General features: G+C 70.4%; 53 protein-coding genes and 1 pseudogene (1 of these 54 only partly in view). 29 read left to right on the plus strand and 25 right to left on the minus strand.

Going from position 1 to position 57151, the window contains the following annotated elements; translation table 11 throughout:
- Positions 1-152 precede the first annotated feature (152 nt).
- Positions 153-1067 carry a LysR family transcriptional regulator gene (locus tag HFP48_RS02320; protein ID WP_050034452.1) on the minus strand — a complete coding sequence of 305 codons (915 nt, stop codon included), beginning with the start codon at positions 1065-1067 and terminating at the stop codon, positions 153-155.
- A gap of 132 nt (positions 1068-1199) precedes the next feature.
- Between HFP48_RS02320 and HFP48_RS02325 the strand changes: the two genes are divergently transcribed.
- Positions 1200-2087 (plus strand): LysR family transcriptional regulator, encoded by an 888-nt coding sequence (locus HFP48_RS02325; RefSeq protein ID WP_065923140.1) that lies wholly within the window; start codon positions 1200-1202, stop codon positions 2085-2087.
- 745 nt (positions 2088-2832) lie between these two features.
- Here the strand turns inward: HFP48_RS02325 and HFP48_RS02330 are convergent.
- The 3 genes from HFP48_RS02330 to HFP48_RS02340 all read right to left on the minus strand — a co-directional run bounded on the left by HFP48_RS02330 (position 2833) and on the right by HFP48_RS02340 (position 5463).
- Positions 2833-3435: a C40 family peptidase gene (locus HFP48_RS02330; protein WP_168578956.1), complete on the minus strand. Its 603-nt coding sequence runs from the start codon at positions 3433-3435 to the stop codon at positions 2833-2835.
- A gap of 279 nt (positions 3436-3714) precedes the next feature.
- The gene (locus HFP48_RS02335; RefSeq protein ID WP_029547111.1) at positions 3715-4800 is read right to left on the minus strand and encodes an alpha/beta hydrolase; all 1086 of its coding nucleotides are present in this window, start codon (positions 4798-4800) and stop codon (positions 3715-3717) included.
- Between the two features lie 330 nt (positions 4801-5130).
- A complete protein-coding gene (locus HFP48_RS02340; RefSeq protein WP_006943112.1) occupies positions 5131-5463 on the minus strand; it encodes a hypothetical protein in 333 nt (110 codons plus the stop codon).
- A 622-nt stretch (positions 5464-6085) separates the two neighbouring features.
- Between HFP48_RS02340 and HFP48_RS31435 the strand changes: the two are divergent.
- From HFP48_RS31435 to HFP48_RS31445, 3 genes and pseudogenes are all read left to right on the plus strand, one after another.
- A pseudogene (locus tag HFP48_RS31435) lies at positions 6086-6154 on the plus strand (hypothetical protein); the annotation flags it as partial.
- A gap of 9 nt (positions 6155-6163) precedes the next feature.
- The gene (locus HFP48_RS31440) at positions 6164-6364 is read left to right on the plus strand and encodes a hypothetical protein (RefSeq protein ID WP_246872502.1); all 201 of its coding nucleotides are present in this window, start codon (positions 6164-6166) and stop codon (positions 6362-6364) included.
- Positions 6365-6565: 201 nt separating this feature from the next.
- Positions 6566-6868: a transposase gene (locus HFP48_RS31445; protein WP_348983356.1), complete on the plus strand. Its 303-nt coding sequence runs from the start codon at positions 6566-6568 to the stop codon at positions 6866-6868.
- Between the two features lie 176 nt (positions 6869-7044).
- On the opposite strand, the gene HFP48_RS02350 is transcribed toward HFP48_RS31445, so the two are convergent.
- The 6 genes from HFP48_RS02350 to HFP48_RS02375 all read right to left on the minus strand — a co-directional run bounded on the left by HFP48_RS02350 (position 7045) and on the right by HFP48_RS02375 (position 12768).
- Complete coding sequence (locus HFP48_RS02350; protein WP_246872504.1) at positions 7045-8679, minus strand: IS1182 family transposase; 1635 nt, start codon at positions 8677-8679, stop codon at positions 7045-7047.
- Between the two features lie 63 nt (positions 8680-8742).
- A complete protein-coding gene (locus HFP48_RS02355; protein WP_168578957.1) occupies positions 8743-10068 on the minus strand; it encodes an ammonium transporter in 1326 nt (441 codons plus the stop codon).
- A 222-nt stretch (positions 10069-10290) separates the two neighbouring features.
- Positions 10291-10473 (minus strand): hypothetical protein, encoded by a 183-nt coding sequence (locus HFP48_RS02360; RefSeq protein ID WP_168578958.1) that lies wholly within the window; start codon positions 10471-10473, stop codon positions 10291-10293.
- A 217-nt stretch (positions 10474-10690) separates the two neighbouring features.
- Complete coding sequence (locus tag HFP48_RS02365; protein ID WP_006943117.1) at positions 10691-10969, minus strand: GlsB/YeaQ/YmgE family stress response membrane protein; 279 nt, start codon at positions 10967-10969, stop codon at positions 10691-10693.
- A 151-nt stretch (positions 10970-11120) separates the two neighbouring features.
- Positions 11121-11396, minus strand: coding sequence for a DUF4193 family protein (locus HFP48_RS02370; protein ID WP_006943118.1), 276 nt, complete (start codon positions 11394-11396; stop codon positions 11121-11123).
- Positions 11397-11619: 223 nt separating this feature from the next.
- Entirely contained in the window at positions 11620-12768 is a 1149-nt protein-coding gene (locus HFP48_RS02375) for a beta-mannosidase (RefSeq protein WP_168578959.1), read from the minus strand.
- 293 nt (positions 12769-13061) lie between these two features.
- Between HFP48_RS02375 and HFP48_RS02380 the strand changes: the two genes are divergently transcribed.
- Positions 13062-13391, plus strand: a complete 330-nt coding sequence (locus HFP48_RS02380; RefSeq protein WP_072634029.1) for a hypothetical protein — start codon at positions 13062-13064, stop codon at positions 13389-13391.
- A 14-nt stretch (positions 13392-13405) separates the two neighbouring features.
- Here the strand turns inward: HFP48_RS02380 and HFP48_RS02385 are convergent, their stop codons facing one another.
- A complete protein-coding gene (locus tag HFP48_RS02385; RefSeq protein ID WP_044476307.1) occupies positions 13406-14200 on the minus strand; it encodes an SDR family NAD(P)-dependent oxidoreductase in 795 nt (264 codons plus the stop codon).
- 73 nt (positions 14201-14273) lie between these two features.
- Between HFP48_RS02385 and HFP48_RS02390 the strand changes: the two genes are divergently transcribed.
- From HFP48_RS02390 to HFP48_RS02400, 3 genes are all read left to right on the plus strand, one after another.
- Entirely contained in the window at positions 14274-16487 is a 2214-nt protein-coding gene (locus tag HFP48_RS02390) for a DNA polymerase III subunit gamma and tau (RefSeq protein WP_168578960.1), read from the plus strand.
- A gap of 98 nt (positions 16488-16585) precedes the next feature.
- Positions 16586-18001, plus strand: coding sequence for an amidase family protein (locus HFP48_RS02395; RefSeq protein ID WP_168578961.1), 1416 nt, complete (start codon positions 16586-16588; stop codon positions 17999-18001).
- Between the two features lie 92 nt (positions 18002-18093).
- A complete protein-coding gene (locus tag HFP48_RS02400; protein WP_168578962.1) occupies positions 18094-18807 on the plus strand; it encodes a response regulator transcription factor in 714 nt (237 codons plus the stop codon).
- 46 nt (positions 18808-18853) lie between these two features.
- Here HFP48_RS02400 and HFP48_RS02405 read toward each other — a convergent pair whose 3' ends face one another.
- Both HFP48_RS02405 and HFP48_RS02410 read right to left on the minus strand, forming a co-directional pair.
- A complete protein-coding gene (locus tag HFP48_RS02405; RefSeq protein WP_029547119.1) occupies positions 18854-19609 on the minus strand; it encodes an IclR family transcriptional regulator C-terminal domain-containing protein in 756 nt (251 codons plus the stop codon).
- Positions 19606-21063 (minus strand): APC family permease, encoded by a 1458-nt coding sequence (locus HFP48_RS02410; RefSeq protein ID WP_006943132.1) that lies wholly within the window; start codon positions 21061-21063, stop codon positions 19606-19608. The genes HFP48_RS02405 and HFP48_RS02410 overlap by 4 nt, the downstream gene beginning before the upstream one ends.
- Positions 21064-21473: 410 nt before the next feature.
- On the opposite strand from HFP48_RS02410, the gene HFP48_RS02415 reads away from it, so the two are divergent.
- The 8 genes from HFP48_RS02415 to HFP48_RS02450 all read left to right on the plus strand — a co-directional run bounded on the left by HFP48_RS02415 (position 21474) and on the right by HFP48_RS02450 (position 30226).
- On the plus strand, positions 21474-22979 hold the full coding sequence (locus tag HFP48_RS02415; protein WP_168578963.1) for an aldehyde dehydrogenase family protein: 1506 nt from the start codon (positions 21474-21476) through the stop codon (positions 22977-22979).
- Between the two features lie 209 nt (positions 22980-23188).
- Positions 23189-24670: an APC family permease gene (locus HFP48_RS02420; protein ID WP_168578964.1), complete on the plus strand. Its 1482-nt coding sequence runs from the start codon at positions 23189-23191 to the stop codon at positions 24668-24670.
- Positions 24667-26613 carry a primary-amine oxidase gene (locus tag HFP48_RS02425; protein ID WP_006943139.1) on the plus strand — a complete coding sequence of 649 codons (1947 nt, stop codon included), beginning with the start codon at positions 24667-24669 and terminating at the stop codon, positions 26611-26613. The genes HFP48_RS02420 and HFP48_RS02425 overlap by 4 nt, the downstream gene beginning before the upstream one ends.
- A 5-nt stretch (positions 26614-26618) precedes the next feature.
- Positions 26619-27110, plus strand: coding sequence for a hypothetical protein (locus tag HFP48_RS02430; protein ID WP_050034461.1), 492 nt, complete (start codon positions 26619-26621; stop codon positions 27108-27110).
- Positions 27111-27323: 213 nt separating this feature from the next.
- On the plus strand, positions 27324-27980 hold the full coding sequence (locus HFP48_RS02435) for a polysaccharide deacetylase family protein (protein ID WP_246872505.1): 657 nt from the start codon (positions 27324-27326) through the stop codon (positions 27978-27980).
- A 118-nt stretch (positions 27981-28098) separates the two neighbouring features.
- Positions 28099-28785, plus strand: a complete 687-nt coding sequence (locus tag HFP48_RS02440) for a cutinase family protein (RefSeq protein ID WP_006943145.1) — start codon at positions 28099-28101, stop codon at positions 28783-28785.
- The gene (locus tag HFP48_RS02445; protein WP_168578965.1) at positions 28782-29999 is read left to right on the plus strand and encodes a M50 family metallopeptidase; all 1218 of its coding nucleotides are present in this window, start codon (positions 28782-28784) and stop codon (positions 29997-29999) included. Before HFP48_RS02440 ends, HFP48_RS02445 begins: the two co-directional genes overlap by 4 nt.
- Before the next feature lie 89 nt (positions 30000-30088).
- Entirely contained in the window at positions 30089-30226 is a 138-nt protein-coding gene (locus HFP48_RS02450; RefSeq protein ID WP_006943148.1) for a hypothetical protein, read from the plus strand.
- 10 nt (positions 30227-30236) lie between these two features.
- On the opposite strand, the gene HFP48_RS02455 is transcribed toward HFP48_RS02450, so the two are convergent.
- From HFP48_RS02455 to HFP48_RS02490, 8 genes are all read right to left on the minus strand, one after another.
- Positions 30237-30707, minus strand: a complete 471-nt coding sequence (locus HFP48_RS02455) for a RidA family protein (protein ID WP_210432797.1) — start codon at positions 30705-30707, stop codon at positions 30237-30239.
- The gene (locus tag HFP48_RS02460) at positions 30697-32295 is read right to left on the minus strand and encodes a gamma-glutamyltransferase (RefSeq protein ID WP_161997228.1); all 1599 of its coding nucleotides are present in this window, start codon (positions 32293-32295) and stop codon (positions 30697-30699) included. The genes HFP48_RS02455 and HFP48_RS02460 overlap by 11 nt, the downstream gene beginning before the upstream one ends.
- Positions 32292-32648 carry a non-heme iron oxygenase ferredoxin subunit gene (locus HFP48_RS02465; protein WP_102800412.1) on the minus strand — a complete coding sequence of 119 codons (357 nt, stop codon included), beginning with the start codon at positions 32646-32648 and terminating at the stop codon, positions 32292-32294. The genes HFP48_RS02460 and HFP48_RS02465 overlap by 4 nt, the downstream gene beginning before the upstream one ends.
- 42 nt (positions 32649-32690) lie before the next feature.
- The gene (locus tag HFP48_RS02470) at positions 32691-34145 is read right to left on the minus strand and encodes an aldehyde dehydrogenase family protein (protein ID WP_168578966.1); all 1455 of its coding nucleotides are present in this window, start codon (positions 34143-34145) and stop codon (positions 32691-32693) included.
- Between the two features lies 1 nt (position 34146).
- On the minus strand, positions 34147-35370 hold the full coding sequence (locus HFP48_RS02475) for an FAD-dependent oxidoreductase (protein ID WP_168578967.1): 1224 nt from the start codon (positions 35368-35370) through the stop codon (positions 34147-34149).
- Positions 35367-35750, minus strand: a complete 384-nt coding sequence (locus HFP48_RS02480) for a Rieske 2Fe-2S domain-containing protein (RefSeq protein ID WP_168578968.1) — start codon at positions 35748-35750, stop codon at positions 35367-35369. Before HFP48_RS02480 ends, HFP48_RS02475 begins: the two co-directional genes overlap by 4 nt.
- Before the next feature lie 83 nt (positions 35751-35833).
- Positions 35834-36553: an iron-containing redox enzyme family protein gene (locus tag HFP48_RS02485; RefSeq protein ID WP_006943160.1), complete on the minus strand. Its 720-nt coding sequence runs from the start codon at positions 36551-36553 to the stop codon at positions 35834-35836.
- A 185-nt stretch (positions 36554-36738) separates the two neighbouring features.
- Positions 36739-37188 carry a heme-binding protein gene (locus HFP48_RS02490; RefSeq protein ID WP_168578969.1) on the minus strand — a complete coding sequence of 150 codons (450 nt, stop codon included), beginning with the start codon at positions 37186-37188 and terminating at the stop codon, positions 36739-36741.
- 254 nt (positions 37189-37442) lie between these two features.
- Between HFP48_RS02490 and HFP48_RS02495 the strand changes: the two genes are divergently transcribed.
- On the plus strand, positions 37443-39116 hold the full coding sequence (locus HFP48_RS02495) for a helix-turn-helix domain-containing protein (protein WP_044476309.1): 1674 nt from the start codon (positions 37443-37445) through the stop codon (positions 39114-39116).
- A gap of 7 nt (positions 39117-39123) precedes the next feature.
- Here HFP48_RS02495 and HFP48_RS02500 read toward each other — a convergent pair whose 3' ends face one another.
- A complete protein-coding gene (locus HFP48_RS02500; RefSeq protein WP_168578970.1) occupies positions 39124-40500 on the minus strand; it encodes an MFS transporter in 1377 nt (458 codons plus the stop codon).
- A gap of 351 nt (positions 40501-40851) precedes the next feature.
- Between HFP48_RS02500 and HFP48_RS02505 the strand changes: the two genes are divergently transcribed.
- From HFP48_RS02505 to HFP48_RS02535, 7 genes are all read left to right on the plus strand, one after another.
- Positions 40852-42411, plus strand: a complete 1560-nt coding sequence (locus HFP48_RS02505) for a hypothetical protein (protein ID WP_168578971.1) — start codon at positions 40852-40854, stop codon at positions 42409-42411.
- Between the two features lie 217 nt (positions 42412-42628).
- Positions 42629-43315: a hypothetical protein gene (locus HFP48_RS02510; protein ID WP_029547129.1), complete on the plus strand. Its 687-nt coding sequence runs from the start codon at positions 42629-42631 to the stop codon at positions 43313-43315.
- Between the two features lie 44 nt (positions 43316-43359).
- Positions 43360-45294, plus strand: coding sequence for a histidine kinase (locus HFP48_RS02515; protein ID WP_168578972.1), 1935 nt, complete (start codon positions 43360-43362; stop codon positions 45292-45294).
- A complete protein-coding gene (locus HFP48_RS02520; protein WP_065923126.1) occupies positions 45279-45941 on the plus strand; it encodes a response regulator transcription factor in 663 nt (220 codons plus the stop codon). The genes HFP48_RS02515 and HFP48_RS02520 overlap by 16 nt, the downstream gene beginning before the upstream one ends.
- Positions 45942-46089: 148 nt before the next feature.
- On the plus strand, positions 46090-47304 hold the full coding sequence (locus tag HFP48_RS02525; RefSeq protein ID WP_006947448.1) for an acetyl-CoA C-acetyltransferase: 1215 nt from the start codon (positions 46090-46092) through the stop codon (positions 47302-47304).
- 28 nt (positions 47305-47332) lie between these two features.
- Positions 47333-49483 (plus strand): 3-hydroxyacyl-CoA dehydrogenase NAD-binding domain-containing protein, encoded by a 2151-nt coding sequence (locus HFP48_RS02530; RefSeq protein WP_065923125.1) that lies wholly within the window; start codon positions 47333-47335, stop codon positions 49481-49483.
- 123 nt (positions 49484-49606) lie between these two features.
- Positions 49607-50644 carry a type IV toxin-antitoxin system AbiEi family antitoxin domain-containing protein gene (locus HFP48_RS02535; protein WP_168578973.1) on the plus strand — a complete coding sequence of 346 codons (1038 nt, stop codon included), beginning with the start codon at positions 49607-49609 and terminating at the stop codon, positions 50642-50644.
- A 38-nt stretch (positions 50645-50682) separates the two neighbouring features.
- Here the strand turns inward: HFP48_RS02535 and HFP48_RS02540 are convergent, their stop codons facing one another.
- Positions 50683-51984 (minus strand): class I SAM-dependent methyltransferase, encoded by a 1302-nt coding sequence (locus HFP48_RS02540; protein ID WP_065923124.1) that lies wholly within the window; start codon positions 51982-51984, stop codon positions 50683-50685.
- Positions 51981-53414, minus strand: coding sequence for an FAD-binding oxidoreductase (locus tag HFP48_RS02545; protein WP_168578974.1), 1434 nt, complete (start codon positions 53412-53414; stop codon positions 51981-51983). Before HFP48_RS02545 ends, HFP48_RS02540 begins: the two co-directional genes overlap by 4 nt.
- Positions 53415-53551: 137 nt before the next feature.
- Between HFP48_RS02545 and HFP48_RS02550 the strand changes: the two genes are divergently transcribed.
- Positions 53552-53986 carry an SRPBCC family protein gene (locus tag HFP48_RS02550; RefSeq protein ID WP_029547133.1) on the plus strand — a complete coding sequence of 145 codons (435 nt, stop codon included), beginning with the start codon at positions 53552-53554 and terminating at the stop codon, positions 53984-53986.
- Here the strand turns inward: HFP48_RS02550 and HFP48_RS02555 are convergent.
- Positions 53983-54741, minus strand: coding sequence for an Rv3717 family N-acetylmuramoyl-L-alanine amidase (locus HFP48_RS02555; RefSeq protein ID WP_083662374.1), 759 nt, complete (start codon positions 54739-54741; stop codon positions 53983-53985). The two genes, HFP48_RS02550 and HFP48_RS02555, sit on opposite strands and share 4 nt — an antisense overlap.
- Positions 54742-54817: 76 nt before the next feature.
- Here HFP48_RS02555 and HFP48_RS02560 point away from each other — a divergent pair, with 76 nt between their 5' ends.
- The 4 genes from HFP48_RS02560 to HFP48_RS02575 all read left to right on the plus strand — a co-directional run.
- Positions 54818-55141, plus strand: a complete 324-nt coding sequence (locus tag HFP48_RS02560; protein WP_050034469.1) for a YbaB/EbfC family nucleoid-associated protein — start codon at positions 54818-54820, stop codon at positions 55139-55141.
- Positions 55142-55150: 9 nt separating this feature from the next.
- Positions 55151-55759 (plus strand): recombination mediator RecR, encoded by a 609-nt coding sequence (gene recR / locus HFP48_RS02565; RefSeq protein ID WP_006947462.1) that lies wholly within the window; start codon positions 55151-55153, stop codon positions 55757-55759.
- Positions 55756-56313: a TetR/AcrR family transcriptional regulator gene (locus HFP48_RS02570; RefSeq protein WP_006947463.1), complete on the plus strand. Its 558-nt coding sequence runs from the start codon at positions 55756-55758 to the stop codon at positions 56311-56313. Before recR ends, HFP48_RS02570 begins: the two co-directional genes overlap by 4 nt.
- A gap of 100 nt (positions 56314-56413) precedes the next feature.
- A protein-coding gene (locus tag HFP48_RS02575) for an MFS transporter (protein WP_168578975.1) crosses the window boundary here: on the plus strand, positions 56414-57151 show its 5' end (the start). Its footprint extends 759 nt past the window's final position; only the first 738 of its 1497 coding nucleotides appear in the window; its start codon is at positions 56414-56416; its stop codon lies beyond the right edge, outside the window.

Below are 57151 nucleotides of genomic sequence, written 5' to 3' on the forward strand. Positions count from 1 at the left end.
TATGGGGCGCGGCATAACGCCGCCGTGCTCCCGCCCCCGGAGGTGGGCCGGCCGCAGTAGCAGTGCTCCAGGCTGCACAACTGTTGACGTCGGTCGCACGTGGTGTTCGGTCCCCGGGCCTGAGCCATCGGCCAAGCGACGCGGCCGGATGGTCAGTCGCTGCTCCGGTCGCGGAAGTGCTCAACCGCCATCTCGAAAAACGCGGCGGCCGAAGGCGATAGGTGACCGGCCCGGCGCACCAGACCGTAGGGGAGGAGGATGGGTGGGTCGAGGTCGCGCACCACGGCGCCGGTGCGTACTGCCTGGTTCACCTGTCCCTCGGGACTGAACGCCATGCCTATGCCGCGCAGGACGAGTGAGCAATGCGTTGACCTGTGCGCCGTGACGACTCCGAGCCGCGTGTGCAATCCGGCGCGGCGAAGGGCCTTCTCGACCGCATCCCTGCCCTGCGCGCCGAAAGGAGCCGCCGTGGTCGGAAGATCGGGTAGCTGCCCGATCGGTAAGGGGTCAGGCAAGGCGGTGCCGATTCCGGGGGGCATCACCAGCTTCATCCGCTCGACGCCGAGCTGGACAAGCTCGAGCCGCCCCCGAACTGCCTCGCTGTGGATGTCCGCTTCGTCTTGGAACGGTAGAAAGCCCAACTCGCTCCTGCCTTCCCGGACCTGGTGCAGGATGTCGGACTCCATCGCTGGCGTCTCGATACTGATGAACACGTCGGGGTGACGGCGACGGAACGCTCCGACGGCCGGAAGAATGAACTCGAGTGGGCTGCCCATTGCGGCGATGTCGAGGCGACCGGTGCGTATCCCTGCGACCTCTGCGACCGACGCGCGCGCCGTCGCCACGTCCCGGATCAACTGGCGCGCTGGACCGATGAGTGCCTCACCGGCCGCCGTCAGAACGACTCCGTGACCGACCCGGTGAAATAGCGGAGTCTTGAGTTCACGTTCGAGCGCGCGGATGGTCTGCGACAGTGAGGGCTGCGAAATGTGGAGTGCGGTTGCGGCGCGTACGAGGCCGCCGTGCTCGACGACCGCGAGAAATTGGGCCAGCTGCCTGAACTCCACCGCGCCTCCCGGGCACCTGATGACGTCGCAATCGATTCACTGCATTCTGCCTGTTCCGACAATGATCGGGAGCGGGGGCTCGTCGATGGGTCAAAGCGAACTACCCCGGTGCGCCTGCGATATCGTCGGAGCATGGATGCCCGGCAGCTACGCTATTTCCTCAGCGTAGTAGATCACGGCGGCATGACTCGAGCCGCGGAGGCGCTGTACATCGCCCAGCCGTCGTTGTCGCAGGCGATCCGGGCCCTCGAACGGGAACTGGACGTCGAACTTTTCCATCGACTCGGCCGCGGGCTCGAGTTGTCGGCCGCCGGCAGGGCGCTGGTCGGTCCCGCCCGGCAGGTCCTCGGTGGAGTTCTGGAGACGTCGGACGCGGTGCGGCGCATCCAGCAGTTGGAAGAAGGGCGGCTCGATGTCGCCGTGACCAGCGACCTCGCCGTCGAACCCCTGGCCGACTTTATCCGCGTCTTCCGTGACCTCCACCCCGGGGTGTGGATCAATGTGCTGCGAGCGTCCGATTCCGACGAAGCCGTGGAACTGGTCAAACGGGCGACCTGCGAGATCGCGTTGTGCTCCCTGCCCGTGCGCGTCGCCACCGGAACGCAGGCCCTCCCGTTGGGGCAGCACATGTTGGTCCTCGCGGTGCCGCCCGGGCATCGGCTGGCCTGCCACGATTTAGTCCCGTTGTCGGAACTCGAGGAGGTCGATCTGGTCGCGGGGCCACTCGGGGACGTTGTTCGAGATTTGCTCGAGGAAGCCTGCCGGACCGCCCACGTGCAGGCGCGAGTGGCGGTCGAAATAGGGATGTTGCCCGTCCACCCGCGTCTGGTCGCCAGCGGTGCGGGCGCCGCGATCCTGCCGCCGGCCCAGGCTCGGGAAGCGGCCGATCTCGGCGCTCACCTGTGCCGCATCGACCCCCCGATGGTCCAAAAATTTGGTTTCGTCCACAGGAACGACAGCCTCGACGCGGCTTCACAAGCCTTCATGATGATCGCGCGACGGTTCGTTGGGCAATCGTAGCCGCACCGCCTGCCTTGGTGGCTGTCGACGACAGGAAGTTTCAAGGATTCTGCGCAGACTGTCGATGGCAGGTGAAGGCTCGTTCTGGCCCCATTTTCCTTGACCACCCACCGGTCGGCGCGTCACTGTGGAAAGACGCCAGGTGTGCACCACGCGGACGGCGGCCACCCTCGTCGAGGATGCCGGCAGGCCTCCGGGCTGTGCCGGGTGGTCTCGGCCGTGACCGGACGCGGTATCGGCATCGGCCGGGGCGCGCGGAACCGACGATCGGGAGGGGCATCGCGATCGGAGGTGAACGCATGCACAAAATGACGAAAAATATTAAATATTAGCAGTCAGGGTATGTCAGTTTCGGTGGGGATGTTCCCGACGGGCACGCGCGTGCTCCTGGTGGTGGATCCCGTCGAGTGCGACTTCCCACCGAACGAGCGCAGTACCGATATCCCTGAGCGCCCCGCAGGGAGGGAAGGTCCGGCGCAAGGCGCGGATCGACGCGTTGTCCCGCCGGATCGTGGACTGGGGGGCCGGCTCACCCCAGGTCTCATCGCTGGTTCTCGATGCGCCACCGATCGCCACCGCGGCCGCACGCCGACCCACCACGGCGTTCGGGCACACCCGACGATCACCTCTGCACCCTGTGAGCATGGATCACGGACCGTGCACTGGATCGGAGTTTCGTCGGGCCCCGGGGCCCGTTCACCCCTCGTACCGGCTGATTCTCGACAGGCACCCGATGCGGCCGAGCCTAGTACCGGCGGGCCGCGTAGAACGGCATCGAGTCCAGTGGTGCCTGTTTCACCGACTGCCCGGCGGTGGGGGCGTGGACGACCGTGCCGTTCCCGGCGTAGAGCCCGACATGCTGCGCTCCGTTGAACAAGACGAGATCGCCAGGCTGCAGGTGTGCCCGATCCACCGGTTGTCCCCCGTCGAGCTGGTCGTAGGTGGTGCGCGGCACGACGACCCCGACCTGCTGGTACGCCCACTGGACCAGACCCGAGCAATCGAATGCATCCGGCCCCGCCGCAGCCCAGACGTACGGTGCGCCGATCTTCGACTCGGCCGCGGCGAGCGCCCGCGCACCGTGGGTCGACGGCGACGGCGGCAGTGAGGGTGCCGTGTCGGGGAGGGGCGCAGGGTGGGGAACCGGGAGGGGTGCAGGGGTAGGCGCCGGAGGAAGCGTCGGCGTGTGGGGGAGGTCGAACGTTCCGATCCCGGGAATCGTGATCGGCTCCGCTGCGGCAGGAGACGCCGGAAGCAGGCATGCTGCCATCGTCACACCCCCGGCGATCAGCAGTCCTGTGGTCGAGACCTGCAGGCGGTTGCCCCGACGCACTCTGTGCTTGGCCATGAAATGGAGTCCTTCGTGTCATACGGTGTCCGAGGGATCCAGGTGCCGCTCGGACGGAACACTCCATAACATTCCGGTCACGAACGAGGCGGACAACGGCCGATCGGCCCATACACCTACCTGGTTCGGTGATGCGGGTAGATCACAAGCGGGCCTACCTCCCGGCACCGGCGGCCGGGTCACCCACGCGGAGGCGTGTCGCCGCCCCGGAACTCGTCACGCCGGAATCGGTCGGCGAGTCGGCGGGCGCGGGTCCCACTCCGGTCCCGAAACCGCATGCTATGCGGGGCATCCCGGTGTCTTCTGGGGGCGTACCGCGCCGGGTGCCCGGGCCGGGACCATGGACCGGATGAAGTGGCCGATCTCGGCGATGGCCCGCCGGGATTCGGGCAGCAGATCGGCCGCGGCCTGGAACACGTGCACCTGGCGGTCCCAGATCTGCAGCTCGCAGTAGCTGCCGGCCTCGGTGAGCCGGTGGGCCATGGTTTCGGCGTCCGGCAGCAGCAGCTCGTCCGACCCCACCTGGATCAGCGTCGGGGGCATGCCGCGCAGATCGTGCTCGATCGGGCACAGCCGGGCCCGGGTGTAGGGGCTGGTCGCCCGGTGGGCTTCGAGGCGTCGGGCGAGTCGGGACAGTTCCGCCGCGGCGGTGGCGGGCAGGAGGGCGCACCGGTCCGCGTTGGGGTGTGCCAGTTTGCGGGCCGGATCCAACTCGGTCAGTGGGGAGAGCGCCACAACGGCTGCGGGGGCGGGCAGGCCCTCGTCACGGAGCCGCAGCGGCACCATGAACGACAGGTACCCGCCGGCGGAGTCGCCGGCGATCACGATCTGCTCGGGCCGGTAGCCGGTGGCCAGGAGCAGCCGGTACCCGTCGATGCTGTCGTCGATGGCGTCGTCGATCGTATGGGTGGGCAGCATCCGGTAGTCGACCATCAGCACCGGTGCCTGTGCCTCGGCGGAGATGCGCGAGACGAGGCGCCGGTGCGTGCGCAGGCCACAGCACAGAAACGCGCCGCCGTGCAGGTAGAGGACGACGCGGTCGGCACCGACGTCGCGGGCCTGGACCCAGAGCGCGCCGCAGTGCGGGAGCGTCGCGGGTCGGCACCGGGTGCCCTCGATCGGCGGCAGCAGGTTTCCGACGGATTCGATCAGGTTGGTCGGCCACGGCAGCCCGGACGCGCGCGCCCACAGTGAGAGCACAGGGCGCAGGGTCAGCTGGAGCGATCGCGCCAGCAGTTGCGCCTGCACGCTGGCTCCGGGGAAGTGCCGCCCACGCACCTGGGTGGGGCGAAGGGGGACTCCTGGCCCGTGCGGTGCGGCGCATCCGTCGAGATCGCCGGGTTCCGACGGTGGGGTGGTCGTCACGATGGTCCTCACATCAGTTCGTTCTTGCGCCCCCGGACGGGTCGGGCACGCGTGGGCCGGGGGACTATGCACGCTGCCGAGGTGGAGTCCGAGTCGGCGTGCACATATCTCCTGAGGCGTCGGCACACCGGCGGTGCCGACGTCGGGGTCTGGACACGGTGCCGGTCCGGGGGCGCACGCACCGACAAAGACTGCCGGGGCGATCGCGGCAGCTGCCCGATCGGCGCCCAGCGAGACCGGACGTACTGTTTCGGAGCATGGCGGTCTCGCCGGCCGGTGGGTCCGCTCGCGGCGTGGGCGTGCTGCAGACCGCTCGACCGCCGGAAGCGCTCATGCATACCGGGCAGCGGCCCGGACGGAGCCGTCGTGTGCAGCAGTTCGGTCCAGTGCGTTCCACGCGGTCCGGTAGCGCTTGTCGGTCATCTCGTCCGCGTCCGCGAGCAGGGCGTCCAACAGGGAGGAGGGATTGTTCTGCCAGCAGCGCACCGCCTCGGCGACGGCGCGGTTGGTGAACAGACCCGAGCGGGCCAGCGCAACCCGCCACTCGTCGAAGACGCCGCGATGGATCTGTTCGACGGTGTCGTAGTCGAATCCCTCGGCGACGAAATCGCGGGAGAACGCCGCCGTGACATAGTCCCCCCAGCCGGACGATTCTGCCGTCATCGGTGCGGGCCCCTTTCGTGCAGTCCACGCGACGGGTCCATTTCCGAAGGGCGACGACGAACGGTGTCGGCGCCACCAGGGAACCCGGCCTGCGCAGTGTGTGTCAGGGCGTATCGTTGCCCGCCGTGGGGCCCGAGGGCATCGGCCGAACGACCCGGAGGGATACCTGTTTCTCGCCGACGGAACTCTCGACCGGGGTGGGCGGCGGATCGTTCGCCCGCCCGAGGCCGGTTGGGTGCGCCCGCGGACCCGGAGGGAGCAGACAGGTGACACCGCCATCGACGGCCTGGGGGCGACAGCTGTCCCTGCCCCCGTTCATCACCATGGGCGGTCGCGATGAGGTGGGTGCTCCCGGCATTCCGCGGTGTGCACGTGCCGAAACCTCTCGAGGACCACCGGTTTCGGCTCGACGCCAGGCTTGCACCACGCGGACGGCGGCCACCCTCGTCGAGGATGCCGGCAGGCCTCCGGGCGGTGCCCGGTGGTCTCGGCCGTGACCGGACACGGTATCGGCATCGGCCGGGGCGAGCAGACCTGATCGACGCGCAGTGGTCGTGGTTGGCCCGCTGCTGCCCCGGGGGAGAAGGCGGGCCGCCCGCCGAAATGGACGAAACGCCAGCCCATCGACGGCATCCGGTGGCGGACCCGCACGGGTACCCCCTGGCGGGACGTCCCGGCCCGGTACGGACCGTGGCAGACGGTGTACGGGCTGTTCCGGCGCCGGCAGCGCGGCGGAGGGTGGGCACAGATCCTGACGGCGTTGCAGGCACTCGCCGACGCTGCCGGCGCGATCGTGTGGGACGTCGGCGTCGACTCGACCATCGCGCGGGCGCACCAGCATGCGGCCGGGGCCCGCGGGGACGGCGATCAGCAGATCGAGAGCCACCCGGCGGGGTGGTGACCGAACCGGAGGATCACGCGTGGGGACGGTCGCGTGGTGGGTGGCCCACCAAGACCCATCTGGCCTGCGAGCAGGGCCGCAAACCGTTGTCGAGCGTGGTCACCGCCGGTCAGCGGGGGCAGTTCGCAGTTCACCGCGGTTCTCGACGGGATCGGTGTGCCGCGGACCGGCCGCGGTCGGCCGCGTACCCGGCCGGATCGTGTGCTGGCCGACAAGGCATACAGCAGCACCGGAAATCGCGCCTACCTGCGTAAACGCGGTATCCGCGCGACCATTCCGGTCAAGTCCGATCAGGCTGCCCACCGGACGCGGAAGGGGTCGTCCGGTGGACGTCCGCCGGAGTTCGACACCGAGCACTACAAGCAGCGTCATGCTGTCGAGTGCGGTATCAACAAGCTCAAGCAGAACCGCGCGGTGGCAACCAGATTCGACAAACTTGCGGTCCGCTATACCGCCACCGTCCGAATCGCCGCCATCAATCAGTGGCTCCGGCCCGACCGCTGATGAAACACACCCTAGATGGCTGGTGTCGAACGGCGCCTCGAGGCGCCGGATCGCTCACCTTCGCCGGGCAGGATGACCGCCGATGGTCGGTGTGATGCCCGGGTGACGGCGTCAGCACTCGTCCACGGGTGTGCGTCATGACCGCAACGAGGAGCAGAACCGGCCCGTCGTCCGGATCAGGCGATGGCCACGGTCCACTGTCCTGCCCGGTGGGTGATTCCGAAGGTGGCCAGACGAGCGAGGTTGACCGCTGCAGCGAGCAGACCGAAGTCAGCGGCGATCTTCGTGGTGCCCCGGACACGTACTCGACGACCGCCGTGGCGGCGACGCATGAGATGACCGATCTTGCGTTCGACTTTGGGTCGGGTGGCCCGGTACTCGGTTTTCCAGAGCGGATCCTGTTGCCGGATACGTGCTGTGGCCAAGTGCTTCTCGTGTGGGCCGACTGTGATGGTGCGGCCGTCGGAGGCCGAGGTGCACTGCGCTCGCAACGGGCACCGGATGCAGGCGGCACCGAACGAGGCCGCCCCGGCCACGCGGGTGCCGGCCCGGGGCCGGATCGGCACGGTCTCCCCGGCCGGGCAGGTCACCGACATCGCGTCGAGGTCGATTCCGAACCGGTCCTTGGAGAAATGGCCCTTCACCGCAGGTGACGGCTGCACCTTCACTCCGTTGTGAATCCCATTGTCGTCCAAACATTTCAACAACTCTCCGGCACCGTATGCCGCGTCACCGAAGACACGCGTCTCGGCTTCGGCTTCGGCTTCGGCTTCGGCTTCGGCTTCGGCTTCGGCTTCGGCTTCGGCTTCGGCTTCGGCTTCGGAAGGCAGGATGTCGGCAAGCAGGCCCGCCGCGAACTCCGCGTCGCCGCCGTTGCCCGGTGTGACCTCGGTCGCGGTGATGATTTCACTGTCGGGATCGATGGCGATGTGACCCTTGTAACCGTCGAAACCGCGGGCCCGGGTCTTGTGGCCGTGGCGAGACTGCGGATCGACGGTGGAGATGACCCGGTCGGCGGCGACCCTGCGCACGATTCGGAACACCCCGTCGTCGTCGGCAGCGAGGTCCTGACCCAGCACGGTGGCCAGCAGCGTCGAGGCCCGCTCGACCGAGTCGTCGAGTTCGCGGCCGTCGAGATACGCCAACACGGCCAGACCGTCGCAGGCCCGGGAGTCGATCAACTGTGCGCGGGCTGCCTCGTCGTCCCAGTCGATGGACGGTTTGGCGGCACTGGCGTAGTCGTCACCGCTGGTGAGTACCGCTCGCAGCTGCTGCGCCAGGTTTGCATCGACGGCCGCGAGCAGCCCTCGAATCGCCGAACGGACCAGCGTGATCGTGTCCATCGTGGCGACCGCGTCGTACAGCGGAGTCGAGTCCAGCACCCGCTTGCGGCCGATCACCCCGGCCTGGTGGGCCACCTCGAGCACCGCCTCGAAGACCCTGTTCGGCCGAGTCGAACGGGCCAACCTGGCCCGCATGTCCACCAGCACCGTGTGCACGAATCCTGGATAGTCGAAGTCCAATCCACCTGCGGCGTACTTCCACCGAGCATCGAACGCGAACCGATCGACCGCCTCACGATCGGACAGGCCCTCGAGTCGTTGCAACACCATCACCACCGCCACGATCATCGGCGGCACGCTACGACGCCCGACATCGGTGAACAGGTCGGCGAACATCTCATCCGGGAACAACCGGAAGCATTCCCGGTGCAGTACACCGTAAATCGAGTCCTTTCCCACCCGGTCCTGGCAATACTCCACCGTCGAGCGGAGCAGACTCGACTGACCGGACACCCTACCCAGACTCACCCCTTCATTCTGCTCGAGCCGCCTCGATCAGCGCGGCAACGCCACGCGAAAAACACCAGCCATCTAGCGCTCGTCGTCGCCGGGCACGGCGTCTTCCCGTGCCTGGGACGGGAAGACCGAGTGCAGCGGATTGACCCCGCCCATCGCCCCGTGCCCGGGCACGCCGTGTTCGTAGGCGGATTCGGCGTGCAGGGCCAGGTCGATACCGGACGCCTCGTCCTCCTTACTGACCCGGAAGCCGAAGGTGCGGTCGATCAGCTTGCCGAGGCCGAAGGTCACGCCGAAGGCGTAGAGCCCCACCACCAGTACCGCGAGGACCTGCTTGCCGAGCTGCGCGAAGCCGCCGCCGTACAGCAATCCTTCCGGACCGTCGGTCATCACGGCGGTCGCGAGCACGCCGACGAGAACGGTGCCGACGATGCCGCCCATCAGGTGCACGCCGACGACGTCGAGCGAATCGTCGTAGCCCAGGCGGAACTTCCAGCCCACGGCGTACGAACAGACGATGCCGGCCACCGCGCCGACGACGAGCGCACCGAGAACATCGACGGTGCCGCACGCGGGGGTGATCGCCACCAGGCCGGCGACCACGCCCGAGGCGGCGCCGAACGTGGTGGGGTGCCCGTCGCGGCGCTGTTCGACGAACAGCCACCCGAGCATGCCGGTGCACCCGGCGACGAGCGTGTTGAGGAAGACCGCGGCGGCCTTGCCGTCGGCGGCCAGGGCGGAGCCGGCGTTGAATCCGAACCAGCCGAACCACAGCAGGCCCACGCCGAGCAGGACGATCGGGAGGTTGTGCGGCCGCATGGACTCGGAACGGAATCCCAGCCTTGGTCCGAGCACCAGTGCCAGGGCCAGACCGGACGCTCCGGAGACGGTTTCGACGACGAGTCCACCCGCGTAGTCGAGCACGCCGAGCCGTGCGATCCAGCCGTCGGGTCCCCAGACCCAGTGGGCGACAGGGACATACACGAGCAGTGCCCAGACAGGCACGAACAGCATCCAGGCGGAGAACTTGGCCCGGTCGGCGATCGCCCCGCTGACGAGGGCGGCGGTGATGATCGCGAAGGTCAATTGGAAGGTGGCGAACAGGAGTTCCGGTACCTGGCCGTGGACGGTGTCGGGCCCGATACCGCTCATCCCCAGGTGTGCGAATCCGCCGAGCACTCCGCCGCCGAGATCGTCGTCGAAGCTGAGCGTGTAGCCCGCGACGAGCCACGTGACCGTGACGAGCGGGATCGACACGAAGCTCATCATGATCATGTTGAGGACGCCGGTGGAGCGGACCATCCCGCCGTAGAACAGGGCGAGACCCGGGGTCATCAGCAGGACGAGGGCGGTGCTCGCCAGCAGCCACGCGGTGGCCCCGGCGTCGATCGTGGGTGACACGGCAGATTCTCCTCACGCGCACGGTTCTCGGTGCGCCGGGTATCCACGATGTGCCGGTCCGGTTTCTGCCACGCGGCGCGGGTGTTGCGAGCGAGTTACGGAAACGGTCATTTCGGACAAGTGGCCGCGAGGGTCTCCCGGTAGCCGCGCACGGGCGGTGCCGCGGAGCGGTGTTCGCGAGGTTCGCCCGCTACGGGACCGACGAGGTCGGCGGCCGGGGGCTCAGGTCTTCTTGCGGGGCGATCGGCGTCGTTTCGGGGCCGGCTTGGACTCCGGGATGTCTGCCGGACGGCCGGTCAGCGCCTCCACGACGGCGGCGAGATCCTCCGAAGACAGCTCGGGGGTCTCCTGCGGGGTGCGGCCCGCGGTGGCGGAGCGTGCCCTCGTTGCTGCGGTGTCGTCCATCGGTGTCCCTCTCGTCGCTCGGCGGCGTTCCCCGGATGACCGCCACGCTCACCGCACGCGCCATCCACCCGGCCAGCATGCCGGAAAGGTCCCGTTTTCGCAGCGGATGACGGCCGACACGCCCGGCGCGGATTCGGCCCGTGCAGCGCAGCGGCCTCCCGTGCCCCGGAACGGGGCGACGGGAGGCCGCTGCGCGTGTGGTGACTGGTCGGCGAGATTACCGGTGGTGGACCGTGCGGCGGCCGGTGACAGCCTTGACCAGGAACAGCAGGATCACCGCACCGAGGAGGCAGGTGAGGAAGCTGAAGATCAGGCCGCCGCCCGCCACATCGACACCGAAGAGCTTGAGCAGGAAGCCGCCGAGCAGACCGCCGATGACACCCACGACGATGTTCAGCAGGATGCCCTGTTGCTCGTCGGTCTTCATGATCTTGCTACCGATCCAGCCGGCGAGGCCGCCGATGATGATCCACCCGATGATTCCGAGTCCGAGCACGCTCCACTTCCCTTCGTTCGGGAATCTCGTCGATCCCCTCCGGTCTTCACCCGCCGTCGCCGGCGTGGTCACGACTTCGGTTACCCCGTAGGGCGAGGGACTACACCTCGGCGGAAAATTGTTCTCGTTCTGCGCCTTCCGCCGAGGTCCGTCAGCTGCAGTCCCGGCAGCGTGTCGTGCCGTCGTCGGACGGCGCGAGCCTGCTGTGGTGGTGGACCAGGAAACAGCTGTCGCAGACGAACTCGTCGTTCCGCCGGGGGACGACCGGGGCGGTGAGCTCCTCGCCGGACAGGTCGGCGCCGGGGAGTTCGAAGAACTCGGCGATGTCGCCGTCGTCCGGCTCCACGGTCTCGCTCACCGCCGGAAGCGTCGGGGCGGTCAGCTCGTCCGTGTCGAGCTCTTTACGGGTGTCGTAGTCGAGTGTCATGACCCTCCTCAGTCCTGGTCGCCGCCCGGCGACGGCACCAGCCGCGCGGTGCGATGTCTTCTTCGTGTCACCTTCCCGGCGGGTGCCGGTGAGGGCGACGCCGGGCCGTGATCGCCCTCCTGTACCCGGACCGGGGAGATACCAAACCACTGTGCCGGAACCGGTGGGCGATCCAGGCCGGCCGCCCGACCGGACGGGTGGTCTCGACGCGCGCGGGCCCCGGCTATCCGGTGTTCGGGATGGGCCCGACGGATGCGCCCGATGTTCCGAATTCCTCGATCACGTCCCACAATTCGTCGTCGGGGCCGACGTCGTAGGTGCAGGAGTCCGGCCGGGGATCGGGGACGAAGGCCCAGATGAGCGCCCCGGCGGTGCCGGCCGCCTTCTGTCCCTCGATTTTCGTCGCGATGTGCTCGGCGCGGTCGGCCGTGGCCCCGCACCAGCCCGCCGGCTCGCCGATTTCGGCCACCAGCAGCGGCTTGTCGATCTGCTGGGCCTGGGCGATGCGGCGCGCCAGGCCGTTCCACTGGTCGCCGGGCAACGGGATCCCGTCGGCGCCGTAGTCGTGGTACTGGACGACGTCCACGAAGGGGGACGACCCGACCAGCGCGTACTCGTCGCCCTGCGTGCCGCACTGCCCGCCGCCGGTGAGCCCCGCGGTGATCAGGGTGCGGGGATCGATCGCGCGGACCTGCGCCCCCGCCGTGTCGAAGAACCCGCGCAGGACGGCGGCCGCGTCCGGCGGGCACTGCCGCAGCCACCACGAGCACGCCGCGTCGGTGCACATGCTGGTCTCGGGTTCGCCGACGAGTTCCCATGCAGCCAGCGCCGGGGAGTCCTTCCACCGCGTCACCGCCGTCGTCACCCAGTCCCGGAAACTCAGCACGGCACGCTCGTGATCGACCGGCTCCGTCCATCCGTCGACATACCACTGCCGGTCCTTGAACGCCTCGTCCTCGCACGCGCCGTCCTGGGCGGCAAGGACCGGGATCACGAGTTGACCGTGGGCCTCCGCCGCGGCGAACACGGCGTCGAGCGGGGCGAAGTCGAGTTCGCCGGTGAACCGGTCGACGGCCAGGGCCTGGAAGGCGTTGAAGCGGGTGAGCGAATGCGGTGGCAGCGCGCCGAAGTACGCATCCAGATCGACCATGGCGCCGCAGCCCCAGTTCACCGCCCAGTTCGTGCCCAGCTGGTAGGCGTTGAAGCCGGTCGGCCACCAGGGCTGCCCGTCGAGGCGCAGCGCCGTGCCGTCGGTGGTGACCCGCGCGCCCGGATCCGGATCGGCGGCGGCGGTGCCGGCCGTGCCGATCGTCGCCGCGGCGACGATCGAGAGACCCACCGCCCACGCCTTTGCCGTGCTCCCCGATCCCATGGAGGAACTGTACTGGCGCGGAGCCGGATCGGCTGCGCATGCGAACCGCGCGACACCGCCGCGTTAGCACTCAGGCTCGGTGAGTGCTAATCTGTGCTGCGTAGCAGCCGGGCCGACGAGTGAGGTTGATCCAGGAGTAGATGCCGTGTCCCGTATCTGTTCCCGGTCGCATCGAGCGGTGGTCGCCGGACCGTCACCCATCCCGGAATTCTTGTCCTGCAGAAGGTTCCGTACGACCCCGCCACCGGATGCTGCGCACCGTTCCGCCATCGCCGACGAGGATCCGAAAGACCATGTCCGTCCTGCAGACTCCCTTCCGCTCCGGACCGCACCGTTCCCGCCTCGAACTCCCCGCGCTGTCGACGCTGCGTGAGGCGGTCGAGGACCAGGGGGCCGATCTGGCGCTGATGCTCGGCGCCCTGTCGATCGTGACCTTCTGGACGTTCGGCTTCGGGATTCTGCTCGGTGCGGCGGCCATCGGGACCGGCATCGCCGCCACCCGCCGGCCCGCCGTGTTCACCGACGAGGAGAAGTCCCTCGACGCTCTCGTCGGCATGCTCACCGGCATCTTCGGCATCCTCGCGGGCGTGGTGTTCCTCAGCTGGGCGCTGCCCAACCTCTGAGGCACCTGCCTCGGTCAGCGAGGCGCGGACGCCGGCGCGGCCATGAAGCGGTGGAGGAAGGCCTTCACCGAATCCGGTGTCACCGTCGACGCCGCCGCCATCGCCTTGGACATGGGGGAGCTGGCCACCACCTTCCGTTTGCCCTTCAGCATCGCCTCATAGCCCTTGCGGGCGACCTTCGCAGGGTCGTCCTTGGGGCCGCGGGCGATCGGCGCGTCCGCCATCCCGGCCTTGCGGAAGAACGGGGTGTCGGTCGCTCCGGGCATCAGCGCGGTGACGGTGACCCCGGTCCCGCGCAGCTCCTCGTGCAGCCCCTCGGAGAACGACTGCAGGAACGACTTGGAGGCGTTGTAGACGACCTGGTACGGGCCGGGCATCTCCGAGACCACCGACGACGTGATCAGCACGCGCCCGGTGCCGCGCCCGGCCATGCCGTCGAGGACGTACTTGGCCAGATGCACGGTCGAGCGCACGTTGACGTCCACCACCTCGAGCTGGTCGTCGAGGCCGGTGTCCACGAACAGGCCACCCTGCCCGGTGCCGGCGTTGAGCGCAGCGGCGGCCAGTGGCCGGCCGGTCGCCGTCACGGCGGTGCACACCTCCTCCACGCCCGTCGCCGTCCGGAGGTCGGCGCGCACCGGAATCACGGCGGCGCCGGTGGCGGCGAGAGCGCGGGTGGCGTCGTCGAGGGCATCGGAGCGGGCCACCAGGATGAGGTCGTATCCGTCCCGGCCGAACAGTCGGGCGAGTTCCAGGCCGATGCCGCTCGACGCTCCGGTCACCAGGGCCAACGGTCGTGTTTCGGTCATGGCCCCGGATACCCGCATCACTCCGCCGCAACCACGCGGCCGGGGTGTCGGTCGGCGCCGGTAGTCTCGGCGCGTGGCCCTCTACCGTAAGTACCGACCGGCGACCTTTGCCGAGGTGGTGGGTCAGGAGCACGTCACCGAGCCCCTGAGCATCGCCCTCGACGCAGGTCGCATCAATCACGCGTATCTGTTCTCGGGCCCGCGCGGCTGTGGCAAGACCTCCTCGGCCCGGATCCTGGCCCGCTCCCTGAACTGCGCGGAGGGCCCCACGTCGGCCCCGTGCGGGACGTGCCGGTCCTGCGTGGCGCTCGGCCCCGGCGGTGGCGGCAACCTCGACGTCATCGAGCTCGACGCCGCCAGCCACGGCGGCGTCGACGACACCCGCGAACTACGCGACCGTGCCTTCTACGCGCCGGCCGAGTCGCGGTACCGCATCTTCATCGTCGACGAGGCCCACATGGTCACCACGCAGGGCTTCAACGCCCTGCTCAAGATCGTCGAGGAGCCGCCGGAGCACCTGATCTTCGTGTTCGCCACCACCGAACCGGAGAAGGTGCTGCCGACGATCCGCTCGCGCACCCACCACTACCCGTTCCGGTTGCTGCCGCCCCCCGTCATGCGCGGGCTGCTCGAGAAGATCTGCACGCAGGAGAACGTGCCGGTCGAGGACGCCGTCTACCCACTGGTGATACGTGCGGGCGGCGGTTCGCCGCGCGACTCGCTGTCGGTGATGGACCAGCTCCTCGCCGGCGCCGGCGAGGAGGGCGTGACCTACAGCCGTGCACTCTCGCTGCTCGGCGTCACCGACGTCGCCCTCATCGACGAGGCCGTGGACGCCCTCGCCGCCGGCGACGGTGCGGGTCTGTTCGGGACCGTCGAGAAGGTGATGGATGCCGGCCACGACCCGCGACGGTTCGCGGTCGACCTGCTCGAGCGGCTCCGGGATCTCATCCTGATGCGATCGGTGCCCGACGCCGCCGATCGCGGTCTCGTCGACGCCCCGGGCGACGTGCTGGAGCGGATGCGGGAGGAAGCCGACCGGATCGGTCCCGCCACCCTGACCCGGTACGCGGAGATCGTGCACTCCGGTCTGGGAGAGATGCGCGGTGCCACGGCCCCGCGCCTGCTCCTCGAGGTGATGTGCGCGCGGATGCTGCTGCCCGCCGCCTCGGGTTCGGAATCGGCTGTGCTGCAACGCCTCGAGCGTCTCGAAAGTGGGATCGCGGCCCCGCAGGGCGCCGCCCCGCGGGCCGTCGCTCCGGCGCCGGCCGCGCCCACGCCGCCGATCGCCCCCGACGAGCCGGCCGCCCGTTTCCAGCGACCCTCGCAGCGACGAGCCGCACCGTCCTCGGTCGCGCCCGTCCCCGAGCCTGCGGCCGAGCCGGCCCCCGTTCCACCGGCGGAGTCACGACCGGCCGCCGCGGCGCCGGCGCCCGTGCCACCGCCGACGCCCGCCCCACCGCCGACGCCCGTCCCACCGGCGCGCGAACCGGAGCCTGCACCGCGCCCCGTCGTGCAGGAACCGGAGCCTGCACCGCGCCCCGTCGTGCAGGAACACGAGCCGCCCGCACCGCGACCCGCGCCGGAACCCCAGCCGGAGCCGGCGCCCGCCCCCGCCCCCGCCCCCGGGCCCGCCCCCGCCGCCGGGCCCGACGCCGCCGCCGTCCGCGCGGTATGGTCCGAGGTCCGTACCAAGGTCCGCGAGCGCAGCCGCACCGTCGAGGTCATGCTGTCCGGCGCCACGGTCCGCAGCGTCGAAGCGGGCCGCATCGTGCTCGGTCACGATTCGGCCCCCCTGGTCAAGAGGCTCGTCGAACCGCGCAACGCCGCGGTGATCGCCGACGCCCTGCGGGCGGTGTTCGGGGTGGACTTCGAGGTGACCTGCGTGCAGGGCGCTGCGACACCCCCCACCGCCGCGAAACCGGCCCCGGCGCAGGCGGGGTCGCGCCCTTCCGGTCAGCCTCGGTTCTCCCGGCCCAGCCAGGCCCGGCAGGCCCAGCCCGCCCCGCAACCGCGCGTGACGTCCCCCGGCGCGCCCCCGGTTCCGTCGCGTCCCGAGGTCGACGACATCCCGCCGCCCGAGGCGCCGGACTACCCGGACGACCCCGGTCCCGAGCCGGACTACGAGCCGCCGCGGATCAGCCCCGCCGACGTCACCCCCGAGGACGAGGAAGAGATGTTCGCCGAGGCCGCCACCCCGGGCGACCCGTCGACGCGGCGCGAACCGGAGGACGTGGCGATCGAGTTGCTGCAGGACATCCTGGGCGCGAAGAAGATCAGCGAGTGAGCACGAAAGATCGGTAAGTTGACCGATTGTCGGCGTGATCGCCGGGTTCCTATGGTCGAGCCACCTCAACCGGAACCCCGCGATTCACGGAGACAACCATGACCGATACCCTTTCCTGGCTCAGTGCAGCCGAACTCGCGACCGACGTTCGCCGAGGACAGATCAGCGCGAGCGAAGTCGCGGCGCACTTCGTGCGGCGCGTGGACAACGTCAACCCGGCGATCAACGCGATCGTCGACTTCGATCGCGAACAGGTCCTGGCGGACGCGCGCGCACTGGATGCGAAACTGGTCGGCGGCGAGTCCGTCGGACCTCTGCACGGAGTGCCGTTCACGATCAAGGATCTGACGGCCGTGGCGGGCCGGCCCCTGACGTTCGGCATGGTGCCGATGAAGGACAACATCGCCGAGCACGACGCGGTGATCGTTCGGCGGCTGAAGGCCGCAGGCGGTCTCTACCTGGGCAAGACCAACACACCGGAGAGCGGGTACTACGGCGGCACGGACAACCACCTGTTCGGTCCTACCCACAATCCGTGGAAGCGCGGATACAGCGCGGGAGGTTCCAGCGGCGGAGCCGCCGCCGCCGTCGCGGCCGGTCTCGGCCCGCTGGCCGAAGGCAGCGACGGGGCGGGGTCGGTGCGCATTCCTGCGTCGCTCTGTGGCGTGGTCGGGCTCAAGCCCTCGACCGGGCGGGTGCCGCAGACCATTCTGGGTGGTCGCTTCTACCATTGGGCCTACCACGGTCCGATCACCCGCACGGTCGAAGACAATGCCCTCATGCTCGGTGTCGTCGCCGGACCCGACGAATCCGATCCGCTCAGTCTGCCGGCCTCGGACACCGACTACGTCGCCGAGACGAAGAAGGACATCGCCGGGTGGCGTATCGCGTGGTCACCGGATCTCGGCTTCGCAGAGGTGGATCCGGAGGTGGCGGCGATCTGCGCGCAGGCCGTTCGGGCGTTCGAGGACCTCGGTGCCCGGGTCGAGGAGGCGACGCCCGGCTGGGGAGATCCGGAAGAAGCGATGTGGCACGGCATCTGGGTTCCCGGTTTCGCGGCCGAACACGACATGATCGACTGGGACGAGTGGCAGGGCCAGGTCGACGACAATCTCGTCGAATTGATGCGTGAAGGAGAGCGTCTCACAGGTGTCGATGTCGGGCGGGCGGACCTGTTCCGTGGCCGGATGTGGGATACGTTCTCGTCGTTCATGCAGGACTACGACCTGCTGGTCTCGCCCACGCTGTGTGAAGCGGCCCATCCGCTGGGACAGTTCGCTCCCGGCCGGCTGGCGGGCGCGGCTCTGCGCTCCCAGCTGCTCGGCTGGCTGATGACCTATCCGTACAACATGCTGACGACCCCGGCCGTCACCGTCCCTGCCGGATTCACGTCGGACGGACGTCCGGTCGGACTGCAGATCGCGGGACGGCTCCACGCCGACGCTGCGGTACTGCGCGCAGCGGCGAACTTCGAACGCGCTCACCCCTGGGCGGACCGCATCCCGGAACTGTGACCGGGCGGGGAAACGGGCACACGAGAGGGAAAATATCTGCCCGGTAACATGATTCGGCTCCACTGGACACTGGGTTCGACTATCGTCGAGCAATGGTCGTACCCGTGTTCAGTGGACTGGTCTCGGTGTTGCTGAGAGAGAACGCCGTCGACCGCATGGCCGGACTCACCCGGTACATGACCGATCAGCTCGACTGCGCGGCGGCTGCCGTGACACGCGTGGCGGGCGGTCGGCACGCGGTGGTGGCCAGCCGTGGCTACGACGACCGGACCCTGGACTACCTCGTCACCGATTTCGTCGACAAGGATCCGGGCATGCAGGCGGTTCGGGCCGAGCCCTCCGCGATACTGACCTGGCGGGACATCCCGTCGTATCGTCAGACCTACTCGGTGCGCGAAGTGTTCGTCCCTGCCGGATTCTCCGAAGGCACCTCCGTCGTTCTGACGTCCCCCACCGGCGTGGCGGTGGGGGCTCTGCACGTCAGTGTGGCGCGCGATTCGGTCCCCCACGGGGTCAAGACGACGCTGAGCGATGCCCGGGAGTACGCCGCCTGGTCGGTGGACACGCTCACGCGGCAGGAAGAGGTGGCCCTCACCCCACGAGAACACGAAGTTCTCGAACTGGTGATCGCCGGCCTGTCCAACCGCGAGATCGCGCAGCGAATGCAGCTGTCGCGCAGCACGGTCAACACTCATGTGGAGCATCTGCTGCGCAAATTGAAGGCCCCCAACCGGGTCGGTGCGGTGGTGCGCGCGGTCCGGCTCGGTCTGGTGTCGAATCGGGATCCGTGGGCGCAGCCCACGTAGCAGCCCGCTCCGGGCCGGCGGCGGGACCCCGATATGGACGTCCCGTTCAGGTGAGCAGGGGCACGAGTTGCTGCGCGTGCTCTCGGAGTGAGTCGAGGTGGCGCAGCAGCAGGTGCTGATGGTCGATGCTGCCGGACAGGACCAGGCCCGCGACGAGGGTGCCGGTGGCGGAGCGGACGGGAACGGCGAGGCACGCGGAGTCGTCGCGCAGTTCGCCGAGCTGGGTGGCGAAGCCCCGGTCGCGGATCTCCCCGAGGTGACGGAGCAGGTCGCTGCGCACGACGATCGTGCGGCCGGTGAGGGCATGGGGTTCCCACCGGGGGAGGACGGTGTCGAGGTCGATCTTCTCGGCGAGCAGCAGCTTGCCGACGGCGCTCGCCTGGAGGTGCCGATTGAGGAGGGCCTCGTCGGCGCGGGGTGGATATTCGGGGTCGGCGTCGGCAAGGCGGAGCGCCGTGTCGGTGTAGTAGAACAGGTGGACGCCGAAGCGGACGGTCAGCCGAAGTTCGGTGAGAAGGTTACGTGCGGCTGTGCAGACGGTGGGGACGACGGCCGCGTCGACCAGTATGCCGATCTTGCGCCCGAGTGCGAAGCCGGACAGATCGGGTAGCCGGACGACGTAGCCTTCTCCGGCGAGCAGGTTCAGGAGCCGATAGGTGGTCGCCGGCGGGAGGGAGAGGTGTGCGGCGATGTCCTTGGCGGTGACCCCGGCCCCGGCCCGGGCGACTTCCTCGAGGACACGCAGGGCGCTGATCACCGCTTTCGGCTGCCGCCCCGACAGGGTTCCGTCCACGGGGCTCACCGCCGCACCTGCCAGGGGCGGTGCCGGCCGAGCAGATCGGCGGCGACGGTCTCGTCGTAGACGCCTATCCGGTCCGCGACGTCCGGGGCGCGCCGCACCCGGACCGCGAGCAGCGCGCCTCCGAGGAGCATCAGGACCGCGTATACGGCGGTCATTGCGCCCGCCACGTAGATCCCCGACGCAGCCGCCCACACGATCAGCGCCACCAGGCACGTGGCGGTGAGCGCGCCGATGACCAGCGGCAGGCGGGTCAGCTCGCCGATCCGGCGCAGGAACGCGGGCGTAGCGACGCAGAGGAGGATGTAGGCGAGGACGTACCCGTGCGCCGAGAGGGCCAGCAGCCCGATCAGGACGTCGCGGTTCGAGCCGGTCGCCGCCAGAAAGACGACGGGCACGACAACGACGACAGGCATCGCGACGGCCAGGGCGACGTGCGGCGTGTGGAACCGGGCGTGGGCACGGCCGACGACCGCCGGGGCGACGCCCTCGCGGCCCATCGCGAACAGGGTGCGCGACAGCGCGGTGGTGGAGCCCATGACGCACGCGAACCACGACGCGGTGATTCCGAGCTCCATCAGGACCGACAGCACCGCCGAGCCGCTCCCGGCGGTGTCCGGGAGGGTGAGCACGATCCGGAGCGAACCGACTCCTTCCCTGGCGGACTCCGGCAGCTGCATCGTCGCGGCGAACACGTAGAGCGCCGCGAGCACGACCGGCGTCCACCTGATCGCGCGGGGCACGCTGATCAGCGGGCTGTGGGCTTCACGTGCCACCGTTCCGGCGCTCTCGAAGCCGACGAACGAGGTGATCGCCAGCAGGAGCGCGAAGCCGATCGCGGATTCCGAACCGGTTCCGGTCGGCGCCGAGGGCGGGTCGCCGTCCCGGACGGACACGGCGAACGCGATCACCAGGACGACCGATGCGGCGACGATGGCGAACGCCTCGACGCCCAGCATGATGCGGGCGGAGAGCTGGACGCCGCGGACCATCAGCAGCAGCGCGACGGCGCCGACGACGCCGACGAGCACTGCACTCGTCGCCGCTCCGGCCGGCAACCCGATCCGTTCGAGCAGCGACGCCAGATAGCTCGCTGCCCCCACCGTGCTGGCCATGGCGGCGGCCGCGTAGCCGATCAGCAGCGACCATCCCCCGGCGAAGCCGAGGCGGGGGCCGAGACCCTTCACCGTGTAGCTGTACAAGCCGCTGACCGCGACCATGCGGGTGGCGAACTGCCCGATGCAGTATCCGACGGCAGCCATCAGGACGGCCGCCGCGACGAACACCGGGATCGCCGCCCGCCCGGCTTCGGGGATGACGAGAGCCGGCAGGGTGACCATCACCGCGGACGGGGCGACGGCCGAGACGGACTGTGCGAGCACCTCGAAGAACGTGAGGCGTCCGCGCTCGAGGCCGGCCACCGGCGAACTACTTCGGATCTGTGGTGTACCGGACACCTTGCACCTGCTTCCACACTCGCCAGGGGACGTCGAGCGTCTGCCGCCGGACGATCCCGTGGGGTGCACGGTAGCGCAGGCACGCAGTGCGCTGCACCGATCGCACATCAATTTTCGGTCACTCGAATGAGAACGACGGGCCGTCCGGCGCCCGATCGGGCGGGGCCGGCGGTGCTCGTGCTGCCGTCACCTGGGCTGCGGTCGAGAAGTCGAACGAGAATCGGGAAACGGTCTGGGCCGCAGTCGAATGAGAATCGGACACCGCGTAATTTCCATCCGGAATCGGGGGTGACTCCCGCCACATCGTGTGGTTATCGTGGGTTCGGGTCACAGCGACGGATACCGGCGGTTCTGCGTCGAAACGACTGTACCCGAGTCTTTTTCGCTATCTCTCACGAGTCGGAGACATCATGACTGCAGTTGCGCAATCCGCCACCGGCCTGCTTCCGGAGGTGGTCGACTTCCTCTCGTCGCCGAAGCAGATGCTGATCGGCGGCCGGTGGGTCGAGTCGGCCTCGGGCCGGCGGTTCGACACGGTCGACCCCGCCACCGGGCAGGTGCTGACCACGGTGCCGCACGGCGGCGCCGAGGACGTCGACCGGGCCGTCGCCGCTGCCCGCCGGGCGTTCGAGGAGGGGCCGTGGCGGCGCCTGACCCCGGCCGAGCGCCAGCGCATCCTGTGGCGGATCGGCGAGGGCATCCTGGCCCGGGCGGACCAGTTCGCCCAGCTCGAGTCCCTGGACAACGGCAAGTCGGTGGTCGTCGCGAAGGCGGTCGACGTCACCTGGGCGGCCGAGATCTTCTTCTACTACGCCGGTTGGGCGACCAAGATCGAGGGCCGCACCGTCCCGGTGTCGGTTCCGTGGGCTCCGGGCGCACGTTTCCACGCGTTCACCAGCCGCGAGCCGGTGGGGGTGTGCGCCCAGATCGTGCCGTGGAACTTTCCGCTGGTGATGGCCGCCTTCAAGCTCGCCCCTGCGCTGGCGTGCGCGAACACGCTGGTGCTCAAGCCTGCGGAGCAGACCCCGCTCACCGCCCTGCTGCTCGCCGAAGTCGCCGCCGAGGCCGGGGTGCCCGACGGCGTCGTCAACGTGGTCACGGGCTTCGGGGACGCGGGTGCGGCCCTGTCGGCCCATCACGACGTCGACAAGGTCGCCTTCACCGGCTCGACCGAGGTCGGCAAGAAGATCGTGGGCGCCGCCGCCGGGAACCTGAAGAAGGTCTCGCTCGAACTCGGCGGCAAGAGCCCCCAGGTCGTCTTCGCGGACGCCGACCTCGAGGCCGCGATCCCCGGTGTCGCCGGCGGATTCCTGTTCAACCACGGCCAGGCGTGCACCGCCGGGACGCGGTTGCTGGTGGAGGATCGCATCTTCGACGAATTCACCCAGGGCGTAGCGGAATTCGCCCGGTCGCAGAAGATCGGTCCAGGACTCGATCCCGCCAGCGATATCGGTCCGCTGATCTCCGAGGAGCAACTCGGCAAGGTGACCGGTTACCTCCGCGCCGGCCTCGAGGACGGGGCTCGTGCCCTGACCGGAGGAAAGCGCCACGGCGACAGTGGCTTCTACGTCGAGCCGACGCTCCTCGTCGACGTGCGCAGCGATTTCGGTGTGTACCGGGAGGAGATCTTCGGCCCGGTCACCGTCGCGGTGCCCTTCAACCGGGAGGAGGGAGTTCGTGCCGCCGCCAACGACACCCCCTACGGGCTCGCGGCGAGCGTCTGGACGCGGGACGTCTCCCGGGCCCACGAGGTCGCCGCCGAGATCAAGGCGGGCACGGTCTGGATCAACTGCCACAACGCGTTCGACACCGCACTGCCCTTCGGGGGATACAAGCAGTCGGGCTGGGGGCGGGAACTCGGTGAGGGGGCCCTGGCGGAGTACACCCAGACCAAGTCGGTCAACATCGCACTGTGACCGGTCGGGGCGGTGCCCGGCACTGTGTGGGCACCGCCGTCCGTACCCCTGCCGGGCCGAACGAGAACCCGGCCCCCCGCCCTTCTCGTTTGCCGTCGACGAACCGTGACGCCGCGGTGACCGCACCGACAACGTCCGGGCGCACGCTTCTTCCGGCGGTCGGCACCGACATCGCCGGCGCACTCCCTCTCCCGAAAGTCGAAGCACCGATGACCCTCAACGCTCGCGCACACGAACCCCCCACCCACCGGTTGTCCGGCAGCCTCGGCCCCGGCGCCGTCGTCTTCATGGTGGTCGCGGCCGCGGCCCCGCTGACCGTGATCGCCGGCACGGTCCCACTCGGTATCTCCGCCGGAAACGGGGCCGCGTACCCCGCCTCGTACATCGTCTGCACGGTGGTCCTGCTCTTCTTCGCCGTCGGCTTCACCGCGATGGCGAAGCACGTGCCCGGGGCGGGGGCGTTCTACACCTTCGTCACCCACGGACTCGGCCGGCACGTCGGACTGGGTTCCGCGTTCCTGGCGCTGCTGTCCTACACCGCGGTGCAGGGTGCCGTCTACGGATACCTCGGCGCGGCCCTCGGCGACTTCGTGACCTCGCACGGCGGTCCCGAGTTGCCCTGGTATCTCTGGGCTCTGATCGTTCTGGTGGCGGTCGCGATTCTCGGCTACCGCCACATCGACCTGTCCGGAAAGGTCCTCGTGGTCCTGCTGCTCTGCGAGGTCGGCATCGTGCTGGTGATCGATGCAGCGGTGATCGCCCGTGGCGGAGCGGAGGGTCTTTCCACCGCCGCGCTACGCCCCTCCGAGTTCTTCTCGGGCGCACCGGGAATCGCCCTGATCTTCGCTGTCGCCGGCTACATCGGCTTCGAGGCGACCGCGGTCTTCCGTGACGAGGTGCGCGATCCGGCCCGGACCATTCCGCGGGCCACCTATCTCGCCCTGGTGGTCATCGGTGGCTTCTATGCGCTGTCGAGCTGGGCGCTGGTCAGCGCGTGGGGCGACGAGGGCGCCGTCGTCCTGGCCACCGAGAACCCCGAGGGCATGATCATCGAGACCGCGACCCGCTACGTGGGAGCGGCGGCGGGGGATGTCGTGCAGGTGCTCCTCGTCACCAGTCTCTTCGCGGCCCTGCTGTCCTTCCACAACGTGCTCTCGCGCTACATCTTCTCGCTCGGCAACAGCGCGGCACTGCCGGCGCGATGCGGCCGCTCGCACGTACGCCATGCCTCGCCCTACGTGGCCTCGATCGTGCAGACGGTCTCGGCCTTGGTTCTCGTCGTGGCCTCGGCCGTCGGCGGACTCGATCCCGTCACCGAGGTCTTCGCCTGGTTCGCCGGTGTCGCGTCCGTCGGCGTGCTCGCCCTGATGGCGCTGACGTCGATCGCCGTCCTCGTCTTCTTCCGGCGATCCCGGGCCGACACCCGGCCGTGGCCCACGCTGATCGCGCCGGTGCTGGGTCTCGCGGGGCTGAGCGCTCTGCTCGCGATGACGATCGCGAACCTGCCGCTGCTCGTGGGCGGATCCGGCACCCTCGCCGCCGTCGTCGGCGTGCTTCTCGCCGGGGCGTTCGCGGGCGGAACGGCCGTGGCCGTTCTCCGCCCCGACGCTGCACGACATCACCACCATTCCGGCGGCGTCGCGCCCGCCGCCACGACCGAAACCGAGATCGACAAGGAGATCGCCCGATGAGCACTGCCACCACGAAGTTCACCGAAGCGGCATCGACGCCCGCACCGGACCACCCGCTCACCCCTCTGACCGCCGACGAGATCACCGCCGTCAAGGAAACGGTATCGGCGGCGGGGCTGGTAACCGAGCACGTCCGGTTCGTCTACGTCGGGCTCGAGGAACCGCACAAGTCGACGGTCCTGGCGTTCAGGCCGGGGGAGCACATCGAGCGCCGTGCCCGCGTCCTTCTCCTCGACCGTGCGACCGGGGCGGGCTCCGATCACGTCGTGTCCGTCACCGAACGCAGGATCCTCAGCACCGTCGCCGTCGACGCCGCCACCGAAGGGCATGTCCCGATCCTCGACGAGGAGTTCGAGGACATCGAATCGTTCCTCCTGTCCAGCTTCGACTGGATTGCGGCGATGGCTGCGCGCGGCATCGATCCGGAGAAGGTGCGCGCGGTTCCGCTGTCGGCCGGGGTGTTCGGGCACGAGGACGAGGTGGGGCACCGGATCGTCCGCGTGCTCGCGTTCCACCAGGAGGACGAGGCCGACCTGCCCTGGGCACATCCGATCGACGGGGTGGTCGCCTACGTCGACCTCACCGAGCAGCGCGTGGTGAAGGTCGTCGACGAGATCACCCTTCCCGTGCCGGCCGAACGCGGCGAATGGGACGCCGCTCCGCATGCGAGGCCGGCCCGCACCGACCTCAAGCCGATCGAGATCACCCAACCCGAGGGGCCCAGCTTCTCGGTCGAGGGCAATCGGATCACCTGGGCGGACTGGACGTTCCGGTTCGGGTTCGACGTACGCGAGGGCCTGACCCTGCACCAGTTGTCGTTCTCCGACGACGGCGTGCAGCGGCCGGTGATCTACCGCGCATCCATCGCCGAGATGGTCGTGCCCTACGCCGACCCGTCGCCGGTGCGGTACTGGCAGAACTACTTCGACCAGGGCGAATACCTGTTCGGCCGCTACACCAACTCGCTGGAACTCGGGTGCGACTGCCTCGGCGAGATCCGGTACTTCGACGTCACCATCGCCGACGAGAAGGGCGACCCGCGGGTGATGAAGAACGCGATCTGCCTCCACGAGGAGGACTACGGCGTCCTCTGGAAGCACACGGACATGTTCAACGGCATGACCGAGACCCGCCGGTCGCGCCGGCTCGTGATCTCCTTCTTCCTCACCATCGGCAACTACGACTACGGCTTCTACTGGTACCTCTACCTGGACGGCACCATCGAACTCGAAGCCAAGGCCACCGGCATCGTCTTCACCTCCGCCTACCGCGGCGAGGACGGGTTCGCCACCGAGATGGCGCCCGGGCTCGGTGCGCCGTTCCACCAGCACCTCTTCAGCGCCCGCCTGGACATGGCGGTCGACGGCAACGTCAACACGGTCGAGGAGGTCGACGCCGTGCCCGAACCGATGGGACCGGACAACCCGTGGGGTAACGCGTTCCGCTGCCGCAAGACCACCCTCACCACGGAGGCCGACGGGCAGAGGCTGGCCGACAACACCAAGGCGAGGGTCTGGCACATCACCAACCCGACCAAGCAGAACCGGCTCGGGCGGAACGTCGGATACGCACTGCACCCGGAAGGTCAGCCCGTGCTGCTGGCGGATCCGTCGAGTTCCATCGCCGCCCGCGCCGCGTTCGCCACCAAGCATCTGTGGGTCACGCGGTACGACCCGGCGCAGCGTTATCCGGCCGGTGACTTCGTCAACCAGCATCCGGGACAGGCGGGACTGCCGACATTCGTTGCCGGCAACCGGAACATCGAGGGCGAGGACCTGGTGCTGTGGCACACCTTCGGGCTCACCCACTTCCCGCGCCCGGAGGACTGGCCCGTGATGCCCGTCGACTACGCCGGGTTCACGCTGAAGCCGGTCGGGTTCTTCGACCGGAACCCGGCCCTCGACGTTCCGGCCGGCACGTCGAAGCACTGCTGCACGGACTGACGGGCATGTCCACCACGGTTCCGGAAGCCGCCCGCCGCACCACCACCACGTGGTGCGGCCGGGCGGCCGCCGCCCTCGCCGTGTCGGCGGCCGTCCTGCACGCCGGCTCGCTCGCGGAGCACACCCCGTCGCCCGGGTCGGCGGCCCTGACCCTCGTCATGGTCGCCGGATGCCTCTACTGCGCCCGTCACCTGTGGATGCGCGGAGACCAGCGGGACTGGATCCTGGTCACCGTCATGAACGTCGCGATGATCATGGTGCACCTGACCACCATGAGCCCGGGCCGGGCCGCGGGCGGCCACCACGGGCACGCTGTGCCTCCGGTCGCCGGTGCAGCGGCGGGCGCCTCGATTCCCCCTCTCATGGCGGCCGCGCTGGCGGTCGCGGCCGCGGAGGTCCTCCTTGCCGTGAGCGTCGTGTTCCACCGCACCCGGCGGGGGATGGACCCGGCGACCGCAGCGGCGCGGCCGAGGTGGAGCGGCACACTGTCCACATGAACATCCGGTTCCGGCGCGGATCGCTCGTCGTCGCGGCGTCGATCCTGGTCGTGACGGCCTGTGGTTCCGGCCCGCCCGACGAGCCGCCCGAAGCCACCGCGACGAGCAGTCCGACGTCGGAACCGGCGACCACGCCGCCCGGGCCCCCCGTCCCCGGCGCCGGGGCCCTCCGCGACCGTCCCCGTTCCGCCGTCCGGTCCGGAGCCGACGCCGGTGCCTCCGGCCGGTGTACCTGCCGCCCTGCGCGGCATCGACCTCGAACGGATTCCCACCGAGGAGAAGGTGGTGGCGTTGACCTTCGACGGTGGAGCCTCCGACACCGCGGTCTCCCGCATTCTCGCCACGCTCGCCCGCTACGCCGTCCCGGCGACGTTCTTCGTCACCGGTGATTTCGCGCGGACGTATCCGGACCGGGTCCGCGCCGTCGCCGCCGCCGGGCACGCGGTGGGAAACCACAGCAACACCCACCCCTCCTATCCGGATCTGACCGACGAGCAGATCAGGGCCGACCTCGCGGCGGCCGAGAACGCGATCACGGCACTGACGGGTCGCCCGGCCGTGCCGTTGTTCCGGTTTCCCTTCGGTGCTCGCACCGACGCCGACATCCGCGTCGTCAACGGTGCCGGCTACGTGCCCGTGCGCTGGACCGTGGATTCGCTCGGCTGGAAAGGCACGAGCGGTGGTCTCGACGCCGCGGCGGTGACCGAGCGGGTCCTCGCCGCGGCCGCGCCCGGCCAGATCGTTCTGATGCACGTGGGCGCGAACCCCGACGACGGCACGACCCTGGACGCCGATGCGCTGCCGGCGATCATCGACGGTCTGCGGACGCGGGGTTACGGTTTCGTGGATCTGGCCGATGTCGTCCGCTAGGCCCCCCGAGTTGCACCGCATCCGCGTGTTCGATTTGCGGACTTCACGATCACTGTGCTTACTTATGAACGCGGTCGGGAATCGTTGGGGTGGATCCCATGGCTGAAGGACGGTTTCGATGATCCTTTCCGCTGTCCGGGTCGCGATCGTCGGCGCGCTGACCATCGGCTCGATGCTCGGTGCCGTCTCGATCGCCCATGCCGACCCGTCCCCGGCCTCGTACTGTGCGCCGACCGTGGTGCTCGCCGTCGACGGCACGAAGGGCCCCGAAACGCCGGATTCGATCGATCCCGAGAGCCCGCTCAACTCCTACACAGATCAGTACCGCAACAGCCCCGACTTCGCGGTGCGGCACGTGCGGTATCCGGCGGGCATGGTCGCCGGGGTGTTCGGCTGGGACACGTTCATGGACCAGTCGGTGCAGATCGGCGTGCAGAATCTCTGGGCGGAGATCGGCCGGACCGAGGCCGCCTGCGGGCCGCGCACGCGCTACGAGCTGTACGGCTACTCGCAGGGAGCGATCGTCGTGCGCAGGGTCGCGATGGAGATCGACGCGGCGGCGCCCGTGCACGACGACGGCACCGACCTGCAGGACCGGGTGCGGGTGCACCTGATCGCCGACCCGGCGCAGGGCCGGCCCGCGCAGTACGCCGGCCCGCTCGTCCCCGGCATCACGCTGCCCCAGCCGGCGGGCGAGTTGCGGCACATCCCGGTCACCACCGAGTGCCTCGAGGGCGACATGATCTGCGACCCGGAGGGCAACGTCACCGGGTACATCCGCGAGCACGCGACGTATCACCCGTGACGTTCGCGCTGGGCGTCGTGCTCTTCGCGCTGGGGGTCGCGGTGTCCGTCGCCCTGCACGAGGCGGGCCACCTGTGGGCGGCGCGGCGTCTCGGGATGAAGGTGCGCCGCTTCTCCCTCGGGCGTGGCCCGATGCTCTTCTCCGTCCGGCGCGGTGAGACCGACTACGGGCTGGGACTGATCCCGGTGGGCGGGTTCTGCGAGATCGCCGGCACGACCGCGCTCGACGAACTGACCCCCGACGAGTACGACCGCGCCCTGTATCGGCAGAAGACCTGGAAGCGGCTGGTCGTGATGTCCGGCGGCATCGGCATGAACTTCCTGCTCGCCGGGGTCCTCGTCTTCGTGCTCGCCGTCGGGTGGGGGCTGCCGGAGCTGCATCCGAAGGTGGTCGTCGAGTCCGTCGGATGCGTCCCGTCGTCGCAGCGGCCCGGCCCGGGATACGGCCTCGCCGCGTGCGACGGCCCGGGACCGGCCGGGGTCGCGGGGATACTCCCCGGCGACGCGATCCTCGCCGTCGACGGCGAGGGCGTCACCCGGTTCGGCGACCTGGTCGGAAAGATCTGGGACAGCGCAGGAGTCGTCGAACTGACGATCGAACGGCACGGCCGCCGGCTGGTGCTGCCCCTCGCGACCGAGCAGGTGCAGCGATGGGTGGTCGACCCTCGGACGGGGGACGAGCGCTCGACGGCCGTCGGTGCGATCGGAGTATCCGCGCGCCCGCCCGCCGGTCCCGTGCGGTACGACGTGGTGACCGCGGTGCCCGCCGCCCTCGCATTCACCGGCGACCTCGCCGCGCTCACGGCGCACACGGTGGTGGACATGCCGACGAAGGCGGCGTCGCTGTGGCGGTCGGTGACCGGCGGCGAACGCGACGCGGACACCCCGATCAGCGTGGTGGGGGCCGGATCGCTCGGGGGCCGGGCCGTCGAGCGGGGCGCCTGGGAGTCGTTCGTGCTGCTGCTGGTGAGCCTGAACCTCTTCGTCGGCCTGTTCAATCTGCTGCCGCTGCTGCCTCTCGACGGCGGGCACATGGCCGTGGCGATCTACGAGGGTCTGCGGAACCGGGTGCGCGCCCGGCTGGGCCGGCCCGGCGGAGCGCCGGTCGACTTCGTGAAGCTGCTGCCGGTGACGTACGCGTTCGTCGTCGTCGGCGGGGCCTTCATGCTGCTCACCCTCGCGGCGGACATCGTCGCCCCGGTTCGTCCGGCCTGATCCCGGCAAACTTCGTGGAACTTCCCGCAATTCGACCGAATCGGTCTCGCCCCGTTGCGCATGCGGGGGCGAACCGCTTCCATGGAGTGATGCCGCGGTGGTGTTGGGACGAGGACGAACCGTTGTTCGGAGACGTCGAGTCGCCGGTCGGAGGCGCGACCATAGCGGGCCTGTCCGCGCTGATCGCGCTCGTCGCGCTGGCCGTGATCGGGCCGGCCCTGGTCTGATCCGCGGTCGTCAGCGCGCGCCGGGTCCGTCCCCGACGTGCGCGGTGACGGCCACCTCGACCGGCGCGTTGCCGGGAAGCAGATAGACCCCGATCGCGCTGCGGGCGGGCAGTGACGCCGGGCCCAGCGCGCGTTCGACGACCTCCGATGCGCCGTCGGCGACCGCCGAGAGCTCGGTGAAGCCGTCGGCACACGCGATGTACACCACCATCTCGACGCACCGGAACATCGCACCCGGCGGCAGCACCGAACGGACCGCGGCCAGGGCGTTGCCGGCCGCGAGGCCCGCCGCCTCCCGGGCGACGGCCGGGTCCACTTCGCCGCCGACGCGGCCGGTGACGGTCAGCCGGCCGTCACGGCGCGGGGTCATCCCCGCCGTGTGGACGGTCGAGCCGGACAGCACCGCGGGTACGTAGCGGCCGCGCGGCCGCGGCGGCTGCGCGCCGATCGCTGCCCGGCCGATCGCCTGTTCATTCGACACCGAGAGCCACTCCTTCCTGACGGGGATCGCTGCCGCCGCTGAGCACGCCGCGGGGATCGAGAGAGATGATCTGGGCGCTGCCCTCGGCGCCGAGCGGTTCGAGGGTGCGCACGTCGTGCCCCATCTCGGACAGGGCGGTGCGGACCTCGGGCGGGACGTCGGCCTCGATGCGCAGCTCGGCGGGGTCGCCGAGCACGTTCGCGTCGGAGCCGGGGAACACCGTGAACCGGGGCGCCGACACCGCCTCCTGCGGATCGAGCCCGTGGTCGAGGAGGTGCGAGAGCAGCTGCATGTTCCATTGCACCTGCCCGTCCCCGCCGGGGGTGTTGCCGACGTGGAGCAGCGCTCCCGCCTCGTCCGTGACGATCCAGGCATTGAGGGTGTGCAGCGGCTTGCGGCGGGGCCGCACCTCGTTCGGATGCCCGTCGATCAGATACGCGCCCCGCCCCAGCCGGTTGTTCAGGACGATCCCCGTGCCGGGCACGGTGAACTTGGCCCCGAAGGTGAACGCCAGCGAATGGATGAAGCTCACCGCGCGTCCGTCCCGGTCGACCGTCACCAGCGAGGTGGTGTCTCCGCCGGCCACCGTGAACGCTCCGGCGGGCGCGGTCGCCGACAGCCGGTCGCGGCCGGCGCGGATGTGGCCGGGATCGAGGATGCGCGCGGCACCGTCGTTGTCGGCGCCGCACCAGCGCAGCCGGTCCTCGAACGCCGTCCGCGCGGCCCGGGCCATGCGGTCGATCGCCGCCGCGCTCAGGAGCGGGGAGGACCCGACGACGCCGTCGCACAGCGCCGCCTGGTGCAACACCATCCACCCGGGGGTCGGCAGTGGGGTCTGATGGATCACCGCGCCGGCGTACCGGCCGGACAGCGCCTGCTCCGGCGTCACCGTCCCGGTTGCGACCCATTCGTCTCCCGAGAACGGGGCGCCCGCGTCGCGCAGCGCGGCGACGCACCGCTCGGCGAGCGACCCGGTGTAGAACGACGCCGGGTCGTGCGCGAGTTCACGGATGGTGCGCGCCAGGTCGGGTTGCGGCAGCCGGTCACCGACGAGCGGTACGAGACCGCCGTCGACGTACACGGAGGCCAGCCCGGGATCGCTGCGAACGGCGTCCAGCGCCGACCGCACGTCGTCGCGGGTCTTGGCCGAGCAGGGCAACCCGTGCTCGGCGAGGCGCGCGGCCGGTTCCCACAGCTCGGCAAGGCTGCGGGTGGCGCCGCGCCGGTGCAGCGCCGCGAGCGCGGCCGGAGCGCCCGGCACGGCCACCGCGAGGGCGCCGTCCAGCGGGATCGCGGCCAGCCCGCGGTCCCGGTAGAAGTCCGGTGTGCCGCCGTCGGGGCCGTAACCGCTCCCGCCGACCGTCCAGACTGTGCCGTCCGGTTCCCGCACCACGGCGAATGCGTCCCCGCCGAGGCCGCACTGGCCGGGCAGGGTCAGCCACGTGGTCGCGGCCATCGCCAGCGCGGCGTCGACCGCGTTGCCGCCGTCGGCGAGCACCCGCGCCCCGGCCTGGCCGGCCAGCGGGTGGCTCGAGGACACCATGCCGCCGGTCGACAGCGTCGCCGGACGGACCCGCCGCGCTGTCATGCCTGCCGGAGCCGGCGCCGGCGCGGGCCCTCCGGCGGCTCGGCGGGATCGATGCCGACGAAGATCTCGCCGCCGCGCTCCTCGACGGGATAGGTCTTGATCGGCTCCGTGGCGGGAGGGCAGATGGGTTCACCGGTTGCGAGATCGAAAGCGCTTCCGTGGCAAGAGCATCCGATTCCATCCTGCACGAGCTTGCCGGACGAGAGCAGGCAGTCCAGGTGTGAGCAGTAGTTGGATGTCGCGTAGGCCTTCCCGTCCAGCCGTGAGATCGCGAACTCGTAGTCGCCGGCGTAGAAGCGGCGGACGATGCCCTCCGGCACCTGCCCGGAACGGGCCACTCTCTTGAACTCCATGGTCATCCTCCAGGCATTGGGATCTGCTCCGACCGCGGGCGGTCAGGCGACGGGGTCGATGTAGACGGTCTTCTCGGATTGGTAGAACTGCATCAGCGTCGGCCCGGCCTGTTCCTTGAACGTCTGGGTGCTCGACGCCTTGTACCCACCGAACGGAGCGTTCATCGCCATGCCGTTCGTCGGCTGGTTCACCTTGACCAGGCCGGTGCGGGAACGGGCGACGAACTGCCCGGCCCGGTCGAGATCGCGCGTGACGATCGCCGCGCTCAGGCCGAACGCCGTGTCGTTGGCCAGCGTGACGGCCTCGTCGAACGACGACGCCCGCTGGAACGCCAGCACCGGACCGAAGATCTCCTCGGTCAGGATGCGCATGCCCGGCGCGGTGTCGGCGAACACCGTCGGGCGCACGAAGAACCCGTCGCCGAATCCGGTGTCGTCGCAGCGGGTTCCGCCGCACACCAGACGGGCCCCTTCGTCCTGCCCGACGGCGACGTACTCGAGGAACTTGTCCAGCTGGCCGCGGCTGGCGAGCGGACCCATCGACGCCCCCGCCCGCAGGCCCGGTCCGACGGTGAGGGCCTCGGCGCGGGCGACGACCCGCTCGAGCAGGGCGTCGTGGATGTCGTCGATCGCGACGACCCGGCTGGTGCCGGTGCAGGCCTGTCCGGAGAGCCCGAAAGCGCCCTTGACGATCAACGCGGCGGCGGCGTCGAGGTCGGCGTCGGCGAGGACGACGACGGGGTTCTTGCCGCCCATCTCGAGCTGTACCCGCCGGTCCGGGCCGATGCCACGATGGATGGCCCGGCCCACCTCCGTCGATCCGGTGAAGGTGACGGCCGCGACGCGTTCGTCGGCGACCACCGCGGCCCCGGCCCGCCCGCCGCCCTGCACCAGCGCGATCGCCGCCGGGGGCAGTCCGCCGGCGAGCAGCGCCTCGACCAGCCGCTGCCCCATGAGCGGGGTGATCTCGGACGGCTTGAACAGCACCGGATCTCCCGCGGCGAGCGCCGGCCCGAGCTTGCGGGACGGGATGTTCAGCGGAAAGTTCCAGGGGGTGATGGCCCCGACGATGCCGATGGGTTCGCGGACGGTGTAGATCATGGTGCGGCCGGCGGCCGGGTACGTCGCGCCGGTCGCGCGCAGCGCCTCGCCCGCGTAGAAGCGCAGGTTCATGGGGGTGCGGCTCACCTCGACGGTGGCCTCGGCGCGCGTCTTGCCCTCCTCGCGGACCAGTTCCTCGACGAGCGATTCCCGTCGCTCCGCGAGGTGCCGGGCGGCGGTCTCCAGGACGGCGGCCCGGCGCTCCGGTGGGGTGGCGGCCCATTCGGGGGCCGCCTTGTCGAGTGCGTCGACGGCGATGCGCACGTCGGTGGCGTCGGAATCGGGGAACGTTCCGATCAGGTCGGTGGAATCGGCGGGGTTGCGTCGTTCGAAGGTGGCGCCGGAGACGGCCGGCACCCACGCACCGTCGATGAAGTTCAGTCCTGTCACGGCCACCTCAGCTCACCACCTGTTCGCCCAGTTCCCACAGGTCCACGTCCGCGTCGGCGAGCTGGTGCGCGCCGACCGTCCGACCGACGAGTTCGCGGGCGGCAATGATGTCCTCGCCGCGGTCCATGGCGAACGCCGCGGTGAGCACGTCGCCGGCGAGATAGAAGACGGTGAACTCCCCCGAGCGGGCGTCGCCGCGCACGACGAGTTCCGTCGTCCCGGAGGATGTTCCGGTGAACTGGATGTTCGTGTCGTACTGGTCCGACCAGAACCAGTGGGCGTCGTCGGCGAGCGAGGTGCGACCGACGATCGTGTCCGCGACGACCGCGGCCTGCCGGTTGGCATTGTCGAAGTGCTCCACCCGGACTCGGCGGCCGGCGCGGTCGGAGAAGCGGTTCGCGACGTCGCCGGCGGCGTGGATTCCCGGTACGGCGGTGCGGCCCACGGCGTCGACGACGATGCCGTTGTCGGTGGCGAGTCCGCTCGCGGCGGCCACGTCGACGTTCGGCGTGATGCCGATGCCGACCACGACCACGTCGGCCTCGATCGTGTCGCCGGTCGTGGTGCGGACCCGCACCCCGGCCTCGGAGGTCGCGACGGAGTCCACGCCGACGCCGGTGCGCAGATCGACGCCGTTGCGGCGGTGCAGGTCGGCGCAGAACCCGCCGACCGTGGCGCCCAGGACGGAACCCAGCAGGGCGTCGGCGTATTCGAGGACGACCACGTCGACACCGAGACCGCGTGCCGTTGCGGCGATCTCGAGGCCGACGAATCCGCCGCCGACGACGACCAGGCGCGCACCGGGGGTCAGCCGCGGGGCGAGGGCGACGGCGTCGTCGAGCGTCCGCAGGTAGTGCACGAGATCGGGGCGCGTCCCGGAGGTGGGGATCGTGCGCGGGCGTCCCCCGGTCGCGAGGATCACCGCGTCGGCGGCGACGGACCCACCGTCGAATTCCACGCTGCGCGAGGCGGTGTCGACGCGCCGTACCATGACACCGGTCCGGATGTCGATATCGTTGTCGACCAGCCACTTCGGTGTGAGCAGGGAAAGGGAGGCGACGGGTTCCCGGCCGGCGAGGAACTCCTTCGACAGTGGCGGCCGCTGGTAGGGCGCGTGCGGTTCGTCGCCGAGCAGGACGATGCGGCCGTCGAATCCGCGGCGGCGCAACGTGCGTGCGGCGACCGCGGCGACCTGGCCGGCGCCGACGGTGACAACGGTGCGTACGGTCATGACGAACTCTCCTCTTGCGAGCCGGGAAGGACTCGGCGCGGGGCCGGATCGAGATAGACGGTGTCGCCCTCGACGGTCACGGGATAGGTCGGCTGGCAGAGATCCTGGTCTTCCTCGTAGCCGGTTTCGAGGTTGAACCGCCACTGGTGGCCGGGGCAGATGACCCGCCCGTGCAACAGGGTGCCCTTGGCGAGCGAGCGGTCCTGGTGGATGCACAGGTCGGCGAACGCGTACACCCGGTCGTTCGCGTGGAACAACGCGATGCCGACGCCGTCGACCTCGACGCGCAGCTTGCGCCGGCGGGTCAGCTCCTTGACGGTGGCGACGGCGACCCTGTCGCGGGTCGACCCGGGCGGGGCCGAGGCGGCGTCGGTGGACATGATTCTCCTTCGATCGGGGATGGCCGCCGGGACCGGCGCGGGAGGGCCGAGCGGTGGACCCTCCCGCGGTACGGTCACGTCGGTCAGGCCGGAGCCAGCTCGAGGTCGGGAGCGACGTACGTGTCGTACAGGCCCTTGGTGTACGAGAAACGCATCTCCGCGCCCCAGCGCACGAGCTGCAGGCAGCGCTGCTGCAACTGCGGGGTGTCGGCGCAGTCCAGCACGATCTGGTACCCGCGTTCGCCGTGGACGACATCCGAGGTGATGTGCAGGTCGAAGAACTCGATCTCGTCCTCGGTGAACCCGTACACCTCGCGCAGCGGCACGATCTGCTTCTTGTAGATGCTCGGCACCTGCGACTCGAGACCGACGACCAGGGCCGCGGTGGCGACCACGAAGTGCTCGCGCTGCGAGACCGCGTAGCACCACGCCTGCAGGCCGCGGGTGACGGCGTTCATGTTGTTCGGATCCTCGACGCGCTCGCGGGTGGTGCCGCACGCCTCGGCGAACTTGATGAGCAGGTCGGTGTGCCGGATGTCGGCCAGCTCCTCCTCGTACATGTTCTGCAGGGTGAAGTCCTTGGCGTCGGTGAACGTGTCGGGCGTGTTGGAGTAGATGTTCGCGAGGTAGTCCGCGAACGGGCCCACGTAGTGGTAGTGGTTCTCGGCCCACCGGGCGAAGTGGTGCTTCTCGAGCTTGCCCTCGGCCCAGGCCTTGCTGAACGAGGCGTCCTTGGCCTCGCGGCCCTTGATCGCGTTCTCGAGTGCGGCGCGGAACTCGTCGCGTCCGAGCAGTTCGGTCATGGTGGTTTCCCTTTCACGCTGTGTCGTGCGGTCGGGCTGGGGTTGATCCGCGACGTTGCGGAGAACGATCGAAATCGGCTGAGTGAAAGCCTGTTCCGGTCGGTTTCGAAACTAGTGCCGGCGTCGGGGTGCGGCCACGGCCACACTGACCGGAATGCGGCGCCGGCGGGGGTCGAAGTGCACAGTCAGTGCGCCACCGACGCGGTGATCGCCTCGAACTCCGCGAGCATCGCCGCGCCGACGGCCTTGTCCTGCTCGCCGTTTCCGCCGCTGATGCCGACGGCGCCGACGATCTGGCCGTCGAACACCAGCGGGAAGCCGCCGACGAAGATCGCGAACTTGCCCGGCAGCATGTGGCTGATGCCGAAGGCCTCGTTGCCGGGCAGGGCCGGCCCGTTGGGCGGTTCGTTGAACAGGTGCGTGGCGCGTTCGTGGCCCGCCGCGGTGAACGCCTTGGCCATCGCGATCTCGACACCCGTCAGCCGCGCACCGGGGAGGCGGTGCAGGGCGATGACGTTGGCGCTCTCGTCGCAGACGCACAGGGTCTGCTTGACGCCGATCTCCTCCGCCTTCGCGCGGCCGGCGGCGAGGAGGGGGAGCGCGTCCTCGAGGGTGATGCGATGAATTCGATGCATGGGTCTCCACTTTCGGTCTGCGGGAGTACCGGCCTGGCGGAGCGGGAAGCGAGGGTCCGGCCGGTGGATGCGTTTTCGCCAGTGGGCTATTTCTAACAGGGATGCGGCCACGGAGGGACGGTCAGAATCACCCGTACCCGACACAATTCGTGTACAAGTTGCACATCGCCTGCGGACCTTCGACTCTGGTACTTGATGAAAAAGGTGCACGTCGTCCCTCGCGCCGGCGCCCCGCTCGCAGAAAGCAGGTCGACATGGAACCGAGCCCGCGCCTGACCGTCCGGGGTCTGCTCGACGAGTCGCTGATGACCGGGGCGCGGATCGCGTCCGGGCACACCGCCCTCGACCGCGCCCTCACCTGGGCACTGCCGTTCAGCGAGGTCATGGGCCGATTCGACGACCTCGATGCCGTCGCCGTGTACGCCCGTCCGGAGGCGCTCGCCGGCAACGTGCACGCCGTCGCGGCGTTGGCCGCGCGCGGCGCCGCCGCCCTCGTCGTGGACGGCTCGCTGCCCGCGACGACCGCGGAGTCGCCGCTGCCCGCGGGACTCGTCGTCCTCGAGCTGAGCTTCCCGATCGGCTTCGCGGCGCTCAACCGCCTCCTGGCCGAGCGTGCCCTGACGCAGGAGGTGCACGTGATGCGCTACTCGTCGCACGTCCACACCACCCTGGCGGGGCTGCTGCACCGGGGCGCGGGCATGACCCTGCTCCTCCGCGAGGTCTCGGCCCTCGCGCACCATCCCGCCGTCGCGCTCGACGCGCGCGGGCACGTCGTCGCGGTCCACGGCCTGGACTCCGCGACCACGGACCTCGTCTCCGACCGGCTTCCGCGGGCGCTGGCCGAACGGCAGGGCGCGGAGACCACGAGTGGATCCGGGCACGGCCACGACACCCGGGTGGTGGAGCTGTCCGGCGATTCGGGACGCTGGACGTGCACCGCCAGCCCCATCCGCCTGGGCAAGCGGTTCGAGGGCTGGGTCGCGGTGCTCGCCGCCGGTCCCGGCCCGGGCCCGCACGAACTGGCTCAGCACGCGGTCGTCACCGAACAGGCGACGGCGATCATCGGCTCGGAGATGTTGCGGCAGCGCAGTGTCGACGAAGCGGAGGAACGCGCCCGCGGGGACTTCGTGCAGGCGCTCGTGCACGGCAGCTTCACCAGCCAGCACGACATGCAGGCGCGGGCCGGGTATCACGACATCGATCTGACCTCGACGTTCGCGGTGTTCGTCGCGGCCGGGCACGCCCCGGACGCCGGGGGTGCGGGCGTCGAGGGCTCGGGGAGCCTGCTGCGGCTCGCGCGGTACGCGGCGAGCGTGCTGCCGCACCCGGCGGTGCGGTCCTACGTCACCGTGATCGGGGACGTCCTCGTCGTCGTCCGTTCGCTCCGGTCGCACGACCGGCGCGACGTCGAGGCGGAGATCGAGAAGTATGCCGAGGCCATGGCCCTGGACCTGGAGGACCGGCGCGGCCGGCCGGTGCCGGTCGCGCACGGCGCGCCCGCCGTCGGCGCGGACGAGATCCGGGAGAGCTACCGTCAGGCCCGGGTCGCCCTGGGAATCGGGCAGCGGCTGGGCTTGTCCGGCGCCGTCTCCTACCGCGACCTGCGCGGCTACGGCGTGCTCGAACTCGTCGCCGAGACCGACCGCAGCCGCCGCCTGGTCCGCGACGTGCTCGGCCCGATCCGCGCCGGAACCGACCTGCACGACACGCTCGTCGCGTACCTGAGCGCGGGTGGCAACGTCAACGCCGCGGCGCGGGAGCTCAACGTGCACCGGAACACGATGCTGTCCAAGCTCGATCGCATCTCCCGTGCGCTGTCGATGGACGTGCGCCTGCCGGAGAACCAGTTCACGGCGTGGCTCGCGATCCGCCTCGAGCTGCTGGACCAGGTCCACACCGCCGTGGACCGCGAGATCAACTACCGCTGAACAACGTTCACACGCCTGCCAGTTCGGGGTCGCGGCCGAGGAAGGACGCGGCCAGCCCCGCTGCGACGACGACGGCGCACACGACGAACAGCACGGGGTACGACCACGAGTCCACCGCGATGGCCACCCATGCGGCGCCGACCGCCGATCCGCCGAAACGGATCAGGTTGAACAACCCCAGCCCGGTGCCCTGGGCTCCGGCGGGCGAGCGCGTCGACCCGGCCGCGGCCGGGGTCTGTACGAGCGCGCTGCCCACCCCGGTGACCGCGAGCACCGCGACGATCGCCCAGTGGTTCGTCGCCGCGGTCGCCAGGACGGCGGCCAGGGCCGACTGGGCGACGATCAGCACCGCCAGCCCCGCCCGCAGCACCCTCCGGGCGCCCAGCCTGTCGGTCGTGCGGCCCACGATCGGGGCCAGGACGACCATCACGGCGGGCAGCGCGAACAGGATCGTCCCCGCCAGGGCTGTGGACACCCCCGCGCCGGTCAGGTACAGCGGCACCGCGAGCAGGGTCGCACCGAGGCAGAACATCTGACCGAACGCCGCGATCGCGCTGCGGGCGAACCGCGGTTCGGCCACGAGGCGGACGTCGACGAACGGCACCTGCGTGCGCAGGCAGTGCAGCACGAACCACACGAGCACGACGGCCGCGCCCCCGATCAGCGCGAGGGCGACGGGCAGCGCCACGCCGGGCTGCGGGACCAGCGTCAGCCCGAGCACCAGCACCGCCGCGCCGAGCGTCAACGCGGCCGCGCCCGGGCCGTCGAGGCGCATGCGCCGGCCCTCGAACGCGGGAATCCAGCGCAGGGTCCCCGCGAAGCCGATCAGCGCCACCGGCACGAGCGGGACGAACACCCAGCGCCACCCCCAGTGGTCGGCGATCAGGCCGCCCATCGACGGTCCGAGGGCCTGACCGGCACCGTTGACCGCCGCCCAGGCCCCGACGGCCCGCGCCCGCCGCTCGGGCCCGAACAACCACGCGATCAGGCCCATCACGGCGGGCGCGAACGCGGCGGCGGCGACACCGCCCAGCGAGCGCCACGCGACGAGCACCGCCAGGTTGGGGGCCGTCGCGGCGCCGGCCGAGCACACCGCCGTCGCCAGGAGCGCGCCGCAGTACACGCGCCGGCGGCCGAAGCGATCACCGATCCAGCCGGCCAGCGGCATCGACGCCGCAAACGTCAACAGGAAACCGGCGACGACGAGCACCCCGCTCTCGAGCGAGGTGCCGAAATCCGACAGGATCTCCGCCAACGGGACATTCACGACGTTGTTGCTGATCGTGCCGACCAGGGTTCCCGCCAGCAGGGCGGACAGCGCGAGCGGGGTTCCGGAATCGGCGTGCGCCGGGGCCGGAGTCGGCGCGGCAGTACGGGTGGTCATCTGTCTCCTGTGGCTCGCGAGCGATACGGCGGGGCCGTGGCCTCACTGTCTCACCGCGCCCGGTACCGCCGCATCGGCGTCGAATTCGTAAACAGCACAGGCGGACGCGCCCGGAGTGTGCACCCTGCCCAAGGAATCGGGGTTCGCCCGGCGGAAACGGCGGAAGACACAAGTTCGTAGCAATTGTTCACGATCGCGCTACCGGAGGACACGGAAACGCAAAACAGGAACACACTGCACATCTACAGTTCGGGGCACTGTGCAAGGTTTGCGTTGACCAGGCATGAACGAGCGCGGAAAGTTCCACGAACACAGCCCCTCACTCGTTCTGCTCCTGACTTAGGACTCGAATTGGACGTACAACTCACAGCCGCCCACTGGGTCTACGTGGCCGGCATCGTCGTCATCCTGGCCACCATGGCCCTGCGGAAGAACATCGTGGTTCCCGCAGTCATCGGAACGTTCCTGACCGCCTTCGTGTTCTCCGGCAGCATCGTCACCGGACTGTCCTCGATCTTCAACGCCAGCCTCGTGGCCGCGAAGGAGCTGTTCAACATCTTCCTGATCATCGCGCTGGTGACCGCGATGCTCGGCGCGCTGCGGCAACTCGGCGCCGACCGGCTGATGGTCGCGCCGTTCCGCAGGGTCATGCGTACCGGCACCAGCAGCTTCGTCGTGCTGGCCGTCGTGACGTACGTGATCTCCCTGTTCTTCTGGCCCACCCCGGCGGTCCCGCTCGTCGGTGCCGTGCTGATCCCCGTCGCCATCCGGGCCGGCCTGTCGCCGCTGTCGGTCGGCATGGTCATCGCCATCTGTGGCCAGGGCATGGCCCTGTCGTCGGACTACATCATCAAGGTCGCACCGGGCATCTCCGCCACGGCGGCCGGTGCCGACGTCGACGCCGTGGCGGACAAGTCGCTCGTGCTGTCGCTCGTCGTCGGCGTGACCGCGCTGGCGATCACGTTCGTCGCGCAGCGCCGGACGTGGCGGGCGCCGTCGCCGGACCTGCTCGTCGAGTGGGAGGCCGAGGCCGACCGCGGCGCCGACGGCCCGGCCGGCGGCGGATCCGCCCCGACCCGGCAGCCGGTGCAGCCCGAGCCCGTGGGCGGCGGCCCCGCCGGTGGCCCCGACGGTGCCGCGAGCACGGCGACGGCCGTGATCGTCGCCGAGCGCGACCCCGGCAGCTACGAACTCGCCGAGAGCAGGGGCACCGCGAAGGCGTTCGCGATGCTCGTTCCGCTCGCCTACCTCGCCTTCATCGTGTATCTGCTGCTGGGCAAGTTCACCCAGGTGGTGCCGCCCCTGCAGGGTGGGGACGCCGCGGCCATCGTCGGTGGAATCGCGGCGCTCATCCTGTTCGCGGCCGCCGCGTCCAACGACAGGGGCGGCTTCCTCGAGACCACCTCCGAGCACCTCGTCGACGGTCTGGTGTTCGCCTTCAAGGCGATGGGCGTCGTGCTGCCGATCGCCGGCTTCTTCCTCATCGGCAACCCCGACTTCTCCGGTGCCATCCTCGGCTACGCGGACGGCGAGACGGGTCCGGGAATCCTGTTCGATCTCGTCAACGCGGCACAGTCGCACCTGCCGCAGAACCCGTTCGTCACGTCGTTCGGCATCCTGCTCATCGGCGTGGTGGCCGGGCTGGACGGGTCCGGCTTCAGCGGTCTGCCGCTGACCGGTTCGCTGTCCGGCGCGCTGGGCCCGGCGGTCGGCATGGATCCGTCGACCCTCGCCGCGATCGGGCAGATGGGCAACATCTGGTCCGGCGGCGGGGTGATCGTCGCGTGGTCGTCGCTCGTCGCCGTGGCCGGATTCGCCCGCGTCCCCGTCCTCGACCTGGCCCGCAAGTGCTTCCTGCCGGTGATGGCGGGGCTCGTGCTCAGCACGCTGTTCGCCGTCCTGGTCTACTGATTCGCCTGCAGCGCGGTCACTCTCGCGCGGAACGGTGCTTGTCGCGCGCGTCCTCACGCGCGCGGCAAGCACCGACGCGCGCGAGGACCGGTCCGGCATCCCGCCGGAGGAATCCCACCGGGACGGGACGGGTGTCCCTGGCGACCGGGACGCCGGGCGCAGCAGCCTCTCCGTCAGGCGCAGAGCGCGCCGGTACGACGGGAGGGACACCGAACCGATGAGCACAGTGAGCGTGACGGAGGACGGACGCACGGCCGCACGGCGCGCGTCGTCGAGCGCCTGGGCATGGTCGGGGGCCGTCGCCGGGCTCGCCGGGGTCGTCGCCATCCAGGCGAGCATGGGTATGGGCGCCGCCTACGACGAATCCACGGCCGGCAACGCGCCCGCGATCGCCGAGGCGTTCGCGGGCGAACGAACCCCACTGCTGGTGATGCACCTGTCGCTCATGGTCTCGACGGTGCTGCTGCTGATCTTCGCCGCCGGCCTGCAGCGCCGCCTGCGGATCGCCCTGCCCGAGGACAGCCTGCTGCCGTCGGTCGCGGCGTTCGGTCTGCTGCTCACGGCGACCGCCGGACTGCTCGGCGCCGGCCTGGACACCGAGCTGTTGTTCGGGCTGGGCGAGCCGGGACAGATGGTCGCCGAGTTCGCCGTCGTCGGCGCGCACTGGGTCGGCACGATCCCGTGGCTGTGGGTCGGCGCGGGGGTCAGCGGCCTGGCGGTGGCGGCCGCGTCGCTGCGCCACGGCGCGACGCCGCGGTGGCTGGGCTGGGCGAGCGTGGTGCTCGGCGGCCTGACCGTGCTGCTCGGGATCTCCCCGCTGCAATACATGGCCGGCTTCGTCGGTCCCGTGTGGGTGCTCGTCGCCGGCATCGGATTCGCCGTCTCCGACAGGGCGCGCCGATAGGCTGCCGCGCGACGGATCCGGCCGCGGGGCATACTCACCGCATCATGGCTGTCGCGGACGCATCCGAGACGGCGGCGGGCACCGGTGGCGCACCGGTGCCCGCCGCCGTCGTCGCCGTGCTCTCGGGGGGCCTGGCCGTCGCGGCCCTCGTGGTCTTCGCCACCGCCCGCCCGGACCTCGACTCCGATCAGCTGTTCTTCCTCGTCGACGCCGTGGGTGCCGCGGTGTACGGCACCGTCGCCGGCGTGGTGCTGGCGCGCCGGGTGCATCCGGTGCCGATCCTGCTGTCGCTCGCATCGATCGGCGTCGGGCTCTCGGCCCTGAGCTACGCCTGGACGAAGCTCGCGGAGGTGCGGCCCGGGCTGCCGTTCGCCGGGGTCCTCGCGCCGCTGCAGAGCACCGCGTGGATCCCCGGCACCCTGGCGTTGTTCCTGGTGGTGCCCTGGCTGGTCCGCGACACGCCGCTCGACCGGCGCGCCCGCCTCGGCGTGCTCGCCGGTGCCGTGGTCACCGCGTGGTTCTTCTGGGCCCGCACCTTCACCGGCACCGCCGTCGGCTGGCTCGTGCTGCCCGTCGTCACGCTCGGCCTGCTCGCCGCTGCGGACATCACCTACCGGTGGCGGTGCGGCCCGGTCTCCGATCGCATCGGCCTGGGCTGGCTCGCGCTCGGCACCGCCCTGATGGCGGTGTCCTACATCCCGCTGGCGGTGCCCGGCCTGCCGTGGATGCTCACGCCGCTGCTGCACCTGGCCACGCAGGCGTTCTACCCGGTCGCGATCCTCGTGGTGGTGCTGCGGCAACGGCTGTGGGGGCTCGACCTCGCGGTCGGCCGCGCCGCCGTCGCCGGCAGCCTCGTCGCGGTACTCGCCACCGGCTACCTCGCCGTGACCGCCACCGTCGCCCTGATCCTGCCGACGGACGGATCCGTCGTCGCCCAGGCCATCGCCGCGGTCGCGGTGGCCCTGGCCGTGCAACCGGTGCGGGCCTGGCTGACCCGGCGCGTGCACACCCTCGTCTACGGCGAGGGCGACGACCCGGCGAGCGCGGTGCGCCGGCTCGGCCGGCACTTCGCGGGGGCGCAGACGCCGCGGCGGCTGCTCGAGGACCTCGCCGCCGGAGTCGGTGTGGCGCTGCGCCTCGAGTCGGTGACGGTGCGCCGCGGCGACGAGGCGCTCGCCCGATGGGGCACCCCCACCGGGCCCACCGAGCAGGTCGTCCTGCGCGACGGCCGGCTCGAGGTGACCGCCCCGCCCGGTGAGACGCTGGGGCCCCGCAGCTTCCGCGCGCTCGGCGAACTCGCCTCCGTGGTGGAGGCCGGGCTCGTGGTGCTGCGGTCCTCGGAGGAGCTCGACGCGGCGCGCGACCGGCTCACCGAGGCCCGGCTCGCCGAGCGCCGCACCATCCGCCGGGAACTGCACGACGGGCTCGGTCCGTCCCTCGCCGGTATCCGGCTCGGGCTGCAGGGCGCCCGCAACCTCATCGACAGCGACTCCGCCGGCGCCGCTCCGCTGATCGACTCGCTGCTGCGCGAACTCGACCACCAGGTCGAGGGCGTGCGCGAGCTCTCCCGGGGGTTGCTGCCGCCCGTCCTGGACGAGCTGGGTCTTGCCGCCGCGCTGGAGGAGATGTCGGCGGTCCACTCGCGCAGTGGATTCCGCGTCGACGTGGACGCCGATGTGCCACCGGGCCGGGGCGGGGCGGTCGTCGCCGCGGCGTACGGCATCGCCGCCGAGGCGGTCACCAACGCGCGGCGGCACAGCGGCGCCGACGGGTGCCGGGTGCTCGTGCGGGCGGCGGCGGACCGGCTCACCCTCGAGGTACGCGACGCGGGCCGCGGGCTGGACCGGAACGCGCGACGGGGCGTGGGGACGCACAGCATGCGCGAACGCGCCGAGGACGTCGGCGGCACCGTCGAGATCGCCGCGGCGCAGCCGCACGGCACCGTCGTCACGGCGGACCTTCCGTGGGGGCCGTCGTGAACGCCCCCGCGGCGATCGCCGTCGCCGTCGTCGACGACCATCCGGTGTTCCGGCTCGGGCTCGTCGCGCTGCTGGGCACCCTCGACGGCATCGAGGTGGTGGCCCAGGCCAGTTCGGTCGCCGAGGCGCTCGAGGTGATCACCGCGGACGTCGACGTCGTGCTCATGGACCTCGAACTCGGGGACGGCTCGGGCATCGAGGCGACCCGGCAGCTGCTCGGGCGGTTCCCCGAGCTGCGGGTGCTGGTGGTGACGATGCACGAGGACGAGGAGTCGCTCGTCGCCTCGGTGCGCGCCGGGGCGCGCGGCTACCTCGTCAAGGGTGCCGACCCGTCGGGGGTCGAGCGGGCGATCCGCGCCGTCGCGGACGGCGAGGTCATCGTCGGTGCCGCCGTCGCCGCCAAGGCCATCGGGGCGATGGCCGCCTCCCGCACCCTGGCGCCGGCGGTGTTCCCGGAACTCACCGATCGCGAACGCGAGGTGCTGGACCTGATGGCGCGCGGGCACGACAACGCGACCATCGCCCGCCGGCTGGTGCTGAGCCCGAAAACGGTGCGCAACCACGTGTCGAACGTGCTCGGCAAGCTCGGCGCGGCCGACCGGTCGACCGCGATCGTGCGGGCCCGCGAGGCCGGTCTCGGGGCGTGAACGTCCGCTCGGTTCGGTCACGGACTCCGCTCGGTTCGGTCCTTCAGTCCGGGGCGCCCCGGCTCCTAGGGTGAACGAGGTCGGGCGTGACGGCTGTCACGAGCCGCCGCCCCTCGCATCCGCAAAGCACGGGAAGGAACCCTGCACTGTGACCTCCGAGGCATTCATCTACGAAGCCATCCGAACTCCGCGCGGCCGCGGCAAGAAGACCGGGTCGCTGCATTCGGTCAAGCCGATCTCCCTGGTCACCGGCCTGATCGACGAACTGCGCGTGCGGTTCCCGGACCTGGACGAGAACCGCATCTCGGACCTGATCCTCGGCGTCGTCGGACCGGTGGGCGACCAGGGTGCCGACATCGCCCGCACCGCCGTCACCGCGGCGGGCATGCCCGACACCGTGGGCGGCGTGCAGATCAACCGCTTCTGCGCCTCCGGCCTCGAGGCCGTGAACATGGCCGCGCAGAAGGTCCGCTCCGGCTGGGACGAGCTCGTCGTCGCCGGTGGCGTCGAGTCGATGTCGCGGGTGCCGATGGGCTCGGACGGTGGCCCGTGGGCCCTCGACCCGGCCACCAACTACGACACCTACTTCGTGCCGCAGGGTGTGAGCGCCGACCTGATCGCCACCATGGAAGGCTTCAGCCGCGAGGACGTCGACGCGTACGCGCTGCGTTCGCAGCAGCTGGCCGCGGCGGCGTGGTCCGGCGGGTACTTCGCCAAGTCCGTGGTGCCGGTCAAGGACCAGAACGGCCTGACCGTCCTCGACCACGACGAACACATGCGTCCCGACACCACCCTCGCGGGCCTGGCCGGGTTGCAGCCGTCGTTCGCGATGGTCGGCGAGATGGGCGGTTTCGACGCCGTCGCGCTGCAGAAGTTCCACTTCGTCGAGAAGATCGACCACGTCCACCACGGCGGCAACAGCTCCGGCATCGTCGACGGCGCCGCGCTGGTGCTCGTCGGCTCCGAGCAGGCCGGCAAGGACATGGGCCTGACCCCGCGCGCCCGCATCGTCGCCACCGCCACCTCGGGTGCGGACTCGACGATCATGCTCACCGGCCCCACCCCGGCCGCGCACAAGGTCCTCGCCGCCGCCGGCCTGACCGTGGACGACATCGACCTGTTCGAGATCAACGAGGCGTTCGCGTCGGTCGTGCTCAAGTTCCAGAAGGACCTGAAGATCCCGGACGAGAAGCTCAACGTCAACGGCGGCGCCATCGCGATGGGGCACCCGCTCGGCGCCACCGGCGCCATGATCACGGGAACGATGGTCGACGAGCTCGAGCGCCGCGGTGCCCGCCGCGCCCTCGTCACCCTCTGCATCGGTGGCGGCATGGGCGTGGCCACGATCATCGAGCGTGTCTGAAACTTCGGAAGGGACTGGGGAATTCACAGTGACTGAGAACAACATGATCGGCTGGGAGCGCGACGCCGACGGCATCGTGGTGCTGACTCTCGACGACCCGAACCAGGGCGCGAACACCATGAACGAGCTCTACAAGGCGTCGATGAAGGCCACCGTCGACCGCCTGGCCGCCGAGAAGGACGACATCACCGGTGTCGTGATCACCTCCGCGAAGAAGACCTTCTTCGCCGGCGGCGACCTGAAGAACATGATCAAGGTCGGCCCCGAGGACGCGCAGCGGATCTTCGACGAGGTCGAGGGCATCAAGGCGGACCTGCGCCGGCTCGAAACCCTCGGCAAGCCCGTCGTCGCCGCGATCAACGGCGCGGCCCTCGGCGGCGGTCTCGAGATCGCCCTGGCCACCCACCACCGCATCGCGGCCGACGTCAAGGGCGTGCAGATCGGCCTGCCCGAGGCCAGCCTGGGCCTGCTACCCGGCGGCGGCGGCGTCACCCGCACCGTGCGCATGCTCGGCATCCAGACCGCGCTGATGCAGGTGCTGCTGCAGGGCAACAAGTACAACCCGGTCAAGGCCAAGGAACTCGGCCTGATCGACGAGGTCGTCGGCTCGATCGACGAACTCGTCCCCGCCGCGAAGGCGTGGATCAAGGCCAATCCCGAAGGTGGCGTGCAGCCCTGGGACAAGAAGGGCTTCAAGATCCCCGGCGGCACCCCCGCGTCGCCGTCGTTCGCGGCGAACCTGCCGGCGTTCCCCGCGAACCTGCGCAAGCAGCTCAAGGGCGCCCCGATGCCCGCCCCGCGGGCCATCATGGCCGCCGCCGTCGAGGGCTCGCAGGTCGACTTCGACAACGCGTCGAAGATCGAGGGCCGCTACTTCACCGAGCTGGTCACCGGCCAGGTCGCGAAGAACATGATCCAGGCGTTCTTCTTCGACATGCAGGCCATCAACTCCGGGGCGTCGCGCCCCAAGCAGGCCGACGGCACGCCGTTCCCGAAGACCACCTTCCGGAAGGTCGCCGTGCTCGGCGCCGGCATGATGGGCGCGGGCATCGCCTACGTGTGCGCCAAGGCCGGTATGGACGTGATCCTCAAGGACGTCTCGATCGAGTCGGCGCAGAAGGGCAAGGCCTACTCGGAGGGCCTCGAGGCCAAGGCGCTCGCCCGCGGCAAGACCACGGAGGAGAAGTCCGCGGCGCTGCTCGCCCGCATCACGCCGACGGCCGACGCCGCCGACCTGGCCGGCGCGGACCTGGTCATCGAGGCCGTGTTCGAGAACACCGGCCTCAAGCACAAGGTGTTCCAGGAGATCGAGGACGTCGTCGCGCCGGACGCGGTGCTCGGGTCGAACACCTCGACCCTGCCGATCACCGGCCTCGCCGAGGGAGTGAAGCGCCAGGAGGACTTCATCGGCCTGCACTTCTTCTCCCCGGTCGACAAGATGCCGCTGCTCGAGATCATCGCGGGGGAGAAGACCTCCGACGCGACGCTGGCCAAGGCGTTCGATCTCGCCCAGCAGATCCGCAAGACCCCGATCGTCGTCAACGACTCGCGGGGATTCTTCACCTCCCGCGTCATCGGCACGTTCGTCAACGAGGCGATCCGCATGGTCGGCGAGGGCATCGAGCCGGCCACGATCGAGCAGGCCGGTTCGCAGGCCGGCTACCCGGCTCCGCCGCTGCAGCTGTCGGACGAGCTGAACCTGACGCTGATGCAGAAGATCCGCAAGGAGACCGAGGCTGCCGCCGAGGCGTCGGGTCTGAAGGTGCCGCAGGACGATTCGACCACCGTCGTCGACTTCCTCGTCGACGAGGGCCGCCCGGGCCGCGCCGGTGGCGGCGGCTTCTACGAGTACGCCGACGGCAAGCGCACCCGCATCTGGCCGGGCCTGCGCGAGAAGTTCAGCAGCGCGCCCACCGACATCCCGATCCAGGACCTGATCGAGCGGATGCTGTTCATCGAGGCCATCGAGACCCAGAAGTGCTTCGACGAGGGCGTGCTGCGTACCACCGCCGACGCCAACATCGGCTCGATCCTCGGCATCGGCTTCCCGGCCTGGACCGGTGGCGTCGCGCAGTACATCGCCGGCTACCCGGGCGGTAAGGAGGGCTTCGTCAAGCGCGCCGAGGAACTCGCCGCCAAGTACGGCGAGCGCTTCACCCCGCCGGCGTCCCTGCGCTGACGCGCCCGTGCGTGGTTTTGGTAGCAATCGCTGCCAGAACCACACACGAGTTGTCCACAGGCAAGGGCTCCCGACCACGGTCGGGAGCCCTTGCCCGTCGCCGGGTCGGCCATCATCGACGGCATGGGGGACGACTTCGGGAAGAGCGAGATTCAGAAGCTGGTCGACGATCGGGCCGGCCTGGTCACACAGGCGGAGCTGACTGCGCTGGGGGTGGGCCGTGGAGCGGTCCGGCATCTGCTCGATACGGGACGGTGGCAACGTGTCCTGCAGGGCGTGTATGCCGTCAGCAGCGGACCGTTGACGCGGACCATGGTGCTCCAGGCGGCCCTGCTGTATGGGGGCGGAGCGGCGATGCTCAGTCACCGGACCGCGGCGGAGGTGTGGGGCATGCTTCCGGTCGACGACACCGCACCGGTTCACCTCACCGTTCCCGTGGGGAAGTCTGCGCTGCCGCAGCGAGCCACGGTGCGGGCACCAGGACGGAAAGCGAAGCTGCCGGTGTCGAAGCCGACTGCCGTTCTCCATCCGGGGGTAGTCGTGCACCGGTCACGGGCACACGCACACATCGGCGTCGATCGGTACTTGCCGCGCACGACCAAGGTCGACACCGCACTGGATCTGGCCACCGCGCAACCGTCGCCGCGGGAGGCGTACCTGTCGCTGATCGCCACCGTGACGAACGCCGGCATCCGACTGGCCGATGTGCGTCTGCGACTCGAGGAACGACCGCCGTATCGGTATCGGAGTTCGCTGGCAGAGGCGGTGACGTTGCTCGCAGACGGGGTGCAGTCCGTGCTCGAGTACCACTACGCGATCGACGTCGAGCGTGCACACGCTCTGCCCGTGGCGCGCCGGCAGAGTCCGGTCGTCGTGGACGGCAGGACCCTGTACGAGGACTGCACGTACGACGGCGCCGGATGCCCGCTCACGGTGCGGTTGGACGGCAGGTGGGTCCATTCGATGCGCGAAGTCGCCTTCCGTGACCGGCGCCGCGACAACGCCGCCGAGCTGGCCCGCCGGTCGCGACTGGTTTTCGGCTATCGGGAGGTGGCGTCGTCGCCGTGCGACGTCGCGCGGGAGGTCGAGACGGTACTGACCCGGCTGGGCTGGGTCCGGGACGAGCCGAACCCCTGCAGCTGCCGTGCGCGGTTCTGGTAGCGGGCACTACCAGAACCACGCACGGGCGGCGGAGCCGCCTAGGCCACCCACCAAGGGCGCAGCGGGACGTTCGGCTCCTGGTCCGGGCCCAGCTTGACGGCCAGGACGTGGTGCAGCTGAACGACGTTGCGTTCGAAGCCGAGGCGGGAGCCGGCCATGTACAGGCCCCAGACGCGGGCGGTGCCCTCGCCGACCTCGGCGACGCAGGCGTCCCAGTCGGCGACGAGGTTCTCGCACCAGCCCTTCAGGGTCAGCGCGTAGTGCTGGCGCAGATTCTCCTCGTGCAGCACCTCGAAGCCCACGTCCTGGACCTCGGTGATGATGCGGCCCGAGCCGGTGAGCTCGCCGTCGGGGAAGACGTACCGGTCGATGAAGCCCCCGGCCTTCACAGGACCGCGGTTGACCGGGCGGGTGATGCAGTGGTTGAGCAGCAGCCCACCCTCGCGCAGCTTCTCGTGCAGCCGCCGGAAGTACGCCGGGTAGTTCTGCACGCCGATGTGCTCGGTCAGCCCGATCGACGAGATCGCGTCGAAGCCGGTCTCGGGCACGTCGCGGTAGTCGGAGAAGCGGACCTCGGCGAGGTCGGTGAGTCCCTCCTCGACGATGGCTTTCTGCGCCCACTCGGCCTGCTCACGCGACAGGGTGACGCCGAGCACCTTGACGCCGCGCCGCGCCGCGTACCGGACCATCCCGCCCCAGCCGCAGCCGATGTCGAGAAGCCGGTCCCCGGGCTGCAGCCGCAGCTTCTCGAAGACGAGGCGGTACTTGTTCTCCTGCGCGTCCTCGAGGCTCTGCGTCTCCGAGTCGAACAGGGCGCACGTGTACGTCATGGAGGGGCCGAGGACGCGCTCGTAGAACGCGTTGGAGACGTCGTAGTGGTGGTGGATCACCTCGGCGTCGCGGCTGCGCGAGTGCCGCAGGCCCTCGGCGAACCGGCGCCAGCGCGGCAGGTGCTCCTGCGGGGGCGGCGCGATGGGCTTGAGCGTCTCCAAGCCCAGCGAGCGCGCGATCTGGGCGAGCGTCAGCGCCGGCGGGCGCTGGAAGTGCAGGTCGCCCAGGGCCTTCAGGAGCTCGTACGGGTTGCCGGGGTGGACGCCCTCGGCCTCGAGGTCACCGGAGACGTAGGCGCGTGCCATGCCGAGGTCGCCGGGGGCCGTCGCCAGGTAGGTCGTGCCGCGCGTCGAGGTCAACCGCAGGCCGTACGGGGCGTCCGTGGGGCCGGCGCTGGAGCCGTCGTACGCGGTGAACCGCACCGGCAGCTCGCCGCCGGTCACGGTCTCGAGGATCTGGGCGAGGGTGAGCCGGCCGTCGTTCGTGCGTGGTTCTCGCAACGTGGTCATCTGTTGTGCACCGCCTTCGAGAAGAGGTCCAGCAAACGGGATTCGGGATCGTACCGCTTCTTCAGGGCGGGATAGTCCCCGCCGCCGTAGTAGAGCTGCTCGAACTCCGCGCGCGAATAGTACGAGTCGGAGTACAGCGATTTGTGCCCGTCGAGCTCGGCGACCTTGTGTTCGATGCGACGGTTCGCCGCGCCTTCGATCTCGCCGGGAACGGTCGGCACCGACGACCAGAAGCCGATGTTGACGTAGGTGCGCTTCGGCTCGAGCGGGTACAGGGGCCACGGGCGCTGGACATCACCTGCTGCGGGTCCGTTCTCGCGTAACCGCAAGGGGCACAACCACACCGGATCGATCGGTATCTCGTCGAGGAACCAGCGCAGGAACTCCGCGGTCCGCTCGATCGGCACCTCGATGTCCTGCACGACGCGTTCGCGCGGCAGGTTGCCCTTGCGCCGCTCGATGCGGTCGGCGATGCCGTAGCGGTGGTCGAGGGCGATCAGCTTCCAGTAGAAGCTGCTGCGGAGCAGGTGCTTCGGCCACAGCCGCCGGATCCGGGGGTTCTGGGCGCCGAAGGCGCGCGAGCACCAGAACCAGTCGGTGTCCCACCGCCACAGGTAGTCCCGGATGGTGAGACGGTCGGTCCTGGGATGGTTGACGGACGCGTGCTGGATGGAGCGGTAGTAGATGTGCTCGCCGGTGTAGTCGCTGACCGGGCCGGGTGCGTCGGTCTGCGTGCCGACGGTCAGGTAGGACTCGGTCGCGGAGAACATCACTCCGTCGAGATAGTCGACCGGCACCCCGGCGTGCACCCGTTCGGTGGCGATGCGGTCGAGGGCGGACTGCATCTCGTCGAGCGAGTCGAACCGCAGGTGCCGCAGCGCCACGTACGGTTTCACCGGCTCGAGCTCGATGCGCAGGCGCGTCGCGTATCCGAGGGTGCCGTAGGAATTGGGGAAGCCGTGGAACAGATCCGCGTGCTCGCCGTCGGGAGTGGCGGTGACGATCTCGCCGGTGCCGGTGAGAATGTCCATCTCGAGCACCGACTCGTGCGGCAGGCCGTTGCGGAAGGAGGTCGACTCGATGCCGAGCCCGGTGACTGCCCCGCCGAGGGTGATCGTCTTCAGCTGCGGCACCACGAGGGGCGCGAGGCCGTGGGGGAGCGTCGCGTCGACCAGATCCTCGTAGGTGCACATGCCGGCGACGTCGGCGGTGCGCGCGGCGGGGTCGACGGAGACGACCCCGCCGAGGCCGGACACGTCGAGGCCCGGCGCGTCCACCCGGGCCCGGGCCCGGAACAGGTTGGAGGTCTTCTTGGCCAGGCGCACAGGGGCGTCGGCTGGGATGGCGCGGTAGGAGCGCAACAGGCGCTCGACACCGGCCCGGTGGGCGGATTCTCCGCTCGGGGCTACGACTGACTTCGGCTTCTGCATACGACTCCCTGGGGCGACGCGCCGGTGGCGATCTTCACAATAGCCCCGCGGGCCCGGCCGGGCGCGACGATGAAGCAGGCAGGATGGGACTCGGTGACGGCCGCGACGTGAGCGGCCCACGAGACACAGGAGGAACAGTGGGACAGGTAAGCGCCAGCAGTTCGATTCAGCTCGCCGCAGCGCCGGAGCGGGTGCTCGAGGCCCTCGCGGACTACGAGTCGGTGCGTCCGCGCATCCTCACCGAGCAGTACCGCGACTACCGGGTGCTCTCGGGTGGCCGCGGCGACGGCACGGTCGTGCATTGGATCCTGCAGGCGACGAAGAAGCGGGCCCGCGACGTCGAGGCGCGAGTGGCGGTGTCGGGTAGCACGATCACCGAGCGGGACGCGAACTCGTCCCTGGTGACCACGTGGAGCGTGGTGCCCAACGGCACCGGTTCGACCGTGGTGACGTTGACTGAGTGGAAGGGCGCGGGTGGCATCGGCGGCTTCTTCGAGAAGACCTTCGCGCCGCTCGGGCTGCGCAAGATCCAGGAGCAGGTGCTGGCGAACCTGAAGCGCGAGCTGGACTAGAGAGCCTCGGCCGGTTCGCCGGCGAACGCGACGATCCCGGCGACGACGGCGGTGGCGTAGCGCTGCCGCCCTTCGGGGCCGGTCATCGTCGCGGCGTCCGCCGCGTTGCGCATGTTGCCGAACTCGACCAGCACGGACGGCCGTCGGGCCAGGTTGAGCCCGGCCAGGTCGTCGCGGCCGAGCAGGCCGTCGGTGCCGAGGTAGGTGGACGGGGTCAGGCCCGCATCGACGAGGGCGTCGCGCACGGCGGTGGCGAGAGCGACGGACGGGCCGGCCTGCACCTCGTTGAGCGGGGGCGCCGAGTAGTTGACGTGGAAGCCGTGGCCGTCGGCCGGCCCGCCGTCGGCGTGCAGGCTGACCACGACGTCCGCGCCGGAGGCGTTGGCCTCCTCGGCGCGACGGTCCACGCAGGCGGCGACGGACGTGTCGTCGGGCCGGCTGAGCAGCACGTGCGCGCCGAGCCGCTCGAGTTCGGCGCGCACGAGCGTGGCCACGTCCCAGTTGAAGGTGTGCTCCGCGTAGCCGGAGTCGGTGCTGGTGCCGGTGGTCTGGCAGTTCTTGGTGCCGCCGCGACCGGTGGGCACCTGGGTGGCGATGCTCGCGTCGTTGGCGCCGTTGTGGCCGGGATCGAGGAAGACGGTGCGACCGGCCAGCGGCAGGTCCTGGTTCGCGGTCGCGGGCAGTCCCGGCAGGGACAGGGCCAGCACGCAGGTGGCGGCGACGGTGATCCGGCGGGACAGTCCACGCACGCGCATGCCGTCACGGTACCGGGGACGGACTACCCTGAGTTGCGAAATCCCGCGGAAAGGACATGCCTTGGAACCCGGTGGAATGCCCGACATGCAGCAGCTCCTCGCGCAGGCGCAGCAGATGCAGCAGCAGCTGATGGCCGCCCAGGCGGAGATGGCGCAGGCGGAGGTGACCGGCCAGGCCGGTGGCGGCCTGGTGACGGCGACGGTGAAGGGGACCGGCGAGGTCGTCGGCCTGCACATCGACCCGAAGGTCGTGGACCCCGAGGACGTGGAGACGCTGCAGGACCTGGTGATCGGCGCGATCGCCGACGCGTCGGCGAAGGCGCAGGAGATCGCCTCCGAGAAGCTCGGCCCACTGGCCGGCGGGCTGGGCGGCGGCATCCCCGGTCTGCCCGGCTTCTAGAGGAGTCACGTGTACGAGGGACCGGTCCAGGACCTGATCGACGAGCTCGGCAAGCTGCCGGGCATCGGTCCGAAGAGCGCCCAGCGCATCGCGTTCCACCTGTTGTCGCTCGAGCCGCCGGAGATCGACCGGCTGCAGGCGGCCCTGCAGCAGGTGCGCGACGGCGTCCGGTTCTGCGAGGTGTGCGGCACGGTGTCGGATCAGGAGCGTTGCCGGATCTGTTCCGATCCGCGCCGGGACCGCACCCAGATCTGTGTGGTCGAGGAGCCGAAGGACGTGCAGGCCATCGAGCGCACCCGCGAGTTCCGGGGCCGCTACCACGTGCTCGGCGGCGCGCTCGATCCGCTCAGCGGCATCGGGCCGGACCAGCTGCGGATCCGCGAGCTGCTCACCCGCATCGGCAACCAGGAGGACGGCGTCGACGTCGCCGAGGTGATCATCGCGACGGACCCCAACACGGAGGGCGAGGCCACCGCGACGTACCTCGTGCGGATGCTGCGGGACTTCCCCGGCCTGACGGTGACGCGGCTGGCGTCCGGTCTGCCCATGGGGGGCGACCTCGAGTTCGCCGACGAGCTGACCCTCGGCCGGGCGCTCTCGGGCCGACGCACACTGTGACGGCGCCGAGGCGCACCGGGGAGCAGACGCGCCGCCGGATCCTCGACGCGGCGGGCATGGCGTTCGCGACGCGCCCGTACCGCGAGATCACCCTCAAGGACATCGCCGAGGACGCCGGGGTCAGCGCGCCGCTGATCATCAAGTACTTCGGCTCCAAGGAGCAGCTGTTCGACGCCCTGGTCGACTTCCAGGAGGCGGCGCGGGTGCTGTTCGACGGCCCGCTCGGGGAGCTGGGGGAGCGGATGGTCTCGATGCTGGCCCGGCCGCTCGAGCCGTACAAGCCGCTCTCGATGAACATCCTGTTCATGAGCGGGGCGAGCGAGGAGAGCAACCGCACACTCCGGGAGAACTACTCGAAGCAGATGATCGACGCGCTCGCCGCGCGGTTGCCCGGTCCGGACGCGCGGCTGCGCGCGGAGCTGGCGATGTCGATGGTGATGGGGCTGGCGATCATGCGGCGCCGGATGCTGGGGGAGCGGGCCACCGGTTCGGTGCCGGACGTGGTGGCGCGGTACGCGCCGCTGGTGCAGGAGCTGCTCGACGGGGCGGAGTGACAGACGGTCCGGGGTGAGACGCGGGTCACCTCTGTTGCGGGGTAAACGGCTATTCACTTAGCCTAGTAAACAATTATTCACCCCACGCGGAGGAGGACCGATGGCGTACGTGTCCACCCACCCCCTCCGGCTGCGCGGGTCCCGGCCGGACCGGCCCCTCGCTGCGGCGTCCGCCGGTGGGTCGGGAACGGCCGTCGCGCCCCGGCCGTCGCGTTTCGTCTTCCCGATCCTCGCGGTCGGGGCGATCTTCCAGGCGATCATGCAGACGGTCATGGTGCCGCTGCTGCCGAGCATGCCGGCCCTGACGGGCGCCGGCACCACGGCCGTGTCGTGGCTGGTGACGACCACGCTGCTCGTCGGGGCCGTGATGACCCCGATCTTCGGGCGGCTCGCCGACATGATCGGCAAGAAGCGCATGCTGCTCGTCGCCCTGGTCCTGATGACCGTCGGGTCGCTGCTCTGCGCGATCAGTTCGAACATCGCGGTGCTCATCACCGCCCGCGGCCTGCAGGGCGCGGGCGCCGCGATCATCCCGATCGGCATGTCGATCCTGCGCGAGGAACTGCCCAGGGAACGGATCGGACGGGCGATCGCCCTGCTCAGCTCCACGCTCGGCCTGGGCACCGCCCTGGGCATCCCGTTCGCCGCGGCCATCGTCCAGTTCGCGGACTGGCACGTGCTGTTCTGGGTCACCACCGCGATCGGCGCGGCGGTGATGACCGCGGCCGCGGTGTTCATCCGGGAGTCCCGCACCCGCACCGGCGGCCGGTTCGACGGCGTCGGCGCGGTCGGCCTGACCGCCGCGCTGGTGAGCCTGCTCGTCCCGATCACCCAGGGC

Origin of the sequence: Rhodococcus sp. DMU1, assembly GCF_012272955.1 — a bacterium.
GTDB classification, from domain to species: Bacteria; Actinomycetota; Actinomycetes; order Mycobacteriales; family Mycobacteriaceae; genus Rhodococcus; species Rhodococcus aetherivorans.

Excerpts from the sequence above, each read along its gene's own strand:
- HFP48_RS02325 (WP_065923140.1), top strand. The coding sequence starts at position 1,200 with ATGGATGCCCGGCAGCTACGCTATTTCCTCAGCGTAGTAGATCACGGC.
- HFP48_RS02330 (WP_168578956.1), bottom strand. The coding sequence starts at position 3,435 with ATGGCCAAGCACAGAGTGCGTCGGGGCAACCGCCTGCAGGTCTCGACC.
- HFP48_RS02340 (WP_006943112.1), bottom strand. The coding sequence starts at position 5,463 with ATGACGGCAGAATCGTCCGGCTGGGGGGACTATGTCACGGCGGCGTTC.
- HFP48_RS02360 (WP_168578958.1), bottom strand. The coding sequence starts at position 10,473 with ATGGACGACACCGCAGCAACGAGGGCACGCTCCGCCACCGCGGGCCGC.
- HFP48_RS02370 (WP_006943118.1), bottom strand. The coding sequence starts at position 11,396 with ATGACACTCGACTACGACACCCGTAAAGAGCTCGACACGGACGAGCTG.
- HFP48_RS02375 (WP_168578959.1), bottom strand. The coding sequence starts at position 12,768 with ATGGGATCGGGGAGCACGGCAAAGGCGTGGGCGGTGGGTCTCTCGATC.
- HFP48_RS02380 (WP_072634029.1), top strand. The coding sequence starts at position 13,062 with ATGTCCGTCCTGCAGACTCCCTTCCGCTCCGGACCGCACCGTTCCCGC.
- HFP48_RS02385 (WP_044476307.1), bottom strand. The coding sequence starts at position 14,200 with ATGACCGAAACACGACCGTTGGCCCTGGTGACCGGAGCGTCGAGCGGC.
- HFP48_RS02395 (WP_168578961.1), top strand. The coding sequence starts at position 16,586 with ATGACCGATACCCTTTCCTGGCTCAGTGCAGCCGAACTCGCGACCGAC.
- HFP48_RS02400 (WP_168578962.1), top strand. The coding sequence starts at position 18,094 with ATGGTCGTACCCGTGTTCAGTGGACTGGTCTCGGTGTTGCTGAGAGAG.
- HFP48_RS02415 (WP_168578963.1), top strand. The coding sequence starts at position 21,474 with ATGACTGCAGTTGCGCAATCCGCCACCGGCCTGCTTCCGGAGGTGGTC.
- HFP48_RS02420 (WP_168578964.1), top strand. The coding sequence starts at position 23,189 with ATGACCCTCAACGCTCGCGCACACGAACCCCCCACCCACCGGTTGTCC.
- HFP48_RS02425 (WP_006943139.1), top strand. The coding sequence starts at position 24,667 with ATGAGCACTGCCACCACGAAGTTCACCGAAGCGGCATCGACGCCCGCA.
- HFP48_RS02430 (WP_050034461.1), top strand. The coding sequence starts at position 26,619 with ATGTCCACCACGGTTCCGGAAGCCGCCCGCCGCACCACCACCACGTGG.
- HFP48_RS02440 (WP_006943145.1), top strand. The coding sequence starts at position 28,099 with ATGATCCTTTCCGCTGTCCGGGTCGCGATCGTCGGCGCGCTGACCATC.
- HFP48_RS02450 (WP_006943148.1), top strand. The coding sequence starts at position 30,089 with ATGCCGCGGTGGTGTTGGGACGAGGACGAACCGTTGTTCGGAGACGTC.
- HFP48_RS02460 (WP_161997228.1), bottom strand. The coding sequence starts at position 32,295 with ATGACAGCGCGGCGGGTCCGTCCGGCGACGCTGTCGACCGGCGGCATG.
- HFP48_RS02465 (WP_102800412.1), bottom strand. The coding sequence starts at position 32,648 with ATGGAGTTCAAGAGAGTGGCCCGTTCCGGGCAGGTGCCGGAGGGCATC.
- HFP48_RS02475 (WP_168578967.1), bottom strand. The coding sequence starts at position 35,370 with ATGACCGTACGCACCGTTGTCACCGTCGGCGCCGGCCAGGTCGCCGCG.
- HFP48_RS02480 (WP_168578968.1), bottom strand. The coding sequence starts at position 35,750 with ATGTCCACCGACGCCGCCTCGGCCCCGCCCGGGTCGACCCGCGACAGG.
- HFP48_RS02485 (WP_006943160.1), bottom strand. The coding sequence starts at position 36,553 with ATGACCGAACTGCTCGGACGCGACGAGTTCCGCGCCGCACTCGAGAAC.
- HFP48_RS02490 (WP_168578969.1), bottom strand. The coding sequence starts at position 37,188 with ATGCATCGAATTCATCGCATCACCCTCGAGGACGCGCTCCCCCTCCTC.
- HFP48_RS02495 (WP_044476309.1), top strand. The coding sequence starts at position 37,443 with ATGGAACCGAGCCCGCGCCTGACCGTCCGGGGTCTGCTCGACGAGTCG.
- HFP48_RS02500 (WP_168578970.1), bottom strand. The coding sequence starts at position 40,500 with ATGACCACCCGTACTGCCGCGCCGACTCCGGCCCCGGCGCACGCCGAT.
- HFP48_RS02510 (WP_029547129.1), top strand. The coding sequence starts at position 42,629 with ATGAGCACAGTGAGCGTGACGGAGGACGGACGCACGGCCGCACGGCGC.
- HFP48_RS02515 (WP_168578972.1), top strand. The coding sequence starts at position 43,360 with ATGGCTGTCGCGGACGCATCCGAGACGGCGGCGGGCACCGGTGGCGCA.
- HFP48_RS02535 (WP_168578973.1), top strand. The coding sequence starts at position 49,607 with ATGGGGGACGACTTCGGGAAGAGCGAGATTCAGAAGCTGGTCGACGAT.
- HFP48_RS02540 (WP_065923124.1), bottom strand. The coding sequence starts at position 51,984 with ATGACCACGTTGCGAGAACCACGCACGAACGACGGCCGGCTCACCCTC.
- HFP48_RS02545 (WP_168578974.1), bottom strand. The coding sequence starts at position 53,414 with ATGCAGAAGCCGAAGTCAGTCGTAGCCCCGAGCGGAGAATCCGCCCAC.
- HFP48_RS02555 (WP_083662374.1), bottom strand. The coding sequence starts at position 54,741 with ATGCGCGTGCGTGGACTGTCCCGCCGGATCACCGTCGCCGCCACCTGC.
- HFP48_RS02560 (WP_050034469.1), top strand. The coding sequence starts at position 54,818 with ATGCCCGACATGCAGCAGCTCCTCGCGCAGGCGCAGCAGATGCAGCAG.